Annotated in this window: 41 protein-coding genes (2 of these 41 cut by a window edge); 34 read left to right on the top strand and 7 right to left on the bottom strand. The window is 35.9% G+C overall.

Annotated elements, in window-relative coordinates; all coding sequences use genetic code 11:
• From BMX10_RS10900 to BMX10_RS10810, 18 genes are all read left to right on the top strand, one after another.
• Positions 1 to 551: the 3' portion of a tagaturonate reductase gene (locus BMX10_RS10900; protein ID WP_090443803.1), read on the top strand. 892 nt of this gene lie to the left of the window's left edge; the window shows 551 of its 1,443 coding nt (coding positions 893–1,443); its start codon lies off the left edge, out of view; its stop codon occupies positions 549 to 551.
• A gap of 57 nt (positions 552 to 608) precedes the next feature.
• A complete protein-coding gene (gene uxaC, locus BMX10_RS10895; protein WP_090443801.1) occupies positions 609 to 2,018 on the top strand; it encodes a glucuronate isomerase in 1,410 nt (469 codons plus the stop codon).
• 43 nt (positions 2,019 to 2,061) lie between these two features.
• Positions 2,062 to 3,549 carry a UxaA family hydrolase gene (locus BMX10_RS10890; protein ID WP_090443798.1) on the top strand — a complete coding sequence of 496 codons (1,488 nt, stop codon included), beginning with the start codon at positions 2,062 to 2,064 and terminating at the stop codon, positions 3,547 to 3,549.
• A gap of 278 nt (positions 3,550 to 3,827) precedes the next feature.
• Entirely contained in the window at positions 3,828 to 4,520 is a 693-nt protein-coding gene (locus BMX10_RS10880; RefSeq protein WP_170834784.1) for a GntR family transcriptional regulator, read from the top strand.
• A gap of 219 nt (positions 4,521 to 4,739) precedes the next feature.
• Positions 4,740 to 5,795, top strand: a complete 1,056-nt coding sequence (locus BMX10_RS10875) for a TRAP transporter substrate-binding protein (RefSeq protein WP_090443790.1) — start codon at positions 4,740 to 4,742, stop codon at positions 5,793 to 5,795.
• A gap of 128 nt (positions 5,796 to 5,923) precedes the next feature.
• The gene (locus BMX10_RS10870) at positions 5,924 to 6,457 is read left to right on the top strand and encodes a TRAP transporter small permease (RefSeq protein ID WP_090443788.1); all 534 of its coding nucleotides are present in this window, start codon (positions 5,924 to 5,926) and stop codon (positions 6,455 to 6,457) included.
• On the top strand, positions 6,447 to 7,739 hold the full coding sequence (locus BMX10_RS10865; protein WP_090443784.1) for a TRAP transporter large permease: 1,293 nt from the start codon (positions 6,447 to 6,449) through the stop codon (positions 7,737 to 7,739). The genes BMX10_RS10870 and BMX10_RS10865 overlap by 11 nt, the downstream gene beginning before the upstream one ends.
• Before the next feature lie 8 nt (positions 7,740 to 7,747).
• Positions 7,748 to 8,218 carry a YcxB family protein gene (locus BMX10_RS10860; RefSeq protein WP_090443780.1) on the top strand — a complete coding sequence of 157 codons (471 nt, stop codon included), beginning with the start codon at positions 7,748 to 7,750 and terminating at the stop codon, positions 8,216 to 8,218.
• Positions 8,219 to 8,334: 116 nt separating this feature from the next.
• Positions 8,335 to 9,405: a mannonate dehydratase gene (gene uxuA, locus BMX10_RS10855; protein ID WP_090443777.1), complete on the top strand. Its 1,071-nt coding sequence runs from the start codon at positions 8,335 to 8,337 to the stop codon at positions 9,403 to 9,405.
• 209 nt (positions 9,406 to 9,614) lie between these two features.
• On the top strand, positions 9,615 to 11,228 hold the full coding sequence (locus BMX10_RS10850; protein ID WP_090443774.1) for a mannitol dehydrogenase family protein: 1,614 nt from the start codon (positions 9,615 to 9,617) through the stop codon (positions 11,226 to 11,228).
• 212 nt (positions 11,229 to 11,440) lie between these two features.
• Positions 11,441 to 11,779 (top strand): cupin domain-containing protein, encoded by a 339-nt coding sequence (locus BMX10_RS10845; RefSeq protein WP_090443771.1) that lies wholly within the window; start codon positions 11,441 to 11,443, stop codon positions 11,777 to 11,779.
• Positions 11,780 to 11,949: 170 nt separating this feature from the next.
• Positions 11,950 to 12,204: a hypothetical protein gene (locus tag BMX10_RS10840; protein ID WP_090443768.1), complete on the top strand. Its 255-nt coding sequence runs from the start codon at positions 11,950 to 11,952 to the stop codon at positions 12,202 to 12,204.
• A gap of 329 nt (positions 12,205 to 12,533) precedes the next feature.
• Positions 12,534 to 13,517: a Gfo/Idh/MocA family protein gene (locus BMX10_RS10835; RefSeq protein ID WP_090443765.1), complete on the top strand. Its 984-nt coding sequence runs from the start codon at positions 12,534 to 12,536 to the stop codon at positions 13,515 to 13,517.
• A 64-nt stretch (positions 13,518 to 13,581) separates the two neighbouring features.
• Entirely contained in the window at positions 13,582 to 14,583 is a 1,002-nt protein-coding gene (gene yiaK, locus BMX10_RS10830) for a 3-dehydro-L-gulonate 2-dehydrogenase (RefSeq protein ID WP_090443761.1), read from the top strand.
• Positions 14,584 to 14,912: 329 nt separating this feature from the next.
• Positions 14,913 to 15,317, top strand: a complete 405-nt coding sequence (locus BMX10_RS10825; RefSeq protein WP_090443758.1) for a hypothetical protein — start codon at positions 14,913 to 14,915, stop codon at positions 15,315 to 15,317.
• A 221-nt stretch (positions 15,318 to 15,538) separates the two neighbouring features.
• Entirely contained in the window at positions 15,539 to 17,425 is a 1,887-nt protein-coding gene (locus BMX10_RS10820; RefSeq protein ID WP_170834783.1) for a diguanylate cyclase, read from the top strand.
• A gap of 286 nt (positions 17,426 to 17,711) precedes the next feature.
• Positions 17,712 to 18,389 (top strand): response regulator transcription factor, encoded by a 678-nt coding sequence (locus BMX10_RS10815; protein WP_090443750.1) that lies wholly within the window; start codon positions 17,712 to 17,714, stop codon positions 18,387 to 18,389.
• On the top strand, positions 18,386 to 19,798 hold the full coding sequence (locus tag BMX10_RS10810; protein WP_090443747.1) for a sensor histidine kinase: 1,413 nt from the start codon (positions 18,386 to 18,388) through the stop codon (positions 19,796 to 19,798). The genes BMX10_RS10815 and BMX10_RS10810 overlap by 4 nt, the downstream gene beginning before the upstream one ends.
• Before the next feature lie 51 nt (positions 19,799 to 19,849).
• Here the strand turns inward: BMX10_RS10810 and BMX10_RS10805 are convergent, their stop codons facing one another.
• The 3 genes from BMX10_RS10805 to sigI all read right to left on the bottom strand — a co-directional run bounded on the left by BMX10_RS10805 (position 19,850) and on the right by sigI (position 22,244).
• Complete coding sequence (locus BMX10_RS10805; protein WP_090443744.1) at positions 19,850 to 20,275, bottom strand: hypothetical protein; 426 nt, start codon at positions 20,273 to 20,275, stop codon at positions 19,850 to 19,852.
• A gap of 81 nt (positions 20,276 to 20,356) precedes the next feature.
• Positions 20,357 to 21,520 (bottom strand): anti-sigma factor domain-containing protein, encoded by a 1,164-nt coding sequence (locus BMX10_RS10800; RefSeq protein ID WP_170834782.1) that lies wholly within the window; start codon positions 21,518 to 21,520, stop codon positions 20,357 to 20,359.
• Complete coding sequence (sigI, locus tag BMX10_RS10795) at positions 21,510 to 22,244, bottom strand: RNA polymerase sigma-I factor (RefSeq protein WP_244272698.1); 735 nt, start codon at positions 22,242 to 22,244, stop codon at positions 21,510 to 21,512. Before sigI ends, BMX10_RS10800 begins: the two co-directional genes overlap by 11 nt.
• Positions 22,245 to 22,601: 357 nt before the next feature.
• Between sigI and BMX10_RS10790 the strand changes: the two genes are divergently transcribed.
• Positions 22,602 to 25,382: an Ig-like domain-containing protein gene (locus tag BMX10_RS10790; RefSeq protein ID WP_090443738.1), complete on the top strand. Its 2,781-nt coding sequence runs from the start codon at positions 22,602 to 22,604 to the stop codon at positions 25,380 to 25,382.
• Positions 25,383 to 25,433: 51 nt separating this feature from the next.
• Here BMX10_RS10790 and BMX10_RS10785 read toward each other — a convergent pair whose 3' ends face one another.
• The 3 genes from BMX10_RS10785 to BMX10_RS10775 all read right to left on the bottom strand — a co-directional run bounded on the left by BMX10_RS10785 (position 25,434) and on the right by BMX10_RS10775 (position 29,313).
• Positions 25,434 to 27,740 (bottom strand): S-layer homology domain-containing protein, encoded by a 2,307-nt coding sequence (locus BMX10_RS10785; protein ID WP_090443736.1) that lies wholly within the window; start codon positions 27,738 to 27,740, stop codon positions 25,434 to 25,436.
• 216 nt (positions 27,741 to 27,956) lie between these two features.
• A complete protein-coding gene (locus BMX10_RS10780) occupies positions 27,957 to 28,313 on the bottom strand; it encodes a hypothetical protein (protein WP_090443733.1) in 357 nt (118 codons plus the stop codon).
• Between the two features lie 88 nt (positions 28,314 to 28,401).
• Positions 28,402 to 29,313 (bottom strand): polysaccharide deacetylase family protein, encoded by a 912-nt coding sequence (locus tag BMX10_RS10775; protein ID WP_090443730.1) that lies wholly within the window; start codon positions 29,311 to 29,313, stop codon positions 28,402 to 28,404.
• A gap of 436 nt (positions 29,314 to 29,749) precedes the next feature.
• Between BMX10_RS10775 and BMX10_RS10770 the strand changes: the two genes are divergently transcribed.
• From BMX10_RS10770 to BMX10_RS10720, 12 genes are all read left to right on the top strand, one after another.
• Positions 29,750 to 31,843: a putative bifunctional diguanylate cyclase/phosphodiesterase gene (locus BMX10_RS10770; protein WP_208976141.1), complete on the top strand. Its 2,094-nt coding sequence runs from the start codon at positions 29,750 to 29,752 to the stop codon at positions 31,841 to 31,843.
• Between the two features lie 443 nt (positions 31,844 to 32,286).
• Complete coding sequence (locus tag BMX10_RS10765; protein ID WP_090443724.1) at positions 32,287 to 33,111, top strand: motility protein A; 825 nt, start codon at positions 32,287 to 32,289, stop codon at positions 33,109 to 33,111.
• Positions 33,095 to 33,820, top strand: a complete 726-nt coding sequence (locus BMX10_RS10760; RefSeq protein WP_090443722.1) for an OmpA/MotB family protein — start codon at positions 33,095 to 33,097, stop codon at positions 33,818 to 33,820. Before BMX10_RS10765 ends, BMX10_RS10760 begins: the two co-directional genes overlap by 17 nt.
• A gap of 13 nt (positions 33,821 to 33,833) precedes the next feature.
• Complete coding sequence (locus tag BMX10_RS10755) at positions 33,834 to 34,778, top strand: AEC family transporter (RefSeq protein WP_090443719.1); 945 nt, start codon at positions 33,834 to 33,836, stop codon at positions 34,776 to 34,778.
• A gap of 304 nt (positions 34,779 to 35,082) precedes the next feature.
• Positions 35,083 to 36,249, top strand: a complete 1,167-nt coding sequence (ercA, locus tag BMX10_RS10750) for an alcohol dehydrogenase-like regulatory protein ErcA (RefSeq protein WP_170834780.1) — start codon at positions 35,083 to 35,085, stop codon at positions 36,247 to 36,249.
• Complete coding sequence (locus tag BMX10_RS10745; RefSeq protein WP_090443716.1) at positions 36,233 to 38,143, top strand: diguanylate cyclase; 1,911 nt, start codon at positions 36,233 to 36,235, stop codon at positions 38,141 to 38,143. The genes ercA and BMX10_RS10745 overlap by 17 nt, the downstream gene beginning before the upstream one ends.
• Positions 38,144 to 38,243: 100 nt before the next feature.
• A complete protein-coding gene (locus tag BMX10_RS18020; RefSeq protein WP_170834779.1) occupies positions 38,244 to 38,408 on the top strand; it encodes a hypothetical protein in 165 nt (54 codons plus the stop codon).
• Positions 38,409 to 38,491: 83 nt separating this feature from the next.
• Positions 38,492 to 39,700, top strand: a complete 1,209-nt coding sequence (locus tag BMX10_RS10740) for a GGDEF domain-containing protein (RefSeq protein WP_139176429.1) — start codon at positions 38,492 to 38,494, stop codon at positions 39,698 to 39,700.
• 108 nt (positions 39,701 to 39,808) lie between these two features.
• Positions 39,809 to 42,004: a DNA methyltransferase gene (locus BMX10_RS10735; RefSeq protein ID WP_090443710.1), complete on the top strand. Its 2,196-nt coding sequence runs from the start codon at positions 39,809 to 39,811 to the stop codon at positions 42,002 to 42,004.
• Between the two features lie 26 nt (positions 42,005 to 42,030).
• The gene (locus tag BMX10_RS10730) at positions 42,031 to 42,723 is read left to right on the top strand and encodes a hypothetical protein (protein WP_090443707.1); all 693 of its coding nucleotides are present in this window, start codon (positions 42,031 to 42,033) and stop codon (positions 42,721 to 42,723) included.
• A gap of 1 nt (position 42,724) precedes the next feature.
• Complete coding sequence (locus tag BMX10_RS10725) at positions 42,725 to 43,858, top strand: AAA family ATPase (RefSeq protein WP_090443705.1); 1,134 nt, start codon at positions 42,725 to 42,727, stop codon at positions 43,856 to 43,858.
• The gene (locus BMX10_RS10720) at positions 43,851 to 45,191 is read left to right on the top strand and encodes a nuclease domain-containing protein (RefSeq protein WP_170834778.1); all 1,341 of its coding nucleotides are present in this window, start codon (positions 43,851 to 43,853) and stop codon (positions 45,189 to 45,191) included. Before BMX10_RS10725 ends, BMX10_RS10720 begins: the two co-directional genes overlap by 8 nt.
• A 49-nt stretch (positions 45,192 to 45,240) precedes the next feature.
• Here the strand turns inward: BMX10_RS10720 and BMX10_RS10715 are convergent, their stop codons facing one another.
• On the bottom strand, positions 45,241 to 45,735 hold the full coding sequence (locus BMX10_RS10715; RefSeq protein ID WP_090443698.1) for a YajQ family cyclic di-GMP-binding protein: 495 nt from the start codon (positions 45,733 to 45,735) through the stop codon (positions 45,241 to 45,243).
• A 170-nt stretch (positions 45,736 to 45,905) separates the two neighbouring features.
• Here BMX10_RS10715 and BMX10_RS10710 point away from each other — a divergent pair, with 170 nt between their 5' ends.
• The 3 genes from BMX10_RS10710 to BMX10_RS10700 form a co-directional block, all read left to right on the top strand.
• On the top strand, positions 45,906 to 48,383 hold the full coding sequence (locus tag BMX10_RS10710; protein WP_090443695.1) for a sugar phosphate nucleotidyltransferase: 2,478 nt from the start codon (positions 45,906 to 45,908) through the stop codon (positions 48,381 to 48,383).
• 39 nt (positions 48,384 to 48,422) lie between these two features.
• Positions 48,423 to 56,930, top strand: coding sequence for a glycoside hydrolase family 94 protein (locus BMX10_RS10705; protein ID WP_090443692.1), 8,508 nt, complete (start codon positions 48,423 to 48,425; stop codon positions 56,928 to 56,930).
• Between the two features lie 240 nt (positions 56,931 to 57,170).
• On the top strand, positions 57,171 to 57,671 hold the 5' portion of the coding sequence (locus tag BMX10_RS10700) for a phosphoglycerate mutase family protein (RefSeq protein WP_090443689.1). It continues 24 nt past the right edge of the window; 501 of the gene's 525 nt are visible here — the first part of the coding sequence; it begins with the start codon at positions 57,171 to 57,173; its stop codon lies off the right edge, out of view.

The raw sequence follows: 57,671 nt of genomic DNA, 5'->3' as shown, positions 1-57,671 counted from the left end.
GGAAGGATACTGTAAAGGAAGCGATAGATGATCCGGTTGTTGGTAAGTTTATTCAGGATGCAATCTATGATGAAATTATTCCTACATTGGAGCTGTCAGAGAAAGAATTACAGGATTTTGCTCAAGCAGTTATGGATAGGTTTAAGAACCCTTTTATCAAGCATTATCTAATGAGTATATCTCTAAACGGTATGTCTAAATTTAAAACAAGAGTTTTACCATCTATTTTACAATATCAAGAGAGCAATAATAGTTTGCCAAATAGGTTAGTATTTTCCCTTGCTGCCCTGATTGCCTTCTACAGAGGAGAGAGAGATGGTGTGAGGATTGATTTAAAAGATGACGAGGATATCCTTGAGCTATATCAAAACCTATGGGCATCATATGATGGAACAAGACAAAGTCTAGAGCAGATTGTTGAGGCAGTATTAGGGTATGAGAAAAACTGGGAGATGGACTTAAACAAGATAGATGGACTGCATCAACAAGTGACGGATTATCTAGAAATGCTATTGGATAAGGGTATGCAAGAAGCAGTACAAACTTTTTAACACCAGTATATAGATATATTTAAGTTTACAATACGAAAATATACGAGGAGGGTAACAATGAAAAAATTTTTGGATGAGAATTTTTTATTAAACAATGAAACGGCGATTAAGCTATATCACGACTTTGCGAAGGAAATGCCAATTATCGATTATCATTGCCATTTAAATCCCAAGGAAATCGCAGAAAATAAGCGTTATAGAAATATAACTGAAATCTGGCTTGGTGGAGATCATTACAAATGGAAAGCCATGAGAAGCAATGGTATTGATGAAAAATACATTACCGGTGATGCTGAAGATAAGGATAAGTTTTTAAAATGGGCAGAGACAGTTCCCTATACCATAGGAAACCCACTATACCATTGGACCCATCTGGAACTGCAACGATATTTTGGCATAGATACACTACTTAATCCAGAATCTGCAGAAGAAATTTGGGAAAAGTGTAATGAACTGCTGCAAAAAGAGGAATTTACAGCACGAGAACTAATTAAAAGATCTGATGTAAAGGTGATTTGTACCACTGATGATCCAATTGATACATTAGAATATCATAAGGCTATTGCAGAAGATACTACCTTCGACGTAAAAGTATTGCCGGCACTTCGACCTGACAAGGCAATCAACATTGAGAGGGAGGGCTTTACAACCTGGATTAAAAAACTAGGAGAAGTAGTGGGAAGAGACATCGTAAGCATGGATGCTTTACTAGATGCACTAAAGGAACGTGTTCTATATTTTGATTCCTTAGGATGCAAAGCATCTGATCATGCCTTGGATCCAATCGTATTCGAAGAAGGCCACCAGGAAGAAATTAATGATATCTTTGTAAAGGCTTTAAATCAAGAAGAATTAACAGCGTCAGATATCCGAAAATATAAAACTCATGTACTGTTATTCTTAGGAAGAGAATATGCCAAGCTAGGATGGGCGATGCAGCTGCATATAGGGACCATTCGAAATGTAAATAGCAGAATGATGAGAACAATAGGTCCGGATACAGGCTTTGATACCATTGGAGACTATGTTTTTGCAGAAGCTTTGGCCAAGTTCCTAGATGCATTAGATACGACAAATGAACTGCCAAAAACAATTCTCTATTGTTTGAATCCTAGGGACAATGAAGTGTTGGCTACTATGATAGGATCTTTCCAAGGCGGGGGAATACCAGGGAAGATACAGTTTGGATCTGGCTGGTGGTTTAACGATCAGAAGGACGGAATGATTAGACAAATGATAGCTTTAGCCAATATGGGATTATTAAGTAGATTTATAGGAATGCTCACAGACTCTAGAAGTGTTTTATCCTACACAAGACATGAATACTTTAGAAGAATCCTATGCAACTTGTTAGGTGAATGGGTAGAAAATGGAGAGTTTCCAAATGATATCGATTTATTAGGGAAGATTGTGAAGGATATTTGTTACTATAATACCAATCGTTATTTTGGGTTTCGTCTTCAGTAAAGTGGACAGAAATCTAAGCTTATTACGATAGAAAGGAGGATTTATGAAAAGGTTTATAAAGATCCATGATAAAGACAATGTGCTGGTAGCACTAACTGATTTAAAAGCTGGGGAAACATTAGAAATTGATGGGGTAGTAGTACAACTTAGGATGGATATCTCGAAAGGCCATAAGGTAGCAGTTAAGAAAATCAGCAAAGATGAAGACATTATTAAATACGGGTTGCCTATAGGCTATTCACTGGAGGATATAGCAGCAGGAGACCATGTCCATGTTCACAACACAAAAACCAAGTTAAGTGGAAATATTGAGTATGCTTTCAATCAAAAACTAGTAGATAGAGATATCACAAGGGATAATCAAGTATTCATGGGCTACAAGAGAGAAAATGGCAGTGTGGGTATAAGAAATGAATTATGGATTGTCCCAACAGTTGGTTGTGTAAATGGTACTGGACAAATGATCGTAGATACTTTTAAGACTGAAGTAGATATAAGCTTAATTGATCATATTGAGGTTTACAAGCATAATTATGGATGCTCCCAATTAGGAGATGATCATGATAACACAAAGAGAATTTTAGGTGATTTAGTGAAGCATCCCAATTGTGGTGGAGTACTGGTATTAGGCCTTGGCTGTGAAAACAATCAAGTAGCAGAATTCAAAGAAATTCTTGGAGACATAGATGAGAACAGAGTGAAGTTTTTGATAACCCAAGAGGTAGAAGATGAGATACAGGAAGGCGTTTGCCTTTTAAAGGGGATCTTTGAGACAATGAAAGGGGATACCCGTGAAGAAGTGCCTTTGTCAGAGCTAAAGGTTGGATTAAAATGTGGTGGATCTGATGGTCTTTCAGGCATTACAGCCAATCCATTATTAGGCAGCTTTTCAGACTATTTAATTGCCCAGGGTGGTACAAGTGTACTAACCGAGGTGCCTGAAATGTTTGGAGCAGAGACGATATTGATGGAAAGAGCAAAGGACGAAGAAGTCTTTGGAAAAATAGTACACCTAATCAATGATTTTAAAGAGTATTTCTTAGCAAATAATCAACCTGTATATGAAAACCCATCTCCTGGAAATAAAGAAGGTGGTATAACTACCTTAGAAGACAAATCTTTAGGATGTACCCAGAAAGCAGGTCATTCTAAAGTTGTGGACGTACTAAAGTATGGGGAGATATTAACAGAAAAAGGATTAAACCTTCTAAGTGCTCCTGGGAATGATTTAGTAGCTTCAACAGCTTTAGCTGCATCAGGCTGCCATATGGTTTTATTTACAACAGGTAGAGGGACTCCCTTTGGTACCTTTGTTCCAACAATAAAAATATCTTCCAATTCAGAGATTTACAACAAAAAGAAAAATTGGATAGATTTTAATGCTGGAACCCTTGTAGAAGATCAATCAATGGAAGAAGTTTTGGAAAAATTTATCCACTATATTGTTGAAGTTGCCAGTGGTAAACTTGTTAATAATGAAAAAAATGAATTTAGAGAAATCGCAATCTTTAAAACAGGGGTAACATTGTAGGATTGGGAGGAATCTATCACCAGAAGGTTCTTTTATGCTCCTCTATATGTCTATAGAAGTGGTGTTTAGAGGGGTTTACCCTCGAAGGTTTCAAGGGTTTAGATTGCATAGCAATCGTCTAGGGGGACTAGTTCCCCCTAGCTTAAACAAATTGACGGAGACAATCTTGGCTATGTTATTTATATTCAACATAATGATTGACAGCCAATACATACTATGGTAGTATGGTAGTAGGCAATACATAATAGATGAAATTATTCTTTATGGGAAGTGAATATATGAATATAGCAATAGAAAAGCAAAGAAATGGAACCACAGTTGGTGATCATGTATATGAAGTCATCAAAAAAAACATTATTAACCTTAACATGGCTCCAGGTAATCGGGTGAGTGAAAAGGAGGTTTCTGATCTTCTGAATGTTAGTAGAACACCCGTCAGAGAAGCTTTCATTAAATTAGCCAAAGAAGGCTTGCTCTACATCCTTCCTCAGAGAGGAACTTATATTTCTTATATAGATTTAGACATTGTGGAAGATGCAAGGTTTATTAGGGAGAGTTTAGAGCAGTCTGTGCTTAAGATTGCTACAGAAAGGTTTCCAGAGGAGTTATTAGATACTCTTCAAGAGAATATATATGAACAAAAAAGACTAATAGAGAAGAGATTATTCTTTGAGTTTTTAGAAATGGATGAAGAGTTTCATAAAACCATATTTATGGGATGCAATAAAGAAAGAACATGGTCTTTTATAGAACAGATCAATTCAGAATACAAGCGTGTTCGTATGCTTACCTTTATTGCAGATATCAATTGGAAAACTGTTATTGGACAACATGTGCAGATTTTAGAGAGTATTAAAACTCATGATGCGGAAATGGGGCAAAAAGTTTTAAATAATCATATCAAAAAGTTGATATTTGAGCAGATAGCATTAAAAGAAAAGTATCCTCAATACTTTAAAGATGAATCGTAAAATCTTACTATGGATACCAAGGGGATTATTAGGTTTTCAATAGTATCAATGAGATGAAGAATTGTTGGCAAGCTTATGAAAACGTTATCTCATGCAAAGAAAAATTACTGGCATTAATGTGGAAATTTCCTAGATGTAGGTACTGATTTAAAGAAAAAGAATTTTTAGGAACTTTCTACAATGCAAATATTAAGAAATTAAATTTTAGGAGGGGGAAATATGAAAAAAAGTTTTAAATTATTATCATTATCTCTTGTATTAGTGCTAATTCTTGCATCATTAGTAGGTTGTGGAGGCCAAACACCAGAGGAAACAACAACAGAAGAGCCGACTCAAGGACAAACAGGTCAAGACGGACCAGAAATTACCCTTGTCTATGCAGAAGTTAACCCACTTGACACTATTGTTGGTCAAACAGGTACTGTTTTTAAAGAAAAAGTTGAAGAGCTTTCAGGTGGAAAGATTAAGATTGATATTATGGCCAGCGGTGTTTTAGGATCAGAAAATGATGTACTTGATACAATGCTGGGCGGTGGTGGAACAATTGATATCTCCCGTATCTCAGCCTTTGCCCTTACAAGCTATGGTGGAGAAAAGTCAAAACTTCTTTCTATTCCTTTTACATTTGTAAATCGTGAGCATTTCTGGAATTTTGCTACATCTGACTTAGCTCCTGAATTCCTTCTAGAGCCACACGAAAATGGCAGTGGTGTTAGAGGCTTATTCTATGGAGAAGAAGGTTTCCGTCATTTCTTCACAGTTGATGAAGTTAATACTATGGAAGACTTAAGAGGTATGAAACTAAGAGTATCAAATGACCCTGTTATGAATGGTATGGTACGAGGAATTGGTGCCGACCCTACAGTTGTATCCTTCGGTGAGCTTTATTCTGCACTTCAAACAGGTGTAGTAGATGGAGCTGAACAGCCTATCGCAAACTACAAATCAAATGCATTCCACGAAGTTGCACCAAACATGATTCTTAATGGACATACACTTGGAGCAATCCAGGTAGTTATTACAGACGAAGCTTGGGATAAACTGACAGCAGAACAACAAGATATTCTTATGGAAGCTGGTAGATATGCATCAGCATTTAATAGAGAAATCTCTGAAGAAGCTGAAAATAAAGTACTAGATGAGTTAAAAGCAGAAGGTATTAATATTGTAGAAGTTAATGATATTACCCCTTGGCAGGAAGCAGTTAAAGATGTTGTAGCTGCTGAAACAACAAATAATGCTGAACTATATCAAAGACTTGTAGACATGCAATAATACCCACAAAAGGTCTTAAAATAGAATATATATTGTTTAAATTAGGATGATATTAAAAGGCACAGAGGTAAACTACAACCTTTGTGCCTATTTTTAAAGAGAACTTTAGTTAGAGGAGGAGGTAATGTATGTCAAACATTTTTAATACGATAGACAAGATAAAACCGGCATATGATATGACATATAAGATAGTTCTTTTTATATGCAAGGTACTTTTGATAATAGTTATTTTCATTACCACTATGGCAGTGACTGGGCGATACGTTTCTTTTATCCCAGACCCAGCATGGAGTGAAGAAGTGGTTTTAACTTGTATGGCCTTTACGGCAGTTCTTTCAGCAGCTTTAGCCATCAGAAGAAAGGCACATATTCGTATGACAGCATTTGATAAGTATTTGCCAAAAAAACTGATAGTGGCTTTGGATCTTCTTGCAGATGTTGCTGTTCTAGCCCTGGGAGTTGTTATGATAGTAGTAGGCTGGAGATATGCAGTGCTGCTTGGTTCTAGAGGGTCCTATGTAAGTATGCCAAGCGTCTCTAGATTTTGGATGTATTTCCCCGTTCCTCTAGCAGGTATAGCTATGGTGATTTTCGAATTAGAGGCCATATATAATCATATTAGAGGGATTTTTCTGAAAGAGGAGGTATACAATGAGTGCTGAGAGTATGGCAATACTGATTTTACTAGGTAGTTTTTTCGTTATGGTATTTTTAAGATTTCCTATTGCTTATGCAGTAGCTTTATCATCTGTGTTCACTCTTTTGTACCAAGGACTTCCACTTACAACCATTGCTCAGCAGATGGTAAGAGGAATTAGTTCCTTCAGTCTTATGGCTGTACCTTTCTTTATTACAATGGGGGTTCTTATGGGGTCGGGAGGAATCTCTGAAAGACTAATTGGCTTGGCAAAGGCCTGTGTAGGCTGGATGCGAGGAGGTATGGCGATGGTTAACATCGTTGCCTCATATTTCTTTGGAGGCATTTCTGGTTCTGCATCTGCAGATACTGCATCTCTTGGCAGTATTCTAATCCCTATGATGGTAGACCAAGGTTATGATGATGATTTTTCTACGGCAGTTACCATTACCTCATCCGTTGAGGGGCTTTTGGTTCCCCCAAGTCATAACATGGTTATCTATGCCACGACTGCAGGTGGTGTTTCAGTGGGAAGCCTTTTTCTTGCAGGCTATGTACCAGCGGCAATACTAGCGATATCCTTGATGATAGGCTCTTACATCATTTCAGTTAAGAGAAACTATCCAAAGGGGGAAAAGTTTAACCTGATAAATTTATTAAAACAAATTTTTATTTCTTTTTGGGCCCTTGCAGCTGTTCTGATTGTTGTAGTAGGTGTGGTTGGTGGTATTTTTACAGCTACAGAATCGGCAGCTATTGCGGTTATTTACAGCTTGATCGTTAGCGTATTTATTTACAAAGGTCTTGATTGGAAGGGCGTTTGGAAAGTGCTTGAAAAATGTATAGATACACTTTCTATCGTACTGATTCTGATTGCAACTTCTAGTATTTTTGGATTCTTACTAACACGATTGGGGGTTCCACAATTAGCAGCTAATGCAATTTTAGGTCTTACGGATAACCCAATTCTTTTAGCACTGCTTTTAAACCTTATTCTTTTGGTTCTTGGAACTATTATGGACATGGCTCCAATAATCCTGATTGCTACCCCAATTTTGCTGCCAATTGCCACTTCAATTGGACTTCATCCTATTCAGTTTGGTATTATGATTATTCTAAACTGTGGTATAGGTCTTTTAACTCCACCCGTGGGTGGCGTGTTATTTATTGGTTCAGCAGTTGGTAAAGTGCCAATGGAGCGGGTTGTAAGAGCCACATTACCATTTTATATATGTATGATCATTACCCTAATATTGATTACCTTTGTTCCTTCAATTAGTTTATGGCTTCCAGCCTTATTTAGGTAGTGAGAGATATGAAATATAAATTCAATTATCAAACAACAGCTTTTGATATTTGGCAGTTATCCATGTATGGTGTTTATGGTTCAATGGTAGGGGTATGTAATATTATATTTACTGTTGCGATGCTATTGTTGACAGGAAGATTTTGGGGAGATGTAAATAGCCTTATAAAAATCCTGCTAATAGCCGGTATTTGCTTATTTACAGTTATTCAACCCATAGTTGTTTATATCCGTGGAAAAAGACAGGCAGCAACGATTCCACAGGATATGGAGATAGGCTTTGATGATAATGGAATTCATGTAATAACTGAAAAACAAAGTTCAGATTTAAAATGGAATGCCATAAAAGGCGTATTAAAAAAACCTAGTATGATTGTTATATTGTCAACGGATAAACATGGTTTTATACTAACCAATAGGGTGTTAGGAGAAAAGAAAGAAGCCTTTTATGACTATGTATCTTCAAAGATTAAAAAATAAGCATATTTATCTGTTGAAAAATCATGAATCATGTGAGAAGTACTGAAAAAACAAGGAATTATATTAATTACTAGTATAGTTTAGTTTTCTATAAAAATAGAGAGGAGTCTACAAAAATGAAAATGACATTAAGATGGTTTGGAAGCAAACATGATACCGTAACCTTAGAGCAAATAAGGCAGATTCCTGGTTGTGTAGGTGTTATTACTACTCTTTATGATACTAAGCCTGGAGAGGTATGGAGTAGAGATGCCATCAGAGCTATGAAGGAAGAAATAGAAGCAGCAGGTCTGGAATTGAGTGGTATTGAAAGTGTAAACATACATGATGATATTAAAATCGGTCTTCCTACAAGGGAGCAATATATTACAAATTACATCGAAACTCTAGAAAACCTTGGTAAGGAAGGAATCGATTTAGTATGCTATAATTTCATGCCTGTATTTGACTGGACAAGATCGGCCCTTGCGAAAGAAAGGTCTGATGGATCCACAGTACTTTCTTATGATCAGGAACTTGTCGATAAGATTGATCCTTCTAAACTGTTTGAAGAAATGGATGCCAACTCTGGTGGATTTATTCTGCCTGGTTGGGAACCAGATAGACTTGCAAGGGTAAAAGAATTATTTGAAATGTATAGAGAAGTAGATGAAGAAAAGTTATTCCAAAATCTTGTATATTTCCTGAAGGCGATTATACCAACCTGTGAAAAATATGGAATCAAAATGGCCATTCATATGGATGATCCGGCATGGTCTGTATTTGGTTTACCACGAATTATAAATAATAAGGGAAATATTCAAAGATTATTAGATGCCGTTCCCAGCATCAATAATGGTCTTACATTATGTACAGGTTCTTTAGGCTCGAACCCTGACAATGATATCCCTGATATGATAAGGAGCTTCAAGGGAAGAATTCACTTTGGCCATGTAAGAAACCTTATCCATCTTGCCCCGGGCAAGTTTGACGAAGCGGCTCATTTATCTTCAGATGGATCTTTAGATATGTTTGAAATTATCAAAGCATTTTATGATATCGGTATGACGGGACCAATTCGCCCTGACCACGGAAGGATGATTTGGGGTGAAAAAGCGATGCCTGGTTATGGTTTATATGATAGAGCATTAGGTGCAACCTACCTAAATGGATTATGGGAAGCAATAGAGAAGTCATCTAAAAAATAATCTAAAACCTATCAATATATAGATGTATGATTAGGAAACTTAATATACAAGGGCTACGGTTTCGCCTAAACCCCCGGGCTGCAAATGTAGCCCTTAGTATATTAAAATTCTAGTCCAGTGATACACTACTAGAACTTGTGTAGGACTATATGAATATTACGAATGAATCTAATGGATAAGTATAAACCTAGAGAAAGAGGTGGACTAAAGTGAAGTTAAATTTAAAGGATTTAAACGATAAGAAGGTATGGGAAAATGCAGAATTTAAGCTTCCTAAATTTAATATTCAGCAAGTTAAAGCAAATACAAAGACTAATCCTACATGGATTCATTTTGGTGCAGGTAATATCTTTAGAGCATTTATAGCAAATGTCCAGCAAAACATTTTAAATGAGGGTAAGAGTGATAAGGGGATCATCGTAGCAGAGGGATTTGACTATGAAATCATAGAAAAGATGAATGAACCTCACGATAACCTAAGTGCGCTTGTTACCTTAAAGTCAGATGGAAGTATAGATAAGACGGTTGTAGCCAGCATTGTAGAATCCTTGATTGTAGATCCACAGAATAAAGAAAACTGGGATAGGTTAAAAGAGGTTTTTGTCAATCCATGCTTGCAAATGGTAAGCTTTACAATCACAGAAAAGGGATACAGTTTAAATGATGCCAAGGGAGAATACTTTCCTGCGGTAGTTGAAGATTTTAATAATGGTCCTGAAAATCCAGTAAGTTATATCGGAAAACTAGCTTCTCTTTTATATGAAAGATACATGAGCGGTAAAACACCACTTGCACTAGTAAGTATGGACAATATGTCACATAATGGCACAAAGCTTTTTTATGCGGTAAATATCTTTGCGCAAAAATGGGTAGAAAATGGCTTGGCAGATAACGGTTTTGAAGACTATGTTAGAGATCCTAAATCAGTATCTTTCCCATGGTCTATGATTGATAAGATTACACCACGACCTGATCCAAGTGTAAGAGAGATGCTTGCAGAGGATGGCTTTGAAGATGTAGAAGATATTGTTACATCAAAAAATACTTATGTGGCCCCCTTCGTAAATGCAGAAGAACCGGAGTATTTAGTTATAGAGGATCTATTCCCCAATGGAAGACCTCATCTTGAAGAAGGTGGAGTTATCTTTACAGATAGAGAAACCGTCGACAAAGTTGAAAAAATGAAGGTTTGTACTTGCCTGAATCCCCTCCATACAGCCCTAGCTATATATGGATGTTTGCTGGACTATACACTGATATCCAAAGAAATGAAGGATCCTGAATTGAGGACATTGGTTGAGAGAATAGGGTATGAAGAAGGACTACCTGTAGTTGTAAATCCAGAGATTATTGATCCGAAGAAATTCATTGATGAAGTACTTCAAGTAAGGTTTTTAAATCCATTCATGCCAGATACACCCCAGAGAATTGCCACAGATACTTCTCAGAAGCTAGGAATTCGCTTTGGAGAAACAATAAAAGCTTATATGGCAAGAGAAGATTTAAATGTTACAGATTTAAAGCTTATTCCCCTTGTGTTAGCTGGATGGTGTAGATACTTGATGGGTATTGATGACAATGGAGATAAAATGGAGTTAAGCCCAGATCCCCTGTTAGGAGAGGTAGCACCTTATGTTACAGCTATTGCTCTTGGTGATAAAGGACCATTCCATGACAAGCTTAAACCAATTTTATCAAATGAAAAAATATTTGGTGTAAATCTTTATGATGCAGGTTTAGGAGAAAAAGTTGAAGGTTATTTTGAAGAATTGGTATCGAAAAAGGGTGCTGTTAGAGAAACACTAAAAAAATATGTTTATTAAATAGATTTATGTGGAGGGAAATAAACAGAAGAATCCTTGAAAAATATGGTTTTTCACCAGATTTCCCCCTTTTTCTTATTATATCTTACATTTATCAGTTAACCTTGAAACATTTCTAATCCCATAAGAAAGCTGAAACTCAACCTTGGTGATACATTAAATGCAAATTTAAGGAAATTAAAATACTATCTTTTCAGAGAGGAGTAATCATCATGAATGAGCCTTTTGTTTTTACTGAAGATTGTAAGCTTGAAACAGTTTCAGAAGGAGTAAAAAGAAAAATATTAGCCTACGGAGAGCAGCTTATGGCTGTTGAAGTACACTTTGAAAAAGACGCTGTAGGACCACTACATAGTCATCCTCATACGCAGCTTTCCTATGTTTTGGAGGGGGAGTTTGAGTTTGAAATCAATGGAACTACAAAAACTGTAAAGAAGGGTGATACCCTATATAAGATGCCTAACCTGGTGCATGGATGCAAATGTACTAAAAAAGGGATACTTTTGGACATATTTACTCCCCATAGGGAGGATTTTTTAAATAAAAAGTAAAGATGTTTTATTGCTTAACAGATTTCTCATCTACATTCGCTGGGAGTTAAGGTTATAATCTACAAATGTAACGGTTAGCATTATTTATTTAATCATGGGACTGCTTATCTATACTTTCTACAAATAATTTAAAGGTAATTGTCATTGCTATAATCGGATTAGGTTTTTCTATGGCAGGTATTTATCCTACAACAGTTTCTACAGTTGGGAATATCACGAAGTCTTATCCCATGGCCATGGGTGTCTTACTAATGGTAGCAGGCATTGGCGCTATTATGATGCCAATCATAACCGGGGCATTATCGGACTCTTTTGGCATTTTAGCTGGTATGGGTGCTATTGTGGGAGCTATTATTTTAATGATAATATGTGTGATTCTAAAGGTGTCAAGGCTAAATATGGCTGTTAGAAGTGAAGTGGAATAAAGAATTTCAAAATACTATAAAAGTTGATTACATATTTTGTTTTAGTATAGACATACGTCTCTGAATTTTAATATACTAAGGACTACATTTGCAGCCCATGGTTTTGGGCGAAACCGTAGGACGTGTATATTAAAGTTTAGATTTAAAAGCGTATGTCTATAACAGTTCTAGGATTTTTATACTTAATTAATCCATCAATTCAGAATTCCAAGTGCCTCGCCTACTATATCTATTAACTAATATTCTAGATTACTACATCTTGAGATGGGTATGAATAATAGGATTAAGTTATTAATAATAATATAAATATTGAAAGGTGTCGATAAATAATGAGGGTTATACGTTGGGGAATGATTGGGTGTGGAGAAGTCGCAGAAGTAAAAAGTGGCCCTGGATTTGAAAAAGCCAATAATTCTACTTTAATTGCAGTTATGCGAAGAAATAGCAACCTTGCTAAAGACTATGCAGTAAGACATAATGTTCCTAAATGGTATGATGATGCAGATGAGCTTATAAATGACCCTGAGGTAGATGCGGTATATATAGCTACTCCACCTGTTTCTCACAAAGAATATACAATCCGGTGTGCAAAGGCTGGGAAACCTGTATATGTAGAAAAACCTATGGCTCTTAGCTATAATGATTGTCAATTAATGATTCAAGAATGTGAAAAAGTGAATGTTCCATTGTATGTAGCTTTTTATAGAAGAGCACTTCCACAATTTATTAAAGTAAAGGAATTAATCGAAAGTGGTATAATTGGAGATGTTAGATTTGTTACAGTAAGACATTTTGAGAAACCTCATCAAGAAGAAATAGAAGGAAAGAATTTACCTTGGCGTGTAATACCAGAGATTTCTGGAGGTGGCAAATTTCTAGATATGGGTTGTCACACCTTAGATATATTAGATTATATTTTAGGACCTATTAAAGAGGCTAAAGGAAGTATAGATAATCAAGCACAGTTATATAAAGCTGATGATATTGTTACAGGTAATTTTGTTTTTGAATCGGGAGTTCAGGGTATAGGAGTATGGTGCTTCTCAGCATTTGAAAACTATGAAATGAATGAAATCATTGGAAGTAAAGGAAAAATTGAATTTTCCACTTTTAGTTCAGAACCAGTTGTATTAACTACTGAAGAAAAAATCACAAAATTTCCAATAGAAAATCCTAAACACATTCAACAACCATTAATTCAAACAGTTGTTAATGAATTGAATGGGGAGTCAAAATGTCCTAGTAGTGGGAAAAGTGCTGCAAGAACAAGTTGGGTTATAGATCAGATTGTGAAAAACTACTATAAGAAATAATAACTGAACACTAAGGAGAAAATTTGTCCTATTAATAAAAACTAGAACTATAGGAGGTCTATTAATGCGTGTATCTTATGATAAACTGAAAAGTGAACTAAAGAGAGTTCTTTTAAGTAGAGGATTTGAAGCAGAAGCTGCGGAGATGGGAGCGTCCATAATTGCAGATAACAGTCGTGACGGAGTATATTCCCATGGACTAAACAGGTTTCCTGTCATTGTAAAATCAATAGATGAAGGTATGATTAAGCCCGATAGACATCCAGTAAAGTTGAATAATGCCGGGGCACTTGAACAATGGGATGGACAACTGGGTTTTGGTCCAATAAATGCTTGTATTGCCATGGACAGAGCTATTGAATTGGCTGGACAATATGGGATAGGATGTGTTGCGCTTAAAAACACGAATCACTGGCTTCGTGGAGGCACCTATGGATTGAGGGCTGCCAATGCAGGGTGTATCGGTATTTGCATGACAAATACATTCCCCAATATGCCGTCATGGGGTGGTACGGAAAAGCGCATAGGAAATAATCCCTTGATTATATCTATCCCACATAAAAGTGGAGGACATGTGTTATTGGACATGGCTCAGTCTCAGTTCTCCTTTGGAAAACTGCAAACATACTCTCTTGCCGGAAAGAAGCTGCCGGTTACAGGAGGTTATGATAAAGATGGAAATTCTACTGATGATCCCGATGCGATATTAGATGGTGGTGAGGTTCTTCCTACAGGCTATTGGAAGGGATCTGGACTTGCTATAGCCATTGACATGGTAGTAGCAGCACTATCAGTTGGCAAATCCACCTATGATTTGAGGGAGATTCAAAACGATACAGGTATTTCACAGGTATTTATCGCAATCAATCCCGTAGTATATGCTGGTGAAGATTATGCTGATGCTTATATAGAAAACATGTCGGAGTATATTAAGACATCAGCAAAGAAAATAGGCGTTACCGATATCCTTTATCCTGGAGAAAGGCCTGCTAGAGAAAGAGTAGAGAATATGACAGAAGGTATCCCCGTAAACGAGGAAATGTGGGAAATATTGTTGAAGCTATAACGAGAGAAGTTGATATTCATTAATTAGCTACTTCTATTATGAAAACTGCAGCTGTAGGGAAGTTTCAAGAAGTCTTACAAAATATATAGCAATAGACACACCGAATCCTCAGCGCGTGCTATGAAAGCTTAGCAACACCAGTATTTATAAGAGTACTGGTGTTTTTTTTGGATTAAATTATTGCTGTATTAACAGACTTTTTCTATCAATTTGAGAAATGTCAATCCTTTACGAAAAAAATATTATATTTTTCTTCATATTTCGACATAATTTTCAATTAATTTTGTTTATAATGTTTATAAAACCATTAACCTGAATGGAGGTATGTTATGAAATACTGTGTATTATGCCAGAAGCATGTTGAACCTGTAAAATCCAAGTGGAATTGGGGTTGGTTTATTATCCTATGTTTTACTGTTGTAGGAGGAATAGGATATGCAGTTTATCATGTAGCTTTGAAAAGCAAAGAACACTGTCCGATATGTAATACAAAAAAGCTTGTAGAATCTAGCCAAGAAGAGATTGAAAATACAAGAAGAGAAAAAGCAAAAATAGGGAATGGACCATTAGACAATCTAGAAGAAAAGGTGCTAAAAGCCCTCAACATTGATAAACCAATAGAAATAGAAGAAAAAGCAGAAACAGCAGAAACAGCAGAAACAGGGAATGGACCACTAGACAATCTAGGGGAAAAGGTGTTGAAAGCACTTAATATTGATAAGACCGTTAACTAAACGGTCTTTTTTACTACGATAAGGCAATCGCGATAATGGCGTTATTCTGTTACGAGGAATGTGGATTTATCCTATGGAAACCATCTATAATATTTCTTGTAAAATGTAGGAATTAGACTTTTTTGTAGAAATATATTGTTATAAAATGTATTTGCTAATGAAGTATGAAGAATAGGATAAAGCTGTATTAATCATAAAGATGCATGGCTGGGAGGCATAAGATGAGGAAGGGTAAATTGATAATCAGTATAGGGATTTTAGCTGTTATAACTTTGCTATTGCTGACAAGCAGTTTTATCAAAATTGATGTGGAGCAAGGCAACGCTCAAAAAGGAAAAATTTCTATTGATAGGATTGAAAATAATCGAGCTATTGCGTTAAAAGGCGAATGGGAGTTTTATTGGAATCAATTGGTAGATCCTTCTGAGTTTAATCAGATAGAGGAAGAAACTATGGACTATTTAACAGTGCCTCAGCTATGGAAAGGACAAACCTATAGAGGATCTTCTTTAGGAGAGACAGGTGCAGCTACTTATCGATTTTTTTTAACAATAGACAACAGCTCAATAGAAGACAACCAAGGTATAGCAATAAAAATGCCCTTTGTTTATTCTGCCTACAAACTGTGGTTGAATGGAGAATTGGTTTCAACAAATGGTGAGATTGGACTAAACAAGGCAGAGGAAATAGTGCAAAGAAGGCCAGAAGTAATAAGAATTTTTCCTAGAAGTGGCACAAATGAGCTTGTTCTTCAGATTACAAATCACCATTTTTACAGGGGAGGCATATCTAAATCCATATTATTAGGGAATTTAGAGTACTTATCTAGTACTAGAGAAAAACAAATTGCCCTAGACATTTTTATGGCAGGAAGCTTTTTTATTTCAGGGATATTCTTTCTATTGCTGTATTTTATGAGAAAAGATGAGAATATTATCCTATATTTCACTTGCATATGTTTTATATTTCTTTCAAGAACGCTGCTAACCAATGAAATTTATTTAGCTCAGGTACTGAAGGATTTTAACTGGGAAATTGGAAACCGTATGGAGGCAGGGTTTTCCTATATTGGTATATCGGTAGTGCTGCTTTTTTTAGGGGATTTATACAAAAATTATTTCACAGTGAAATATACAAAGGCGTGGAAGATTTTTATCATTATAATGCTTCCATTAATTATATTCCTACCTCACAAGGCCTATGATAGTGTAATAATTTATGTGAATGCAATACAGACGATCTATGCCATTTACCTTTTTATAGCTCTAATCAAAAACTTTGATAGATCTTTGCCAGATTTTTATGTTTTGCTGACTGGAAAAATTATTGTATTTATTTTGGCAATCCATGATATTATAATCACTTATCTTGTTATTGACGTTACCTATAAAGTGCAGATTGGAATGTATATCTACGTTATTTCTTTAGGATATGTATTAATACTGTATCTTTACAGGGAATTTGAAAAGGTAGAGAAACTAGTTGTTGAAAATGATAAGATGTTTCAGGAACTATGTGAAATGAATGAGGATTTGGAAAAACTAGTTGAAAAACGGACTGAGGAATTAGAGGATACCAATAGACGATTGTATGAGCTTTCTATGCAGGATGGTCTTACAGGAATACCTAATAGATTACAACTTGATGATAAGCTGGAATACTATTGGCAATATGCAGCTGAAAAAGGCTTGAGGTTATCAATTCTTTTTTTTGATATTGATTTCTTTAAAAATTACAATGATAACTACGGTCATATCAAAGCTGATGAAGCTCTTCAGCAAATTGCAAGCTTTCTTTATAGAAGGGTAAAAAAGGATAGAGATGCTTTTATAGCAAGATATGGCGGTGAAGAATTTGTTGTATTATATTTAGATAAGGATATGCAGGAAACCTATGAGATTGCAGAGGAATTAAGAGTGCTGGTAAAAGAAATGAAAATTCCTCATGAGTTTTCTCTCATCGCTGATATAATAACCATTAGTGTAGGAGCTATTTCTACTATGGCAGATACCAAAAACAAAGCTACTGATGTATTGAATGAAGCGGACCAAGCATTGTACAAAGCAAAGCAAGGGGGACGTGATCGAACATATATGGAGGGCAATTAAAAAAAGATTTAAAAGGCAGGCTTTTATAAAAGTGAAAGTCTGCCTTTTAATATGCGCAAGTAATTCGCTCTATACTGTATATAGAAATATTTTTTACATTTATACTAATATGAAGGAAAGCTTTTGTAGTCAATAATAAAGAGCCTGGGTGTAGATTTTTTAGAAGAAACTATAACAAAAGAAAAAAATCTGATAGAATGATAATATAAAGAATAAGTGAAGGTTGTAAGCCTTACAGACGCAACTACAAAAGTTGCCGCAGTAGAAAAGAAATGGAGTGGTTCTAATGGTAGGAATAAATCTTCTATTAGTAGAAGATGAGGAAAAGCTTCGGAAGCTAGTGAAGGCATATTTGGTCAAGGAAGGGGTTCATGTCCTTGAAGCAGCAGATGGGCTTGAAGCTATTAAAATATGGGAAGAAAACAAAATTGACTTCGCTATTCTAGATATTATGCTCCCAAAATACGATGGTTGGACATTGTGCAAAAAAGTAAGAGAAGAAAGCAATATTCCAATTATTATGTTAACTGCTCGAAGTGAAGAAACCGATAAGCTATTCGGTTTTGAACTAGGGGCGGATGATTACATGACCAAACCCTTCAGCCCGAAAGAATTAGTTGCTCGGGTGAAGGCGCTATTAAAAAGGAGTAATCAAGCAATATCAGAGGATATTATAGAGATAGAAGAGTTGAAAGTAGATAAAAAGTCTCATCAGGTAGTTCTAAAAGGCGATATACTAGAACTCAGTCCTAAAGAGTATGACTTATTGCTGTACTTTCTTCATAATAAAAATCAGGCATTGACTAGAGAAATGATTTTGAATGGTGTATGGGGATATGATTATTATGGAGATTTAAGGACCGTAGATACTCATGTTAAAAGATTGCGTCAAAAGCTGAGGGATTATGGAGAGTTTGTTAAAACCATAAGAGGGACTGGGTATAGGTTTGAGGTGAAGGCATGAGAACGAAATCTATTTTTTCTAGGCTATTTCTGTTTTTTCTTTTATTCACAATAATTATGATTACTGTGCTATGGATGGTACAGGTAAAGCTGTTACCTCAATACTATCAGCAAGAAAAGGTGAAAATCCTGGAAGATTATGCAAAAGAAGTAGAAAAAGCCATAGGTAAAGATGAATGGAATGACACTTCAAGAGAAGTTCTTGAAGACGTTTCAGCAAGAATCAATGGCAGAATTGCAATTCTTGATAGAGAAGGAAATATGCTCTATCATGAAGGAATGATGGGACAGTTTAGAGGAACTAGGATACCTTCTGAGGAATGGCAAACTGTATTATCTGGCAAGACAGCTTCTTATCAGGCATCTGGAACCAGAGGAAATCTAGAATTCCTTGTAGTTGTAGCACCAGGAGAACAATATATTTACTTGATACAGATACATTTTCAGACAATTGAAGAAGCCATTGCTATTGCAAGAGGATTTTATATTTATTTGCTGGGGATAGGACTTATTGTTGCTCTTTTGCTTGCAGCTTTCTTTTCAAGAAAGTTGATTAACCCCTTGGTTAAATTGAATGACATCGCAAAGGAAATGGCTGAGTTCAATTTTAAAGTTAAATGGGAGGAAGATCGGCAGGATGAAATCGGACAGCTGGGAGAAACATTAAATTTTTTGACAGACCGTTTACAAAGCACCATTGGAGAATTAGAAAAAGAATTAGCTAAGGAAAAAAACCTAGAAAAAATGAGAAAGGAATTTGTTTCCCGTGTTTCTCATGAATTACAAACACCTATATCGGTGATTAGTGGCTATATCGAAGCATTGCAGGACGGGATAGCAACAAGTGAAGAGGAACAAGAAGCGTATTTTAAAATCATTGAAATGGAAACTCATAAGATGAGTAGATTAGTAAGAGAGATGTTGGATTTAGGTCAGCTTGAGTCTGGTACTTTTAAGGTCAATATAGAGGGATTTAATTATGGAGACCTGATTAATAAGACCCTCTGTAAATTTGAAATAATGAAAAAAGAAAAAGATCTAATTGTTGAGATTAAAGGAAATGGATACAATTGCATGGTTCTAGGGGATGAACACAGGATAGAGCAAGTTTTGACGAATCTATTACAAAATGCAGTGAATCATACGAATCATGGGGGGCATATAAAAATAATCACGAAGAATGAAGGCACCAAGGTCTGGACTGGTATTTACAATGATGGAGAAAGAATTGCACAGGAAGAGATACCTTATATTTGGGAAAGCTTTTATAAGGGTGAGAAAGAAAAAGGTGGTACAGGCCTAGGACTAGCTATTGTAAAAAATGTTTTAGAGCTTCATGGTAGCAGTTATGGCGTTGAAAATACTGATAAAGGCGTTTGCTTCTATTTTGATATTAAAAAACAAAACTGATAACATAAAAAAGCGTACCATCTGAAAAATGATGGTACGCTTTTTTAGTTTTCATTTTGCTTCTGCATACTTAGCCTGATACATTTCCTGGAGTCTTGACCGAGTTTTTAGAAGCCGAGTTGGTAACTCGTCGTTGTCGACATAATCTTCCCAATAGAGGTGTAACCTTGTCCTTTCTCGCAAATAATCGTTTATGCACTCGCAGTTTTCATTACACTCCCATAGCCTTTGTCGAAGTCTATCTTGGTCGCAATCAATGGTAATATCTTTGTTACAATATTGATGACGAGGTTCTTCTACACAGTCTTTATCTCTTATCTGATCACGTATCTGGTCACGAGTTCTGTCAGCGGCTACGCTAACGTTTCTGTTTCCGCCAGCTCCTTTTTCCGCATAGGCTATAGATCCTGAAATGCCAGCAAATACAAACATTGAAACAATGAAAAGGGCAAAAATTCTTTTCCATTTATAATGCATGAAACATACCTCCTTTTTTACTATAGAATACGAAAAAAGGCAATTATTTTTGGGTGAAATTAACATAAATATTTATTTTTATTACTTTTTATTTCCTTTCTTTCGAGATTGTCTATCGTCGATGGATTTATTTCCTAAATCATTAGCATAGCCTTGGCTAGGCTCTTTTTCTATAGGAATAATTTTTGGAGCTTCATTGTTTTCCTCAATGATTTCATTTTTGTCGCTTGCAAGAGGCTCTTCATGGTGGGACTCTGGAGTAATTGGATTGTTATCATACTCTAGCTGCCCTTCTTTTTTCATTTGAGGGGATTGATAGCCACTATTTTTATTACCTTGGGTAGGAGAGGTAGTATTATTAGAATTTGAGGCATTATTATGGTTTGGTTGATTTTGTGTTTGTCTTTTCAATACACCTGGCTCTATTTCTAAGCCCTTTTCTTCAACTATCGGGGCATTTTCTTTATTTCTCCATTGATAACCATTATTCCATTTGTATTGATGCATCGGACCCACAAGTAGTTCTTTGACCTTCATAGATTTAACATCTTCTAGCTCAAGGACAACTTCATTTTGCAATAATTTTTGATATAGCTTATATTTACCTAAGGTTATAGCATGTTGCCTAGATGCTTCTATATCGGATTTGTTACCCTTTAGTGAGATAATGCTGATATGATTTAAGTCATTAACAAGGTTTATTTGATCCCTTATATCCTTCTCAAGGATTTCCAGATCCATAACAAAACTCTTCTCCAGTATACCAATTCCTATAAGTACAGAACTATTATCAGAAGTAATATATCTCTTATTTCGGGCATTTAAAATAGATGTATACAATACATCCTTTATTTCCTGTCCTATCATATCTTGACTGACAATCAAAGCACCTTCATGATTTTTTGGAAATATATTTATTACTATACCTTCTTTGTCTATTTCATATTCAACACTTGGGTTTATATCTAGGCTTATTATGGCCACAGGGTTAACTGAAGTATAATTGGCCCCTTGAAATTCAGGGATGAGTGTAGTAAAAAGCAGTAAGATAATAAAGATAGCTGCACATCCGACAAAGGCTATAAAGCTTCTTTTCTTTTCCTTGTAGATGTCTTCATCTAAAAAAAGGATCTGTTTTCCAATATATAAGTCATTTTTCTTAACAACCTTATAATATTCTATATGACTGGTGATTACAACAGCGTAATCCTTCTCTATATCTACTATGCGGCCTTTATAAACCATTGGAACTCCCCCTTTTTGCATCATTTATATAGGTCTTTAGGATATCTAAGTTACTATCTAATATCAGTACAGCAGCGATTATAAATTTTTTGTTTCTATCAAAAAACTTCCTTGAAATTTTAAACTCTGATACAAGAATTAGATAAGGGAGACGTTTTTTTTTATACAAAAAATCCTTTTCTTTTGGATGCTCAACAATATATTTAGCTGTTTGCAAAGCACTTATTCGTGTATGGCTATGCTTTGGTGAATTCTCTACTAGGTCATGGAATGTGATATTGAATTGATTTAATTTGTTTTTAAATTCATTTAATTCTATATGCAAATCCATGCATTCATTAAATTTATTTACTTCTAATCCATAGTTCATCTTAATGGATTCATTTCCGTTAAGTTGATCTATAGAAATGGTGATATTTTCAGGAGTCGCTTTTCGCATATAGTCAATCATCCTACTTTTGATCACTAGAGAAGCATAGCTTAAAAAGTTTCCCTTTGAAAAATCATATTTATCGATGGCTTCATTAAATGCTTCTAACCCAATCATATATTCTTCACTGTTTTCGGCCTCAATATATTTACTCAGCTTAGTGGATATAGTTTTTACGATAAAAGGAATATAATCTTTAATCATTTTTTCTCTTTCCTCTGAGTTGCCATTTTTGATTTTTTTAATTCTTTCTGATAGTGGATCTTTTTTAAATAAGCTTGTTAGGTTTGACAATGTCACCCTCCCCTTACATTATAGGAATACGAGATTTTTTGAATTTTTATGGCATATTTTACTAAGTGTATTTGCGGTTTTACTGAAGTCTTTAGATTTCTATTTAGAACGCATTTTTTCATAGACTAGTCTGCTGAAATAAGTTCAGTATTCTATATGCCTTTAGTTTTAAAATATGTTACATTTTGTTCGTATTTCAGAGTAATTAAGGCACCAGACCTTGAGTAACAATAGAAACTTTTTTTATCAAAGAATTTATTGAATCCACCGATAATTAAGCAAATAATTAATTCTCAAAACGTTGGAATACTATAGTTTATTTTGCATATATTAACAACGAAAGGAGGTGACCAGCAAATGAATGGAAGAAAATCAATAGCAATAGGTATGACAATCATGCTGATGCTGGCGGCATTTGTACAACCTATGCTTGTCTATGGCCATGGAGATGGAGGAAGCGGCAAGGGAGCTGGTGGTTCGAATAGTGGACATCATGACTCTGGAGAACAAACTACTCCTATAGTGGATACTGAAACAGGAAGCTGTGAAGAAAACGATTCTCATGGAGGAACAGGTGGTAGTTCAGGTCAAGGAGGCTCAGGAGGAAGTGGTTCAGGTCAAGGAGGCCCAGGAGGAAGCGGTTCAGGTCAAGGAGGTCCAGGAGGAAACGGCTCAGGTCAAGGAAGCTCGGGAGACGACAGTTTAGATGAAGGAAGCACTGGCAGCTCAGGCGGCAGCGGCTCAGGTCAAGGAGGTCCAGGGAGCAGCGGTTCGGGCAAAGGAGGCGATTCAGAAAGTGGCATCTCAATCACACTAAAAGTAACTGTTGAATGGCCAGAAGGAATAGCGTCACGAGATGTAAATTTAACACTAGTTGGGGCACATTCATCAACCACAGAAAAAACAGATAATAATATAGCTACTTTTTCTGCAAAACCAGGGGATGAGTGGCAGCTTATAGGGGAAGTTATACCAGGTTTTATAACTCCCAAGGTAGATATTCAACTGAAAGGTTCTGATGCTGGAGAAACTAAAGAAGTAACCCTTACTTATGTAGTAGGTAATCAATTAGTAGAAAGAATCGTACTGAACAAGACTACATTAACGATTTTTAGTAGTATCACACAGCAGCTTACAGCAAAAGTCTACCCAGCCAATGCTAATGATCAACGAGTACAATGGTCTTCAAGTAATAATGATATAGCTACTGTTGACAGTAATGGGGTTGTTGAAGCAAAGGCACCAGGTGAAGCTATTATCACTGCTACGTCTAATGATGGAAATGCTGAAGCAGCTTGTAGAGTGACTGTTATATCTCAACAGGCTGCAGTACCTGTAAACGGCGTCACACTAAATACAAACGCAATCACCTTAAGTATAGGAGGAAACCAAAGCCAGCAACTAACAGCAACAATAAACCCTCTAAATGCGACAATAACTGATGTTGTGTGGTCTTCATCCAATGGAAATGTAGCCACAGTTAATGAAGATGGTTTGGTAACGCCAATTTCACCAGGTTTAGCAGTCATTACTGTTGAAACCGTAGATGGAGGATTTAAAGCATACTGTCATGTATCAGTAGGGCATGCACCTGAAATTGAATATATCATACCTACCCTAGAAGGTGGAATAGTCACTGAGCATTTTGATCATGCTTATGATGTTTATATCAATGTAGAAAATTTAGTTGATAAACTCATTACTGAAAAAGGGGAAGATTATCTTGCGAATGGAGTAAAATATTACGTAAAGGTAATAGATAGAGGAAGTACAGTACCTTTAGGTGAAGGTGAAGTTATAATCTTTAGCACTTCAACAGAGTTTCATCTACATGGCGCAACAGAGTTTAGTATCACACAGAACTACAGCAACCGATACTTCGTCTATATGAGTCAAGATCCAAGTTATCCTAAGGCTGATGAACAAACCCTCATGACTAACTTTATGGGAGGCAGGGCAACACCAACAATACCAGTTGAAAAAATAGTTGTAATGGTAGAAATGATTGGTGGCTATAGGGGTCCTGAAGGAATTGTTTTTCTGCTAGCTAGAGAAGAAGTTGCAGATAAAACCCCCGCTGAAATCACTTGGAAAGACTACTATAGCGGAGGGACACCGGCCAATCCATATCCACCAGGCGGCCAAGGAGGCATTGAATTAGACAAATTTGTGGATGAAGTAAAAATGATTGGAGAAGCAAATGAAGAAGGATTTATTGAATGGATAACACCTAGAGAGCCAATAAAGCTTGGGGGATATCTTTTACTTCAAGTAACACCTATGGGTTATGTAGATAATTTAAACCTGATAAATCCAGAATCACATGACGGAGACTTGATGAAGGCCGTCCATCTGATGAGGGATGGATCTTTAGATCGTAAAGTGACTAACATATATGTAGGCCCTAGTCCAAATGGTGAAGACCCAAATGGTGGAGACCCAAATGGTGGAGACCCAAATGGTGAAGACCCAAATGGTGAAGACCCAAATGGTGGAGACCCAAATGGTGAAGACCCAAATGGTGAAGACTCAAACGGTGATTCTTCAAAAGAATCAGATAGTAATGGAGATAAGACTGGAGGTCGGCCTAATTCATCAGGTTCTGGCGGTTCAAGTAGATTAATTGATGTTGAATCCGTCCTTGAAAATGATCTTGAAGATATTCCTGAAGCTACTCTTGCTACATTAATTGATGTTGAAAGATTTAGAGGACATTGGGCAAAAAAATTTATTGATAACTTAGTTCAAAAAGAAAAGATTTTAAAGAGTGTTTTTGATAAAGACAAGAGCCTAGATGACAAGATAAATGAAGTTCAACTTTTAGAATTACTCATATCTATTAACGCCAACAAAGAGCTAGAGACCCCTGAAATGAGCAGCGATGGGAAAAAGTTTGCAACTCGTCAGGAAGCAGCAGTTTTGTTAATGAAAGTGTTTGGATTTGAGGAAATAGATGACGCTGTTCTTACCTTCTTGGATAGTAAAGAAATTGATGCCAGTGCAAAAGGGTATATTGCAAAGGCCTATAAGCTTAAAATTATCAAAGGGTATCCTGACAATACCTTTAGGCCTAATCAAACCATAACAATGGCGGAATTACTTGCAATGCTATCAAAATGCTTAGACTTGATAGAATAGTAATAGTGTGAAAGGGAATGGACTACAAAGGTTGTAGTCCATTCATCATGCTTATTTTTTCCTCAAAATTATCTCTCGTCCCCATCCCCAAGGAATAGTAAAGTCAAATTGATTAACTTTTTCTATACTATTTCTTTGAATAATTGCAGTCAGTTCTACAATCGAAAGACGACCGCCCGGATCGCTACCGGCTCCACAGCTTCCATCCTCATGACTATGATCTCCATCAATGCAGTTAAGCGTTATTACATCCATAGCCATTAATGAAGCAATATGGGTATGAGCGTCTCCTCCACAGCCTTCGCCTGCTGGGACCATTCCTCGACGGTGAATGATGGCTTCCTCATCTTGGACGGTGACAAAATCACCATTGCTGCTTACCCAGGTGATGGTAGTCCCGTATCCTAGCATATCAGTGCTTGGTAGTGTTACTTTATTTATTTGATCAGGGCCATGTCCTCTACTGTATAGGAAAAGCTTCAAATGATTTGATGCTTCTGATACAGCCAATGGGGCATCCACAGTTTCAGGAGCTTCGATTGTAATTCCAAAGTCAATATCAATTTTACCAGCTTCATTCTTAACCTCTGTTCTAACATTCACTTTTCCTTTTTGCACGGGTGTGACTTTTAGTCTACCATCATCTAACAGTTTTAAACTAACACTTCCAGTATTTTGTTGTTCTCCATAAACAGCTTCAGATACAGTGGTAGATACAGGCTCATATACAGCCTGTGTAACGGTTGTAGCATATGAAGCTAGGTCTTCAGCCATTAGAAATAAAGGATATTGTCCTAAATATAGGATTTGATCTGGAAAGTCCCTTGGAATAGGAGTAGTCTCATTGTGAGAATGATCCTCTGAAGTTTCCTCACCAATGGTAATGGCTCTGCCCCAGCCCCAAGGAATCATCACATGAAAGTCTTTTACAGCTTCAGAGGTACCTTTTTTAATTGCAGCTGTCAAAGCTACGATTCTTGTTTTACCTCCAGTATCACTACATTCTTCTTGACCAATATCGCCTCCACAATATATGCCAATCTCACCTATGTTCATGAAGGATAGGATTGAAAGGTCATCCACGGTGCATCCACCATTGTCATGTCCAGTACCAGAAATTCCTCTGCGGTAGATAATGGCTTTATTGTCCTCTATTAGTATGTATTTATTGTCTTGTGCTTGGTCTTTTAATTTCCATGTAATAATTGTTTCATACCCCTTAGTATCTGTAATAGGCAAAGCAATTTTCGATGTTTTGCTACGTCCTGTGGGATTTTCAACAGATAAATCTAAATCTTTTTTAATTTCTTCAACTATTTTAGCATCTGTTGGAACTTGACTGGAATCTATCACAACAATAGTAAAGGTTATATTTACTTGACCGTAAGAATTAGAAACGGTTGCTGTAATTGTTGTTTCACCAACTTCTTTACCCATTATTTTTAGACCATTTTCCTGTAATATTTCTCCAGATGCAATCGACGTATTTTCCATTGTAGCAGCTATTACTTTTTCTCCATATGTGGCTAAATCTTTTGGTAGCAGTAGGATGTCTTCATTTACAGCTAACTTAAATGCATCTAAGTTTTTAGCAGACGGAGGATAGGTATCATTACGTCTACTACTGCCTGAACTGCTCCTAGTTGAATCATAATCTATTTCATCTTTAAGCTCTACATCTTCGACCCTTTCTTCAATTTCTATAAGTTCTAATAGTTGCAATGATTTATTTAGCACAATTACCGCCTCTGCTCTTGTGATGGGTCTTTCTGGGTGAAAGCTGCCATCAGGATAGCCTTTCATCAATCCATACCTTATAACCGCTGAAACAGGACCTTTACTCCATCTTGCGATTTTGCTACTATCTTGAAAAATGTTAATTGAATCATCCTCTAAAGAGGTATCTAATTTCAGTAATTTCGTTAAAACAATGGCGGCTTCTTGTCTACTGATACTATTATTAGGTTGAATGGTATTGTCTGGATAGCCTGAGATATAACCTGCCTTTAAGGCTTTACCGATTTGAGAATAGAACCAATCTGTTTCATTTACATCATTAAATCTAATTTCCAAGGTATCATTTAAATGAAAAGCTTTGTTTACCAATGTAAAGAACTCAGCCCTAGTGATAGTATAATCTGGTCTAAAGGAACCATCGGGATATCCAGAAATGAGACCTTTATTTAGCCATTCTTCAATATGTTTCTGGCCCCAATGATTTTCAATATCAGTACCTGCTGATGGTTGTCCAAATGTAAAGCTTGGAATAATCATGACAAGACACATTAGAAGAATAGCTAGTCTCCTAAGCTTCATTTTCATTTTTTCACCCCTTTCTAGTCTAAAATTTTGTTTCATAATATCTCTCCCTTCTAAATGTATTCTATTGATTTTTTTGATCTAACAATCAAGAACAGTATACCAATAGAATGTGGTAAATTATGTAATAAACTGTCCAGTTATTATTTAAATTTTATTACATGAATCAACAATATCATTCAATTTTCCAATAACATAAAAAAAGCGTACCATCTGAAAAATGATGGTACGCTTTTACATGTTATCTTTATTCTCTTATCTATTAAAACCAAATCTATTACCGGCGCCTCTAAAGGAACCCTTCTCTGTTGTCCTGCCAAAGCCAATAGCTAGTCTTTGATTGTCATCTCTGTTTCCACCAATGCTTCTACAATTATTCATTCTTTCTTGAAGCTTAAGTGCAAAATCATCTCCTTGAGTTTGTGTCAATCTTCCATCAGCTACCATTTGATCAATTTTTGAAAGCTTTAATTCAAGTAGCTCTTCAGTAGAACCAGCAGCTGTGTAAAGTTGTAACCCATTTCCAGTAGGCTGAGTGTCTGCAAAAGCTAGACTACTCCCTATTAGTACTAGGGTTAGACTTAGTGTTAGAACTAAAAGACTTTTTTTCATGTTTAACATCTCCTTTAATTTTATTTTGTCCTACAATCATATTATGCTTTCTTTTTGTGACAGTTTTATGACAAATACATGTAAATTATTATTGAAGGCCTAGTTTTTCCTCAAAGATTTCAAGGGAGGTACTATAATATATGCCCCATCGTTTTAATTCAAAAAGATTATCTCCTACCTGAACATTTCCCTCTATGACGGTATAGGCAGTAGTGAAACCCAGTTTTTGCAAAACATCTAAGATTTTTTCATCATAATGTCCATAAGGATAAGCTAAATGTGTAGTGTTCAATAGCTCTTTACTTTTTACCAGATCTGTTATTACCACATCTTCAGGCTTAGAAATTAGATAACCTTCATTATTAGAATCTAATAAATGTAAATTATGAGTATGACTGGCAAAGTTGAAGACATCTTGACTTGAATGAATTTCCTCCCAACTGAAATATTGGAGTTGGCTGGGGTCAAACTCCAGCGTCTCATCCGCAATATAATCAGTAATCAAAAAAATTGTGGCTTCAAAACCGTATTCCTTCAAAATTGGATGGGCATAAATATAATTGCTTTTATAACCATCATCAAAGGTAATAACAACACTTTTAGAAGGAAGAGGTTCTTCGCCTTTTACAAAGAATTTCAAAGCATCAAGGCTAACGGTTTGAAAACCATGTTGATTTAGAAGTTCCATTTGTCTGCGAAAGTCCTCTACAGCGATAATAGACTCGTTGGGGGAACTAGGCAGATCTTTTTTTTCTAAAAGATGATGATATACTAAGACAGGCACTTCTTGAGCAAAATCAGACGGGATGTAATTTTCATCTTCATCGAGCGGCATAGGAAGTACTTCGTGTTGATCACCAAAAACTTCTTCTAAGATACTTTTTTCTTTTAAGCTGAGGCTTACCTTATTTTTATCTCCTTCTAGAGCCCACACTAAGAAATAGGCTGTAAAGATTATGATAGACAGAATTACTATCATTGTTGCATTCTTTTTTCTCATGTTACTTCACCATCCTTAATTAAAATATTTTGATAGATGGCTACATAGTAAATCTTTCTTGTGGCATTGACGTGACAATCAGAAGAAAAAAAGAAGCAAGAATGAACTGATGATAGAATAATACTTTCAAAAATTTAATGATATATTCTTAAACTGGAGGCGTAAGATAAAAATTGATTTTTGCACAGAAATCATTATCCTAAGGACATATAAAAATAGGCAGTTTTGCTGTGATTGAAGCATATAAAGAGAGGGTATAATCCATATGAATGCCAATATTTTCCTTAAATTTAATAGGTTCCGTAGCTGAAGATGAAAACACCATAGTTGCAATAGTTTAATAGGAGTTTACAATACTCCAAGGAGAAAACAATGTAAAAATATTGATCCAAAGACTTTGCGATATTATTTTATTATGAAATGGGTGAATTGTATGGTGGATAAGAAAAATCTTAAAGAGATTGACCATAAGTTACAACATCAGCTAGGGGATTTCTTAAGACTAAGGAAAAATGTTAACCCACGAATGGAAGCATTAAGAATTTTTATCATCTATCTCCTTGTAGGCGGTCTTTGGATACTATTATCAGATAAAGTTTTAGCCATCCTTGTTGAAGATCCGGAGATTTTTAAGGCAATTCAACTATACAAAGGATGGCTTTATGTCCTTATAACAGGGGTAATATTTTATTTTATTATAAGCAATAGGATGATGCTGTTTAAGATGGCCATTGACGAAGTTTTTCACGGATATGAAGAGCTAAGTGCTACCCATGAAGAATTGACAGCAATGGATGAGGAGCTAATGCAGCAATACAAAGAAATACAAAAGCATCGTGATGCCCTTATGATTAGTGACCAGCGCTATCAATTGGCGGTAGAGGGAGCAAACGATGGGATTTGGGATTGGGATCTACAAACGGGAGAATACTTTTTCTCTCTAAAATATAAAAGTACTTTTGGATATGAAGGGCAGGAACTGAAGGATGACCTTGAAACATGGCAGCAGCTTTTTCACCCTGATGATAGACAAAAAGCCCTAGATGCAGTGGAAGCTTATCTTAATTCAAAGAAAGGAATCTATGAGAATACCTATCGAGTCCGAAGAAAAGACGGGGGATACCTTTGGATTCTTAGCCGTGGGAAGGCTGTATGGGACAGAGAAGGAAAAGCAATACGTATCGCTGGCTCCCATACAGATATTACAGAGAGAATAAATATGGAAGAAAGACTGCATGCGCTAGCATATTTTGATCCACTCACAAAGCTCCCTAATCGAATAATGCTTCAAGAGGAAGTAAGTAAAAAAATAAAGGAAGCGGAAGAAAATAACAAAAAATTGGCGTTTCTTAATTTTGACGTAGACAATTTTAAAAACATAAATGATACAATGGGCCATAAAGCGGGAGACAAATTAATTCAATTTATAGCAAATACCTTAGCATATTACATAAAACCACCCAACCTAGTAGCCCGTTTAGGTGGGGATGAATTTGCTATTGTCTTGATGGATATAAAAGACAATGAAGAAATTATTTTACAGGTGAATAAAATAAAAGACTATCTAAGAAAACCATGGAGTTTAGGTGAATTGGAATTCTTTATCTCTGTTAGCATAGGAATTGCCATATATCCTAACCATGGAACAGATGTAGCGGAACTCATGCAAAATGCTGATACAGCTATGTCCCATATGAAAGCAAATCAAAAAGACGGATTTTGTATTTACATGTCTGATATGCGGAAAAAAACCTGGGAATACGTACATATGAGCAATCAATTGAGGTATGCAATCAATAATCAAGAGTTTCAGCTATATTATCAGCCTCAGATTGACTTAAGTACTGACAAAATTATAGGAATAGAAGCACTTATTCGGTGGATACATCCAGAAAAAGGATTCATTTCGCCGATGGAATTCATACCCTTTGCAGAAGAAACTGGATATATTGGAGAAATCGAAGAATGGGTTTTAAAAACTGCCTGCAAACAAAAAAAACTTTGGAAAGAAAATGGATATGATGATATAAAAATCTCTATTAATTTATCGAGCAAAATGTTGACTCAGCCTAATTTGGTACCAAATATACGAAAAATATTAGAAATGTATTACATAAAATGTGGAGATATCGAGCTGGAGATTACGGAAACCGCTGTAATAGATAACCTAGAAAAGGCAATAGAAGTACTGCACCAGCTAAGGGAGTTTGCCATAACCATTGCCTTAGATGACTTTGGCACAGGATACTCTTCTTTAACCTATTTACAAAAGCTCCCTATCGATATATTAAAAGTAGATAGAGGGTTTATAAGTAATATTGATACTGAAGAGGAGGAGTGCTATATTTTAAAAACTGTTATTGATTTGGCTCATAACCTAGGGTTAAAGGTTGTAGCAGAAGGGATAGAAACGAAAGAACAATTAGACTTTTTAAAACGAAACGGCTGTGATATTGGGCAAGGATATTACTTTAGTAAGCCTGTTCCAGTGGAGGATATAGAATCGCTGTTAAAGGAAAAAACACAATGAAGAATCTAACATAGGACAAGAGATTAATAAAGATGGAAAAGAACTGAGGTATAGCTTAAAATAATAAGATTCATACTTCTTCGTTGCTTCAAAAACCCAGCACCTTTACGTATTACGTATACGCTACAGTTGCCGGGTTTTTTTGCGCCTCCAAGCTGAAGATTTTTGAACAGCCTGGAGGTTGTTGAATAAATAAATCTTTCCATACTTTTCTGGATATCCTGAGCTATAGCTTTACTATTTTTATGGGATTTAAAAGGAGTTTAATAAACCATTAACTGAATTTCCACTACAGCATAGAGAGAAAAATATGATATAATAAAGCAAGAAAAATGTAAAAATACAAAGAAAAAAGTTGAATGATTAGCAAAATTTACATAAGGTTCTATCAGAGAAAATCCTTATAAAGATTTAATAGTATGCTTTAAAATTGGAGGAAAAAGATGAAAAATAATTTTTGGAAAAAAAATCAAAAACAAATCATCATTGCAGTGATGGTTTTAGTAATAGGTCAATCTTTAATCAGCAGTATTTCTTTGAAGGTATTACTCAACTTAACAGCAATACAAATTATTTTTGCAGGTATCTTTATATCTGTGCTTGTTAGCTTTCCCATGACAACTTTATCAGATACCACGAGGATAACGAAGGAAAGCTTTCAGAAGGAAATTGATTATGCTGAAGATATTTATAAAATCCATAGCCTCGCTGTTAAGGTGAAAAAGGATGGTTTGTTATCGCTACAATCCGATATTGATGTAGAACAAGATACATTTTTGAGGGATGGCATGATTTTATTAAACGATTATAAAAAGCCAGAAGTGATTAGAGATATCTTAGAAAAAGATATTGAATCAAGAGAAACAAATTTATTTAAAGCCTACAATGTCTTCAAAATGATTTCTCATATAGCGCCGTCTTTAGGACTGGTTGGCACCCTAGTAGGTCTGATTGGCCTGTTATCTAATATACATCAACCCTATGAAATCATGAATAATATGGCGGCGGCTTTGGTAAGTACATTATATGGTAGCCTAATAGCTAATTTTATTGCTGTGCCAATCATGGTAAGAATTAAAGAATATATTGATAAAAACATTTTAAGGTATAACATCATCACTGAAGGTTTGTTATTGGTTGCTAGAAATGACTCCGCAAGAAATGTATTTGATAAAATGAATGTTATGCTTAAGGAAGAAAAACGTTTGGAATACCCTGATAAGAGGATGAAGGAAAGGAATTATAAACCCTATGAATTCCAATTATAAGGACAATAAACATGAAATAAAGTTTTCTAACAATTGGATTATTACCTATAGCGATATGATTACTATTGTCTTATGCTTTTTTATTCTATTCTTTACTTATACTGCTGAGGAAACAAGCATTTTATATGATATCAAGCAACATCTTTCGTTGGAGGTAGAAGAACTTAGCAGTCAAGTGGAGGAGTTAAGCGAAGAAAACATAGTATTAAAGCAGGAAAAGGAATCTTTGGCTGCCATATTGTTTGGATTAGAAGATATAGAGGTAGACATATTGCAATCTCAAGAAGAGTTTATCCGTTATTTAAGAGAAAAACATCTTTTAGACCTAATAGACATTGAACAAAGTGATGTAGGCCTTTTGATTCGCTTTAAAGACAGTGTTCTTTTCTCAAGTGGAAGAGCAGAGATATCAGAGGATGGACATGTGATATTAAACCACATTGGCGATAAATTAAAGCAAATTGATAATAAGATTGTGGTGGCAGGCTACACAGATAATGTCCCTATGAACAGTACTTTATATCCTTCAAATTGGGAGCTATCTGTTGCTAGAGCTATGAACGCTGCCAGGGTTTTAATGGAAGAAAAGACAATAGCAGAGGAAAGGATTTCTGTCAGTGGATATGGGGAAAATCAGCCTATTGATACCAATGACACACCAGAGGGTCGTTCCAATAACCGAAGAATAGAAATTACTATTCTTAACTGAAAAGAGGTATGAGATGATTTTTTTAAGCGCATTACAAAGCATTCTGAGTATTATTATGCTAATTTTAATAGGATTTTATTTAACAAAAAAAGGCTGGTTTGACAAGAGTGCATCCCAGCTTTTTTCTAAACTTGTTACAACCATCTCACTGCCAGCATTAATGATTTATACCTTTAGCACTTCCTTTACCAAAGAAATTTTAATGGATTCAGCAGTGGGATTTGTTATCCCATTTATTTCTATGATGATATGCTTTCTAATCAGCATGATCCTTTCTTACTTTTTCGTTGAAAAATCTAAAAGAGGTATGTTCCAAACGATGTTTACAGTTTCAAACACAATATTCATAGGTATCCCTGTAAACATTGCACTCTTTGGTGAAGCCAGTGTTCCATATGCTTTATTATACTTTGCAGCCAACACCCTATTTTTTTGGACCATTGGGGTTATGAAGATTAGCAGTGACGGTGGGGAAATGAAGAAAGATATTTTCTCAATAAAAACAATAAAATCTATCCTATCCCCCCCTTTTATAGGCCTCTTTGCAGGCATAATCCTGGTGATGCTAGAGATCACATTACCTAGCTTTATCATGGATACAAGCAGATACCTAGGAAATTTAACGACACCGCTATCCTTGCTTTTTATTGGAATGACCTTTCATTTCATTGACTTAACTAAGCTCACCTTTAGTATAGATCAGATGCTATTATTTTTAGGGAGATTTTTGATAGCACCTTTGGTGGTATATATTCTGTCAATGTTCTTCCCTATGCCACCTTTGATGCTGAAAGTATTTATTATTCAATCTGCAATGCCTATTATGGCACAGGTGGCTATTGTGGCAAGGGCCTATGACGGAGATTATGAGTATGCTACTGTTATGGTTACCTTTACCACCCTTGTTAGTGCCTTTATCATACCTTTATATATGGTTTTATTGAGCAGGATTTCATAGCAACACAAAAAAGTAACTTCAATCTTAAAATAAGCAAATTATCGAAGTCGAAAGGATTAGCAGAGGAAGTCAAAACCCAAGCAATTCAATAGCAGGAGTATGAGCATTTATTTAGAATTTAGATGAATTTCATGATATAATAAGATTATTAGCATAATTTGTCATAATTAGCTGAATTATGGAGGGGGCACTATGTTTTATATAGAATTTTAAGGGTAAGTTCATTGTAAGGTCTATTTATCGTCATGAGAAAAAATCTCAAAGAGCATGATTTACAGTAGGTAGAGAAAAGGGGGAAGCTTGTATGATGCTGGATTCAGTTTTACACTTAAGAAAATTTCTAGCACCTGAATTTGTTTTTGGAAAGGATGCCAGGCTATTAATTGGTCGCTATACAAAAAATTTTGGAGGCAGGAAAGCACTAGTGGTAACTGACGAAGGTGTTATCAATGCAGGATGGGTGAAGGATGTTATAGATTCACTAGAAGAAAACAATGTTGATTATGTTGTTTTTTCTGACGTGACACCTAATCCAAGAGCTAAGGAAGTGATGGCAGGGGCAGAACTGTATGGTCAGGAAAATTGCAACATCATCATTGCCGTAGGCGGAGGCAGCCCTATGGACTGTGCAAAAGGCATAGGGATTGTTATAGCAAACTTAGAAGATATTAACTACTTTGAAGGCATTGATAAAATAGAGATGCCCATACCTCCTCTGATTTGTATTCCCACCACTGCTGGAAGTTCTGCAGATGTTTCACAATTCTCCATCATCTTAGATCAGAAAAGAAACCTTAAAATGGCTATTGTTAGCAAAGCCATAGTACCGGATGTGGCATTAATTGATCCTATGACCCTCACTTCTATGGACGACTATTTAACGGCTTGCACTGGTATGGATGCATTAACGCATGCCATTGAAGCCTATGTTTCAAATGCTAGGTCTGTTTTTACAGATTTATATGCCTTGGAGGCCATCAGAATCATATCCACAAATCTTCCTAAAGCTGTAAAGAAGCCTGTAGATCTTAATACATACGGCCAGATGATGCTAGGCAGCCTCTACGCTGGAATCGCTTTTTCAAATGCAAGCTTAGGAGCTGTACATGCTATGGCCCATAGCATGGGAGGTCTTTTAGATACCCCCCATGGAGAATGCAATGCTATTTTATTAGAACATGTAATTGACTTTAATTATGAAGCTGTAGCAGAGGATTATAGGGAGATAGGGGAAGCTATGGGTTTGCAGTTAATGTATATGGATAAATTATCTAGAAAAAATGCTATTATTGAGCACATCAAAGATTTGAAGCAAATAATAGGGATTCATAAAAGTCTAAGAGATATCGGCTTGACAGCTGACTACATTCCAATTCTAGCAAAATATGCCGTGAAGGATGCATGTATGGCGACTAATCCCATTCTTCCTCAACAGAGGGATGTAGAGGTGATTTATGAAAAAGCATATTGATAAAATGACTGATCAAGAGATAGAGTTGCGGGAAAAAATACTGGGATTGGGAGAAAAATCCTTTAGAAAAAACTACTATCCAGAGCTGCAAAGTAGAAAAGAAAAACTAGAAAGCATTTTATATACGGTACCAGTAGGGATAGGAATAATGATGAATGGCGTTATGGAAGATACAAATGATGCCCTTAGCAATATAACAGAGTATTCAAAAGAAGAGCTTGTGGGGAAAAATTTAAAAATTTTTTATGCATCAGAGAAAGAATATGAAGAGGCAGGACTACGAAACCATCAACAATTTGCAAGAAAAGAGATCCATACCATAGAAACAAAATGGCAGCAAAAAAGTGGAGGATTTATTACTATATTATTAAGTTTTAGCCCACTGGATGAAGAAACACCTGCAAAAGGGCTTACATTTACAGTGGTGGATATTTCAGAGAGAAAACAATGGGAAAATGCTCTACATTTAGAAAAGGAACGTTTAAGAATTACATTGCATTCTATTGGAGACGGAGTAATCGCTACCGATAAGGATGGCAGGGTTGTTATGCTTAATAGTGTTGCAGAGGAGCTTACTGGTTGGTCTCAGCAGGATGCACAGGGAAGGGAAATGAGAGAGGTTTTCAATATTGTTAATGAATACACCCGTGTACCCTGTGAAAACCCAGTAAAGAAGGTTCTGACTACTGGAAAAACTATAGGATTAGCCAATCACACCACATTAATAGCTAAAAATGGGATAGAAAGAGCTATCGCTGACAGCGCAGCACCTATAAGAGATAAAGATGGCGAAATTCAAGGGGTTGTGTTGGTTTTTCGAGATCAAACAGAAGAAAGACAAAGGCAGGAGGAAATAATCCGTTTAAGCTACTATGATAAATTAACAGGATTATATAACCGTAGTTTTTTTGAAGAAGAGCTTAAAAGGCTTGATACTGAAAGACAGCTGCCATTATCCATCATCATAGGAGATATAAATGGACTAAAATTAACAAATGACGTATTTGGCCACCAAGAAGGAGATCGAATTCTGCAGTCAGCTGCGAAAATCATTAAAGACTCATGCCGTGCAGAGGATATTGTTGCACGATGGGGTGGAGATGAATTCATTGTACTTTTGCCCCGTACATCAGAAGATCAGGCAAAAAGTATATGCCATAGAATCAATCTGCAATGTGAAAATCAAGAGGAGTATACGATCAAAACATCTATCTCTTTAGGGTATGCCAGCAAGGAAAAGCCTCAACAGGATATAATGCAGCTATTAAAGAAGGCAGAGGATTTTATGTACCAACATAAACTTCTAGAAAGTCGCAGTTTGAGGAGTGCCATTGTGAGTTCTATAAAAAGGACCCTATGGGAAAAAAGCCACGAAACAGAAGAACATGCTGAAAGATTGAAATATTATTGCAAAAAAACTGGTATCGCTATGGGACTTTCTGAGATGCAGCTATATCAGCTGGAATTATTGGCGGTTTTACATGATATAGGGAAAATCGCAATAAAAGACCATATTTTAAACAAACCAGGCAAGCTTACAGAGGAAGAGTGGAGAGAAATAAGGAGACATCCTGAGATTGGATACCGTATTGCACAGTCTGCACCAGAGCTTACTCAGATTGCTGAGTATATACTGACCCACCATGAGAGATGGGATGGTAGTGGATACCCTAGCAACATCAAAGGAAAGAGCATTCCATTACTATCAAGAATTCTCGCTGTTGTAGATGCCTATGATGCCATGACCAATCATAGATCCTATCAAAAAGCCTTACCAAAAGAAATTGCAATACAAGAGCTTTTAGATAATGCAGGAACACAATTTGATCCGGAGATTGTAAAAATCTTCTTAGAACAGGTATTAAAAGAAGAAAAAGTAGATAAAGAGGAATAAAGCATGTAAATTCAAAACTATCTTAAGTCTCTATACAGTATAGGTATAGGGACTTTCTTTTTTGAAACCAAATGATTGACCATCCTAGGCAGGATTGGTGTTGAAAAAATATAGTAAATATTATGGCGATGGCAGCATCTGGATTTTGTTGATTGTTAACTCTCTATCCTCTTCTTTTTTTGATATTCAAATCTGGAGGATTACAAACAATCAAGGCCTAGAAAGGAAAATAGTATTTGGTGCCCATATTCCTCTAAGAATGTAGAAAAATATAAATTTCTACAGGAAAACAGGGGTTTTTTGTTGAATTTAATAAGCAGTAAAAAGTTAGAGAAGGGAAGTAGAAAAGTGAAAAAATTGATAAATACTTTTATATCCTATAGCCTTCTTTTGGGATTTTTACTGGCTACTTATCTTTTCTATCTAAACATGGGCAGCCTATACGAAAACTGGAAGGATTTCTTCCAGTACTTTCCTTATATTTTATTCCTCTTGGCAATTATATTGGGTTGCTGGTTCAATAAAAGCAAAGTAGTGTTCATCGCTTTTATTTTAGCAGCAGCCTATTGTAGTTATATTTCTATTCCAGAGGTAATAATTACTTTCCTAAAACCACAGGAGAAGTTTATTATCTTCATTACTCTAGCTCTTCCACTGAACTTAGTAATTTTCTCTTTTCTAAGGGAAAGGGGTATCCTAAGCTTTTGGGGTAGACTCAAAATTCTCTTTATCTTAGTAGAGGGATGGGCTATTTACTATATCATTAGATTTGCAACTATTGACATTCTTCGCCTGCTTGAGGAGGATTTTTTCATAGAAGCATCGGCATGGATAGGGTGGGAGATAAATGGCAAAATATTTCTTTTTGTACTACCTGGCATCATCCTTTTTACTAAATCTATTATCACGGATAGTTTTATAGACAAAACCTTTTTTTCTATACTGATTGCTATGGGAATTGTTTTTTATAGAGTAGAAAATCAAGAGGGATTTTCTGTATTTTTCTCTGCAACGGCTCTTATGCTGATTATATCCATCATTAAAGACTCCTATGCCATGGCATATATTGATAAACTAACGCAAATTCCTTCCCGAAGGGCCTTAGAGGAGGAGTTGTTAAAGCTAGGGGGACAGTATACCATTGCTATGGTGGACATTGACTTTTTTAAGAAGTTTAATGATAGATATGGTCATGATGTAGGAGATGAAGTATTAATGATGGTGGCAGCCTGTCTTAAGGGAGGTCAAGGCAAAGCATTTCGATTTGGTGGTGAGGAATTTACCATGCTATTTCCTAATAAAAGCATGCAGGCGGTTTATCCACATCTTGAGGAATTGAGAAAAAAGATAGCACAAAAAGGATATACTTATCGAGGAAAAGGAAAGTCAAAAAATAAGAAAGCCAACAGTAGTCAAAGGAAAATCCTAAGGGTAACAGTCAGTATGGGGATTGCAGAGAAGAATGAAAAATATACAACTCCTGAGGAAGTAAGAAAGGAAGCAGACAAAGCTTTATACCGAGCCAAGAAAAAAGGGAGAAACTGTGTAAGTAAATAATAAGAAAAACTAAACCAAACATACGTTTTCAAAAACACTAACATATGGAATTTAGATTATGGTATAATTTAAACTAAATGAATGTAATACCAAAGAGGAGTGTACATAATGACGAAAGTAGTTAATAGGGCTGATAACAGCCTCCAGATAGAAGAAATCCATAGAGATTGGGTATTTTGGAATAAACTGTACAATGGTGATGCATTAGAGGTACTTAGAACCTTACCAAGTGCAAGTCTACAGTTTGCAGTGACCTCACCGCCATATAATGCCGCCCATAACTATGATGGTTATGATGATAACCTAGAGTGGGAAAAATATAAAGATTTTTTAAGAGATGTTATTACAGAAATACATAGAATCCTTGTAAAGGGTGGAAGATTTGCCATCAATGTTCCCTTTGCCGTTAAAAATAAAAAGACAAAAAAAGTAAGGTTTTTAGCTACCATGATTGCAGGATTATGCGAGGAGTTAGCTTTTATTGAGTTTGAATTTATTACCTGGCACAAGGGAAAGGATATCAATCATTTTCAAGGAAATAATACAGCCTGGGGAAGCTGGAAAAGCCCATCTAATCCAGTTTTTAGGCCCTTGGGGGAAGTAGTAATGGTTTTCTCAAAGGAGCAAACAAAGCTGGAGGGAGATAAAGAAAAGATCGATATTGAGGCAGAGGAGTTTAAAAACTGGACAAAAAATTTATGGTATATTAATGAAGAGCATGGCTATGAGAACCTGATGTGTATCGCCAATAATCAAAATAAAAAAGAACACCCTTGTCCGTATCCAGAGGAATTGGTAAGAAGATTGCTAAAGCTATACACCTATAAGGACAATATTATTTTAGATCCCTTTAATGGCATCGGCACCACCACAAAGGTTGCCAAGGAAATGGATAGAAGGTTTATTGGTATAGAACAATCCCTAGAATATTGCCATATAGCAGCAAAAAGCATGGGAGAGGCCGCTGGTTTGGTGGTGACATCATCAGAGGAAACAGCAGCAGCTAATTTAGCGATTCTTGATATAGAAGAAAAGGAACAAAATCTTCCATTAATAAACATTGAAGAAATTGTTGAGTACAAGGATTTAGTTAATCCATCTCAAATCCAGCAGGAAACAGTAAATCGATGGTTTAATTTCAAGGAAAGCTATAGTGGCAAGCTGGTGGAGCAGCTAATAAAGCGTTATAAAAAGGAAGATTGTAAAAGAATCATAGATCCATTTATGGGGGCGGGATCTACCCTATTTAAAGCCTATAGCTTGGGGATTGATAGTGTAGGTTTTGATGTGAATCCCATTTCAGTACTGGCAGCAAAGGTAAAGACAAGTAATTATGATGAGAGAGACATCAAAGAAATAGAAGATTTCATAGAAAATCTACCAAAGATTGCTATTGAAAAACAAGCTTATCCTCATTGGGATCCCCTGCTAAATTATATATCTGAGGAAAAGTTAGACCTTTTATTATCCTATAAAGCCCATATTGAAAAGAAGATAGCCAATGAAAAAGTATCAGATTTACTTAAGATTCTATGGTTATCCATGATAGAAGAAGTGTCCGACTACAAAAAAGATGGTAATGGAATAAAAAAGGTGAATAGAAACTTTCCTATTGATAAAATTCAAGAAAGATATAGGGAAAAATTACAAATAGCCTTGGAGGATATCAGTACCTTTAAAGAAAAAAATAAGCATGGGGCCAGCCTATCTATTATCAATGATTCCTCCATGAACATAGATAAATATGAAGACATAAAGGATATAGAAATGCTTATTACCTCCCCGCCATATGCCAATTGCTTTGATTATTTTGAAGTATATAAGGTAGAGCTATGGTTAGGAGAATACATCAAAAATCATGATGATTGGAGAAAGCTAAAGAAAACTGCTATGAGAAGTAATCTAAATGCAAAACTGGAAAGTCAAGATGTTCTAGATCATAGTTACTTTACAGAAATCATGGTGAAAATTAATGAAAGAGTAAAGGATAAGAGAATTAAGGATAAAAAAATACCCATTATGCTTAATAATTATTTCTATGATATGAGAGAATTATTGGAAAAACTCAGACCTAAAATGAAAAAAGGAGCAATCATCTCTATTATTGTAGGCAACTCTGCATATGGAGGTGTTGTTATCCCTACTGATGAAATCATTGGAGTCATAGGAAAAAGCTTAGGCTATCAGCTGGTGGAAATAATAAAAGCCAGACCATTAAGAACCAGCTCACAGCAGATGAAAATAATCGAGGAAAAGGATAAGCTCCTTTTAAGGGAGAGTATTGTTACTTTGAAATACACATAGACATAGTCACTGACGGGAGGGATTTCATGGGCAAGGTAAAGAAAAATCAAATAAAAAGCATGTACGATTGTGTCAGTGATTTGAGAAATAACATTGATACCATAGTGGGCTTACTAAGAAGCTATTATAGTGAAAAAGAGATAAAAAGCACCCATTCCAACAGTCAAGATATGGAAAAGTTTGGATTCATCAAAGAGAGACAAAGAAATATCCTAAATATTTCCCCTGTGGGACTGGTCTATTGTGAAACACAGGAGACTTTGGAGAGAGAAGCTATAAAAAGAATTCAGATCTTATTTTATTGTGTAGAGGATATCTATCCCTTTTGGATATTGTTGAAGCTACTATATGAAAATAGAGAGTTGACGAGAGAAAATGTAAATAATATCATGGATATCCCTGTAGAGGAGATAAGAGAATACCTAGAAGGTAGAAAAAGAATAACGTTATCCAATAAATCCTTTAGCAAGGATAAAACAGAGATGTATACCTATATTGCTAACTTTATGGTAAATACAGGCTTTGTGAGCTCTGAAAAAGAAGGTAGAAGATTATCGAAGCTAGTTTTAAGGGAAGATAAAAATAAATTTATTCAAAGGATTCTTAGAAGGTATCCAACCATTAATAAAAAAACCAATGAGACATTATATAGAGAACTATACCAAAGCGATGGACTTGAAGAAAAAATTGATAAATTTTTAATGGGAGTAGATCAATAAAATGAGCAATTTAAACAGCACTTTTGATATAAATAAGATTAAAGATAGAGAAAAAGTAAAATATGCACTGGAGCCATTGGATATTCCTCAGAATATAATGGAGATGCTGCAGAAGACCATTGATGACAATAAGGTTTTAGTGGATGATATTAATATCCTAAAGATGATTGTGGCAGCTATTGTTAGTGGTCATCATATTATTTTATATGGGCCTGTTGGAACTGGAAAAACAGAGTTGGTTAGGTTGCTGGTGGATATTTTTCATTGTGAGCTAGAGGTAACAACAGCAGGAGAAAATTGGGACAGCCCTGATTATTTGTTAGGCAGTGAACAATATATTGCAGAGAAGGGCTTTAAATTTATAGAGGGCAGTTTGGTTAAGTCCATCAAGAGAACCTATCAGTATATTTACTACGACACCATAAGTGCCTACAAAGCTACAGAGAGTAGTGCATTTGATGCATGTTGGCTGCTGATAGATGAGATTAATAGAGGAGATGTAAACAGATATCTATCCAGCCTTATGACAGCCCTAGAGCCTATCAGAAAGAATGTCACTGAGAAAGAGCTAAAGGAAAAATACAAGATTAGCTATCTACAGGAAGAAAAGGAAGAAATTTTATATATGCCTAAAAGACTGCGAATCATTGGAACAATGAATACCTTTGACAAAAATGTTTTGTATAAGCTGCCGTTTGCTTTAAAGGGAAGAAGGTTTGCGTTGATTCCCATCAATGTACCCCAAAGTCTAGAAAGAGAGTCAGAGATCATAAAGGCTTCATTGGAGGTTGATTTCCCATTAGCAGATAAAGCTTTATTAAATGACTTTGTAGCATTTATCAAGGGTTTTATTGAAAAGAATAGAGAAATAAAGCTGGAGATTGGAACTGGTGTATACATTGACATTGGACGTTTAGTGTTTGAGATGCAGGAGCTTGATAGTACTGCAGAAATAGAGGATAATATTGACTTAGCAGTGGCTATGAAAATTATTCCTTTATTACAGGACATTGAGATAGGAATACAACAAAAAATGAAGAGACTTCTGGAAGCATATGGCTTAAAGCAGTCTAAGGCATCCTTAGAAGAACTAACAAGAGATATTACTTTAGAGTTGGATGAGGACTATGAATAATAACGATTATAGTAGATTTTTAAAAGGTTCTCTAGATTTAATTATTACAGACAATATGCAAGTAAGGGAGTTTATTGATGATTTTTTTGATAAATCCCTTCAGGAAATAGATCCTGAACAAGTGAATCTCAATTATATTCTCTGGGCCATTAAAGGAATAGACATGGTATCTCATCTATATCCGAAGAAGGGGATTTATTTCATAAGAAATATCATTGATTCTTTAAAATATACAAGGCAGAAAAGCTATAAATACTCAAAACACTTAATCGGTGGAAAGCTAGACAAAAAATATGTTAGTAGACTGCTGAAAAGCGGGAAAGATATTAACAAAATACAGGAGTTTCGATTAATTGTAAAGGAAAAAAATTATGATGATTATTATAATCTCTATTTCGCTGCCAGTCTGATGACCCTTGTAAAAGACCTGCAAGGCATTATTAAGGATGCCAATAACATTCCTGAAGTAAAGGAATTAAAGGTTTACAAGAAAATATATGGCGTATATTTAAAGCTAATACATCTATTGAATGATGAAATCATACAGGACTTAGTTCTTCAAGTAAAAGGTGATATTAACCAAAAACATCTACAGCTGATGATGCAAAAAACCTATAAAAAATTACCAAAGGAATATAGAGTTTTTTACACATGGTTCAATAAATTTAAAAACAAAGAAAAATATGATTTTCTTAAGCTGGATAGTATTACTGTTGATAAGGTATTTGAATATTATGTCCTAAAAAGTATTAAGCTTTTTCTAGAAAAGAATAATTATCAAAGAGAGAAACAAAGATTTTTAATGTATAATTCTAAGGGACCGATTTTTGAATTTATCAATGGGAAGAGCAAAATAGATGTTTATTTTCAAAATTCTAGTCAACTAAAAACAGGAGACTACATTCAGATAAGATATGATGAAGAGACAGAACACTATAAAAAAACAAAGCCTATGACGGGGATACCAGATGTTATTCTCGTTATTAAGAAAGAAGCTGCAAGAAAAGTCATTTTGATGGATGCAAAATACAAAACCAATTTTGATAATTCTAATGATCGGTATAAGATGCTGGGTTACCTAAAGAACTTCAAACTGGAGGATGCTCCCTGTATCCTGTTATACTACAACAAGGAAATAGAAACTGTATCCAATACAACAAAGCTCTATATCAATAAAACCAATAATCCTTCTTTAGATAATAATAGCAATGCTATAGAGATAGAGGAATTAAATTTAGATAATATGGTATTAAGCCATTTATTTAAAGAGCTAGAGGACTTAGATAAGGATAAAAGCTTTAAAGAATTATTCAACAAGTCTTTGACATTGTAGGTAAAGATGGGAGGAGGATAACTGATATGATACCTCCTCCCAAAAGTATTTACCTATAGTTAATAAACTGTAGATTCATAGGCAAGTCAGCATCCTTTAAAGCTTGAATCACCATCTGAAGATCATCTCTGTTTTTGCCTGATACCCGGACAACATCACCCTGTACAGAGGCTTGTACCTTTAGTTTTAAGCCCTTTATTAAAGTGGTGATTTTTTTTGCCTCTTCCTGACTAATCCCCTGCTTGATTTTAATCACCTGTTTAGCTCTTCCCCCTAATGAATTCTCTACCTTCTGATAGTCAAGAGCTTTCAGAGAGACGCTTCTTTTTGTAAGCTTTGTTTGTAAAATATCCACTACATTTCTAAGCTTAAAATCATCAGAAGTAACAATAAGAATTTCATTATCATTCTTTTCAACAGTAGTATTACTATCTTTAAAATCAAATCTTTGGGCGATTTCCTTTTCTGTTTGACTTATTGCATTAGTGACCTCCTGCATGTCTACTTGAGAAACAACATCAAAAGAACTATCCTTTGCCGCCATTTTATCACTCCTTTTCTACATAGTATATCTTTACCTATTATAGCCATTTTTTCCCTAAAAAACAAGTTATAAAGATAGCTCAGCATCACTAGAATAAGTGCTGTTATTTTCATGTATAGAAATAAAGGATTCTCACAAAATAATTAGGATAGAAAAAATCATGAAATGGAGTGATTCATATCAAAGCTATTATAATGGCGGGGGGAAAAGGAACAAGATTAAAACCGCTTACTTGTAGCATACCAAAACCAATGGTTCCTATTCTAAATAAACCTACGATGGCTTACACTGTTGAGTTGTTAAAAAAACATGCAATCCAGCAGATTGCAGTTACCATAGCACATCTTCCTACCGTTATAACAGATTACTTTGGGGCTGGGGAAAAGTGGGGTATCAATTTACAATATTATGTAGAGGAGGTTCCATTAGGAACTGGTGGCAGTGTAAAAAATGCTGCAGAGTTTATCGATGATACCTTTATTGTCTTGAGTGGGGATTCCTTAACCGATATAGACATTCAAAAAGCTGTAAATTTCCACAGAAAGAAACAATCCAAAGCAACCCTTATATTAAAAAAAGAAGCAGTCCCCATTGAATATGGCGTTGTCATTACTGATGAAGATGGAAAGATAACAAGATTTCTCGAAAAACCTAGCTGGGGAGAGGTTTTTAGTAACACCATTAATACGGGTATGTATATATTAGAACCAGAGGTTCTCCATTATTACCAAAAAGGTGAGAACTTTGATTTTAGCAAAGATTTATTTCCAAAGCTTTTAGCAGACAATATACCCATGTATGGATACATCACTGAGGATTATTGGTGCGATGTAGGGGCATTAGATTCCTACACCCAGACCCATTTTGATATATTACAGGGAAAAGTGAATATAGCGATAGATGGATATCAGATAGAAGAAGGCATATGGATTGGAGAAGGTACACAAATTAGAGATAATGTATCCATAACGCCACCAGTTTATGTAGGAAGAGATTGCATTTTAGAAGAAGGAAGCAAGCTAGAGCCTTATACAACTATAGGAGATCACTGTAGTATCGGGAAGAATGCAACCCTGAAAAGAAGTGTTGCTTGGAATAACACCAGTATTGGCAGAGACACTCATAGTAGCGGTGCAGTTATATGTAATGATGTGGAAATAAAAAAACAGGTAGAAATCTATGAAAATGCAGTCATAGGTGAAGGAAGCACATTGATGGATGGGGTGATTGTTAAACCAGATATTAAACTTTGGCCCCACAAAAAGATTGATGAAAACACAATAGTAAATCAAAATTTAGTGTGGGGGACCAAGGCTTCAAAAACTATTTTTGGTTTCAAGGATGTTTGTGGACAAATCAATATAGATATAAGTCCAGAGTTTGCATCTAGATTAGGGACAGCCTTTGCTTCATCCTTAAAGGAACCAGGTGCTATTATCATAAGCAGTGATGCCTCTAATGCCAGCAGTATTATTAAAAATGCCTTAATAGCAGGAATTCATTCCACGGGTGCTGGAGTCATCCATATAGGAAATGTAGCTATGCCAATGAATCGTTTTGCAGTAACCCATTTTAATGGTAATGGTGGTATACATGTAAGAATGGATGATACAGATAAAAACTTGGTACATATAGAATTTGCAGACAAAAATGGTGCTAACATTCAGAGGGCTACAGAAAGGGAAATAGAAAACCTCTTTAATAGAGAGGATTTTAGAAGGGGTAATGCAGATCAAATCAAATCCACTATTCATATAGACAGCTTTAAAACCTTTTATCTAGACAATGGAACAAGGCTGTTGAAAAATATTGCTGTAATAAGAAGAAAGCATCCCAAGATACTAGTGAGTTCAAAATCCAAGGAAATGCAAAAACTAACCTGTGAATTCCTAGAAATGATAGGATGTGGCGTACAGCAGGACTATAGCATAGAAAATGTTAGTAAGGTAGAAGATTATTTGCTGCATATGTCTCAACAGGTCATAATGAGAAAAGTGGATTTTGGAGTAGTCATAGGTGAAGATGGAGAAACTATGATCTTAGTGGATAAGAAAGGAAGGATAATACAGCAGGAAAAGTTTGATGCATTGGTTGTGATGATGCTCCTAATGGAAGGTATTAAAAAAGAGATCGTTTTACCCCATACCTACCCTGAACGCATCGAAAAAATTGCAAAGGAACATCATGTCCAGGTCAGGAGAACAAAATCTAATCCAGCCAGCATTATGAATGCTATGCTCAGTATGGAAGAGCGAGAGGATAAAGGGCTATCACAATATGTACTAAGCTATAATGCCATCTGGGGCATAGGTCTTATCCTTGATTTTTTGATAGAAAAAAATATGAAGCTAGAGGACTTAGCAGATGCAATTCCAGCCTATTATTTTATTAAAGAAAGTATCCCCTGTGACTGGCAGGATAAGGGGTGGATTATTCGCCAGCTGGCAGAAGAGCATCAGCATAATAATATCGAGTTGTTTGAAGGGGTAAAAATTAAGGAAGATAATGGGTGGGCACTGATACTACCCGACAGTGAAAAACCCTTATTTAACCTATATACAGAAGGATTTTCTGAAGAATATGCACAGGAACTATCCAGTGCTTTTCGAGAAAAAGTAAAGGCGTTACTAAAAAGTCAAAGGAAGTGATGCCTTTGATTTTTTAAAAACAAAGGAGATGAAATACATATGCTTTTTAATAAAGATAGAGAAGGAAATAAAGATAATAGAATTATACATTTTAAAGATGTATTATTGACACCAGAAGAATTAGAAAATCATGCGAGGGAAATTGCAAAAAATCATACTGTATTTCATGATAAGAAATCTCTGAAATATTTATTAAAAAGACTAGATAATAATTTTCATAAAATTGCCTCTGTCTATGAAGGCCTCAATAAAGCTGTTGTAGAAAAACATGAATTATCTCCAGCCTCTGAGTGGCTTCTGGACAATTTTTATAAAGTAGAAGAACAGGTAAAGGAAGCAAGACAAAATTTGTCTAGAGAACAGTTTTTAAAGCTAGAAACACGAAATGCGGGTTATTTGAAAGGATATCCAAGAGCTTATGAAATCGCCTTGGAATATATTTCCCATACAGATGGCAAGCTGGAAGAAAAACTATTGATTAGCTATATTAAAGCCTATCAATCTCAAAGAGTAATGACCATAGCTGAAGTATGGTCACTTTCCTTAATGATTCGCTGTGCCCTTATAGAAAACATAAGAATTGTTTGCGAAAAAATACATGAAAAGCATACAGCATGGCAAAAAGCTGAAAAATCTGCTCTCCTTCTGGAAGAAGAAATGATCCAAGCAATTAAACAAAATATAACATTACAGGGCAGAGTAAATGCCCCCTATATAGAACATCTATTAAGAGTGCTCAGACATAAGGATCTAGAGACAGGAGAGGTAGTGACCTATTTAGAAAAAAAATTAAAAGATTTTAATACCTCTATAAAGGAATTAGTGGATGAGGAGCATAAGGAACAGGCTGCAAAAAAAATAGCTATCGGTAATGCCATTACAAGTTTAAATATTGTTGCAACTTTAAATTGGAATGATATTTTTGAAAGTTTAAGTGTTGTTGAAGAAATACTGCGGCAAGATCCCAATGGAGTTTATCACCAGCTGGATTTTGATTCTAGAGATTATTATCGAAGCCATGTTGAAAAAATAGCAAGAAGATTAAATGTGGAGGAAACAAGAGTAGCCAGAAAGGCCATAGAAGCAGCTGAGGCAAATGCCGAATTCTATGAAGGAGATAAAAGAAAGCATGTGGGCTATTATCTATTAGATGAGGGAAGAAAAAGCTTATTTGAAAGCTTAGAAGCCACAGAAACAAGGTATTCTCTATACAACAAATCTTCCTCCACCTATCTACTACCCATTATTGGTGTTACAATCCTCATTGTATTTATGGCCATTGTCTATGGAGGACGGTTTATTGAAAATCAAGGGGCAGGTCTACTATTTTTAGTAGGTTTGGTGGTTTTGATACCAGCTGCCGATGTGGCTGTTGTCTTTACCAATTGGCTATTAACCAATTTATTTCCTCCCACCTTTTTACCTAGGATTGAATACAGGGAGGGTTTACCTAGGGAGGCTTTCACTATGGTGGTGGTGCCAACTCTATTATCCAATGATAAAAGAGCCAAGGAGCTGATAGGTCAGCTGGAGGTTTTTTATCTTGCCAATAAAGAGGATCACCTTTATTTTGCTTTAGTAGGAGACTATAAAGATGCAGATGCCGAAGAGTTACTAGAGGATCAAACCATTATAGATACTGCTATGGAGGAAGTAAAAAAATTAAATAAAAAATATAAGAAAAATATTTTCTACTTTTTTCATAGGAAAAGACAATTTTGTGACAAACAAAACAAATGGATGGGTTGGGAAAGAAAAAGAGGTGCTTTACTGGAATTGAATGATTTGATTATGGGAGAGAAGGGTACCTCCTATACCATTGTATCAGGAGATATAGAGAATCTAAAGGAAGTGAAATATGCTATTACCATTGATGCTGATACCCAACTACCTATAGACGCAGCAAAGAAATTGATTGGTATCGCATCTCATCCATTAAATAAGCCTATAATAGATGAAAAGAAAAGGATCGTAACAGAAGGCTATGGATTAATTCAACCTAGGATAGGTGTAAATATCGAGAGCGCCAACAAGTCATTTTTCTCCAAAACATTTGCATCTCCAGGAGGAATAGATTCCTATAGCGTTGCTAATTCTGATGTCTACCAGGATTTATTTGGAACAGGAATTTTTACTGGGAAAGGGATTTATCATATAGAGACTTTTAATAAGGTACTAAAGGAAGCGATTCCAGATCATACCATACTGAGCCATGATTTACTAGAGGGAAGCTATGTCCGAGCTGGATTGGCCACTGATTTTCAGTTGATAGATGATTACCCTTCTAAATATAGCGGTTATATGATACGACTTCATCGGTGGGTACGGGGGGATTGGCAGCTGACAAAGTGGCTATTTCCAACCATTAAAAATAGACAAGGGGAGACAGTAAAAAATCCGTTGTCAACTCTGTCAAAATGGCAAATTCTTGACAACTTAAGAAGAAGTCTTGTGCCAGTAAGTCTTTTGCTATTGTTTTTGTTGGGAATCGTTATATTTCCAGGACCTGTAATCTTTTGGATAGGCCTAGGAATCTTCACGATATTTTTCCCTCTATTGATCAGTGTGCTAGATTATCTAGAGGAAAGAGTGAATCAAGCTCTCAATGAAAGAATGACTGCTGATTTAATTGTCAAACTAAAATCCAGCTTCTATCAGAGCTTGCTAAAATTTATGTTTTTACCCTACGAAGCCTATATGATGGTAGATGCTATTGTTAAAAGTCTATATCGAGTATTTATTTCCAAGGAAAACCTACTGCAATGGGTACCGGCAGCTGATATTGAAAAAAACCTTAAAAATGATAAACAAAGCACCATTACAAGAATGAAAAGTGGTATTTACATAGGAATAGCTACCTTGCTTATCATTTTATTTATAGCGCCGTATAATATCCTTTATTTTATTCCTATAGTAATAGCATGGGGGATCGGACCTTATGCCGCATTTGAAATCAGTAAAGAAACAGAAAAAACAAAGGAAGGTTTACCAGAAGATGATTTACTGCAGCTAAGAAAAATTGCAAGAAAAACCTGGGGATATTATGAAGATTTTGCTGGAGAAGAGAATAATTATCTTCCACCCGACAATTATCAGGTGTTTCCTCCTAATAAAATTGCCTACAGAACCTCCCCAACCAATATAGGGTTTCTATTGATGTCCATCCTCTCAGCAAGAGATTTCGGTTATTTATCAACAGGTGAAATGTTCAATAGAATAGAAAAAACCATTGCTACCATAGAAAGGATGGATCGGTGGAAGGGACATCTATATAATTGGTATGACACTAGAACCCTGGAGATTTTGAGGCCGTATTATGTATCTACAGTAGACAGCGGTAACTTCGTAAGTTATTTGATGACAGTAAAGGAAGGACTAAAAGAATACTTAGAAAAACCTATTATTGACATGAAGCTTCCAGAGGGAATCTTAGATACCATTATGCTAATGGAGAAAGAAAAACCAATAAACACAGGAAAACTAGACAGTATTTTACAGGAAAACAATCTTACGGTATATCAGCTCATAGAACTAATAGAGGAATTAAAGGAAATCCCACAGGAGGACGGAAGTCATTGGTACAGAAGATTCAATGATATGATAGCTATTTATCAAAAGGAGGTAGATACTTTTTTCCCATCAAAGACTGCCTTAAACAAACTAGAAATAGCCAGTTTACACAGGCTTTCACTGCAGCATCTAAAGGAGACCTATGAAAACATTCTTTCGAAGCTTAATGAAGAAAAAGAAGTTAGAAAAGAGCTGTTGAAAAAAATACATCATATAGAAGAGACCATAAAAAAAGGAAAGCTTTTGATAGAAAGAATCAATACACTGGCAGAAACAACAGCTTTTACACATTTATATGATAAAAAGCGAGGGTTATTTTCTATTGGATATAATGTTGATGAAGAACGTCTAACCAACTCTTATTATGATTTATTGGCATCAGAAGTAAGAACCACTAGCTATTTAGCTATTGTCAGAAGAGAGGTTCCACAAAATCATTGGTTTAAGCTAGGTAGGGCTATGTCTATTGTAGATGGCAATAGAGGTCTTGTATCCTGGACTGGTACAATGTTTGAGTATTTTATGCCTTATTTAGTGATGAAAAATTATGAGAACACCCTTATGGAGGAAAGCTATGCCACTGCTGTAAAGGCACAAAAAAGCTATTGTCAAGACAAAGGATTGCCATGGGGGATTTCGGAGTCCGGATATTATGCCTTCGACATGAGCTTAAACTATCAGTACAAAGCCTTTGGAATTCCAAATCTAGGGTTGAAAAGAGGGCTGGCAAAGGATATGGTGGTATCTCCTTACTCAACCTTTTTAGCCCTACCCTTTGCTCCTATGGAAGCTATGAAAAACATGAAAGCATTAGCAAGAGAAAAACTTGAGGGGACCTACGGATTCTATGAAGCCATTGATTATACACCTAGAACAGTCTCCAGTGGGAAAGGGCCAGAAGTTGTAAAAAGCTTTATGGCTCATCACCAAGGAATGATTATAGCTGCTCTAAATAATTATTTTAATCAAGATATTATGCAAAAGAGATTTCACCGAGACCCTGTAATTCAAGCAGGAGAAATATTGCTTCAAGAGAGGGTTCCTTCAAGAATCATTGTTACAAAGCAATATCAAGAAACAATAGAACCAACAAGAAGCACAGAAGGAAAACATGAGAGGGTGGTAAGAGTTTATGGGATGCCAGAAGAACCTTTACCTCAATGCCATTTTCTATCCAATGGTAGATATTCTGTCGTGTTGACCAATGTCGGCACAGGCTATAGTAGAATGGAAAAACTACAAATAACTAGATGGCGAGAAGATCCAATCACAGGAAAAGATGGCACCCATATCTTTATAAAGCATCTCAATAGCAACAAGCTATGGACAACTGCTGTTGAACCGGTAAACATCCGTCCCGACGGCTATAAAGTAGAGTTTTCTCAGGAAAAAGCAGCTTTTTTCCGAACAGATGAAAATATTGATACCCATACAGAAATTGTTGTATCTCCAGAAGATAATGTAGAAGTTCGAAAGGTGACCTTAACCAATCATGGAAATGAAGTGGCAAACATGGAGATCACCAGTTACTTTGAAATCGTTATGACCTATCAAGCTGCAGATATTGCTCATCCTGCCTTCAGTAACTTATTTGTCAGAACCGAGCTTGTACAGGAGGAAGAGAGTCTGATTGCCTCCAGGAGGCCCAGGGAGCATGGAGAAGAAGCAAAATGGATTTTTCATACAGTTGCTGTTGATGGAGAAACAACAGGAGGGCTCCAATATGAAACCAATAGAGGTGCATTTATAGGAAGAGGAAAAAGCATTAGCAATGCTATTGCCTTAAAACAGCCTTTGAAGGGTACAGTGGGAATCGTTCTAGATCCGATTATGAGCTTGAGAAAAAATATCAAGGTACCTGCTGGTAAAGCAGTAACCATTTCCTTTATCACAGGAATAGATGATTCAAAAGAGCAGGTAATAGACTTAGTTAAAAAATACAGAGACGGTGCCGCCATTCAGAGGGCCTTTCAGCTGGCTACTACCAGAAGTCAGGTAGAAACCAGTTACTTAAACCTGAAGCCAGAAGAGATAAAGCTGTACCAAGAGATGATTTCACCTATTCTTTTCTTAAGTCCTATGAGAAGAAGGTTCAAGGAATTCTTAGAAGAAAACAAAAAACCCCAATCTGGGTTATGGGCTTATGGCATATCGGGAGATTTGCCCATCCTTTTGGTTACCATCAAAAACAGTGAGGGTATCAGCAGGATAAGCCAGCTGCTAAAAGCTCATGAGTATTGGAGAATTAAGGGATTAAGCGTAGACCTTGTAATCTTAAATGAAGATGAAAGTAATTATCTGCAGCCGCTACAGCAGTTAATTAATGAAACTGTATTTGCTAGTCAGGGAAGATATATGGTGGACCAACCCGGTGGGATATTTATAAGGAGTGCAAGTATTATGCCTCCAGAGGATAGAATCCTTCTCTATGCGGTATCAAGAATTGTCATAAAGGCAGAGGGAGCCGCTCTACAGAAACAATTAGAAGTGAAGGAAGAGGAAATAGCTATAGAGGATAAAGAAAAAACTTTTATAAAAAGCAAAGTAAAGTATATTAGCCATGAAGAAGCATTAGATTTAGATTACTATAATGGCTATGGAGGATTTAGTAAGGACGGAAGACAATACATTATACGTTTAAAAGAAAAACAGTACACCCCTGCACCCTGGATCAATGTTATTGCTAATGAAAAATTTGGATTCATTGTGACAGAAAGGGGCGCCAGTTTCAGCTGGGCAGAAAATAGTAGAGAAAACAAATTAACCCCATGGTCCAATGATCCTGTAACAGATCCCTCTGGAGAAATCATTTATATCAGAGATGAAGAAACAGGAGAACTGTGGTCCATAACAGCCGCCCCTATTAGAGAAAAGGAAAGCTATACAATCGCCCATGGCCTGGGGTACTCTACCTTTAAACATCATAGTCAAGGTATATTGCAGGAGCTTACCATGTTTGTACCGAAAGAGGACCCAATAAAAATAAATCTAGTGAAGCTAAAAAACACCAGCAACAGCGAGAGGAAGCTTACTCTCACCTATTATTTACGACCGGTACTAGGGGTCAGTGATCAAAACACCCAACAGCATATTGTAACAGAAAAACATGATACAACAGAAGGGATACTGATTACAAATCCTTATAATGGCGATTTTGAAGGAAGAATAGCCTTTGCGGCTGCCTCAGAGACATTGGGTTCATACACCTGTGATAGAAGAGAATTTATAGGGCCAGGCAGAGATCTATCAAACCCTGCGGCCCTTAAAAGAGAAAGACTACTTAACAAATCAGGCGGAGGATTTGACCCCTGTGTTGCGCTACAGGTTTCTGTAAAGCTGGCAGAAAATGAAGAAAAAGAGTTAGCCTTCTTCTTTGGACAAACACAGGACCTAGAAAAAATAGATAGTATGCTTGGAGCCTACAGATCTATAGAGAAGAGCAGAGCTGCACTAGAGGAAGTACAAAACTACTGGTTAGAGCTAGTGGGTACAATACAGGTAGAAACCCCAGATTTATCTATGAACCTAATGCTGAATCAGTGGCTTATCTACCAAACCATATCCTGTAGAATATGGGCGAGATCTGCCTTTTATCAATCAGGTGGAGCCTATGGATTTAGAGACCAGCTGCAGGATGCGATGAATATGGTATACCCATTATCAACAGCTACCCGCCATCAAATACTATTGCACTGTGCCCATCAATTTGTGGAGGGAGATGTACAGCATTGGTGGCATCCTGGTGCAGGAGATAAAGGCATCCGTACAAGATTCTCAGATGATTTACTATGGCTGCCCTATGCTGTAGTTGAGTATATTCATAATACAGGGGATTATTCTATTTTAGAAGAAGAGGTAGCGTTCCTAGAGGAAGAGCCATTGAGAGAGCATGAGGATGAACGTTATGGTATTCCAAGGAGATCACAGGAAAAAGCTTCTGTATATGAGCATTGCATCCGATCCATTGAAAGAGGTCTAAACTTTGGAGAAAATGGCATACCTCTTATGGGTTCTGGAGATTGGAATGATGGCATGAACACCGTTGGCAACAAAGGCAAGGGAGAAAGTGTTTGGTTAGGATGGTTTCTATATACCATTTTAAAGGGCTTTGCTAAGCTATGTGATAGTATGAGAGAAGAAGAACGAGGTAAAAGATATATAGATTATGCAAAGAAGATTGCTGAATCTATTGAAAAAAACGCATGGGATGGAGAATGGTATATTCGAGCCTTTTATGATGATGGATCACCTTTAGGCTCCTCACAAAATACTGAATGCAAAATTGACTCTCTAGCCCAGTCATGGTCTATCATTTCAAAGGGAGGAAAAGAAGATAGAAGCAAAAAAGCAATGAAGGCAGTAGAACAATACTTAGTCAAAAAGGATGAAGGACTTATCCTGCTTTTCACACCACCTTTTGATAAAAGTGATCAAAACCCTGGTTATATAAAAGGCTATGTTCCTGGAGTAAGGGAAAACGGAGGACAATATACTCACGCAGCTACATGGGTAATTAAAGCCTTTGCTATGGCTGGAAAGGGAGATAAAGCCTGGGAGTTGTTTAACCTAATCAACCCCATCAACCATACAAGAACACCACTGGAATGTGCTACCTATAAACTTGAACCGTATGTGATGGCAGCGGATGTCTATGCTGTCAGTCCTCATATAGGAAGAGGAGGCTGGAGCTGGTACACTGGCGTTTCTGGTTGGATGTATAAGGTAGGAGTAGAGGACATTGTTGGGTTGAAAAAAAATGCAGATAAACTAATGATTGATCCATGTATTCCAAAGGAATGGAAGGAATATAAAATAAAATATCGCTATAAAGCTACCTACTATAATATTATAGTAAAAAATCCAGAGGGTAAGAATAAAGGAATCCAAGAATTGTTGTTGGATGGGAATAAACTACAGGAGAAATATATTTCTCTAACAGATGATAAAAAAGAGCATCAAGTAGAGGTAATTATATAATACCTCAAAGACTCAATAGACTAGTGTGTTTTTAGATACAACATCAAGTCATTGGGTCTTTCTATTTTTTGAAATAGCATTGTAACAAAGGAGAATATTTGGTAAAATATAACAAAATATTCCTAAAATCATTACTATCATAGAAAAGCTTTTTATTGATATATTGCTATTTACAGTGCTACATTTCTTTAATGCCCAGTAGGGTGATGAGTAAAAGTATGAAACAAAGGAGGTTAGAGAATGAAGATAGGTTTAATGAGACATTTTAAAGTAGATAAGCCATTACCAGAAAAAAGGATGATTACACCGACAGAGGTGAACCTGTGGTATCAGGAATATGAAACAGCTGCTATTGTAGATGGAAAAGTGGACTTAGGTAATATTGAATGGAAAAATTGTTTTTCAAGTGATTTATCGAGAGCCGTTAGTACCGCAAAAAAAATATATAATGGCAATATCATTGTTATGGAGGAACTGAGGGAACTGCAGCCGGATTTGTTTGTAAAAAGAAATATAAAGCTGCCTTTTGTATTGTGGCTGATTATAATAAGAGTTAGACTCTTTATCTTTTATAGACTTACAGAGGATTTTAGAAGGAAACTGTCAGTAGCTTTAGATAAAATACTAGAAAGCCAGGAGGATGTCCTTATCGTAAGTCATGGTTTTGTGATGATTTTCATGAGAAGGGAGCTTATAAAAAGAGGGTTCAAAGGACCTAGTTTTAAAAGCCCCGTCAACGGA

Origin of the sequence: Natronincola peptidivorans (assembly GCF_900111615.1) — a bacterium.
Classification (GTDB): Bacteria; Bacillota; Clostridia; order Peptostreptococcales; family Natronincolaceae; genus Natronincola_A; species Natronincola_A peptidivorans.
The sequence above is the reverse complement of the archived record's forward strand: the minus strand, read 5'-3'. Positions and strand labels throughout refer to the sequence as shown.

Excerpts from the sequence above, each read along its gene's own strand:
- BMX10_RS10730 (WP_090443707.1), top strand. The coding sequence starts at position 42,031 with ATGGGCAAGGTAAAGAAAAATCAAATAAAAAGCATGTACGATTGTGTC.
- BMX10_RS10815 (WP_090443750.1), top strand. The coding sequence starts at position 17,712 with ATGGTAGGAATAAATCTTCTATTAGTAGAAGATGAGGAAAAGCTTCGG.
- BMX10_RS10810 (WP_090443747.1), top strand. The coding sequence starts at position 18,386 with ATGAGAACGAAATCTATTTTTTCTAGGCTATTTCTGTTTTTTCTTTTA.
- uxuA (WP_090443777.1), top strand. The coding sequence starts at position 8,335 with ATGAAAATGACATTAAGATGGTTTGGAAGCAAACATGATACCGTAACC.
- yiaK (WP_090443761.1), top strand. The coding sequence starts at position 13,582 with ATGCGTGTATCTTATGATAAACTGAAAAGTGAACTAAAGAGAGTTCTT.
- BMX10_RS10725 (WP_090443705.1), top strand. The coding sequence starts at position 42,725 with ATGAGCAATTTAAACAGCACTTTTGATATAAATAAGATTAAAGATAGA.
- BMX10_RS10875 (WP_090443790.1), top strand. The coding sequence starts at position 4,740 with ATGAAAAAAAGTTTTAAATTATTATCATTATCTCTTGTATTAGTGCTA.
- BMX10_RS10775 (WP_090443730.1), bottom strand. The coding sequence starts at position 29,313 with ATGAGAAAAAAGAATGCAACAATGATAGTAATTCTGTCTATCATAATC.
- uxaC (WP_090443801.1), top strand. The coding sequence starts at position 609 with ATGAAAAAATTTTTGGATGAGAATTTTTTATTAAACAATGAAACGGCG.
- BMX10_RS10890 (WP_090443798.1), top strand. The coding sequence starts at position 2,062 with ATGAAAAGGTTTATAAAGATCCATGATAAAGACAATGTGCTGGTAGCA.
- BMX10_RS10715 (WP_090443698.1), bottom strand. The coding sequence starts at position 45,735 with ATGGCGGCAAAGGATAGTTCTTTTGATGTTGTTTCTCAAGTAGACATG.
- BMX10_RS10735 (WP_090443710.1), top strand. The coding sequence starts at position 39,809 with ATGACGAAAGTAGTTAATAGGGCTGATAACAGCCTCCAGATAGAAGAA.
- BMX10_RS10760 (WP_090443722.1), top strand. The coding sequence starts at position 33,095 with ATGAATTCCAATTATAAGGACAATAAACATGAAATAAAGTTTTCTAAC.
- BMX10_RS10880 (WP_170834784.1), top strand. The coding sequence starts at position 3,828 with ATGAATATAGCAATAGAAAAGCAAAGAAATGGAACCACAGTTGGTGAT.
- BMX10_RS10705 (WP_090443692.1), top strand. The coding sequence starts at position 48,423 with ATGCTTTTTAATAAAGATAGAGAAGGAAATAAAGATAATAGAATTATA.
- BMX10_RS10755 (WP_090443719.1), top strand. The coding sequence starts at position 33,834 with ATGATTTTTTTAAGCGCATTACAAAGCATTCTGAGTATTATTATGCTA.
- BMX10_RS10820 (WP_170834783.1), top strand. The coding sequence starts at position 15,539 with ATGAGGAAGGGTAAATTGATAATCAGTATAGGGATTTTAGCTGTTATA.
- BMX10_RS10785 (WP_090443736.1), bottom strand. The coding sequence starts at position 27,740 with ATGAAACAAAATTTTAGACTAGAAAGGGGTGAAAAAATGAAAATGAAG.
- BMX10_RS10825 (WP_090443758.1), top strand. The coding sequence starts at position 14,913 with ATGAAATACTGTGTATTATGCCAGAAGCATGTTGAACCTGTAAAATCC.
- BMX10_RS10720 (WP_170834778.1), top strand. The coding sequence starts at position 43,851 with ATGAATAATAACGATTATAGTAGATTTTTAAAAGGTTCTCTAGATTTA.
- BMX10_RS10870 (WP_090443788.1), top strand. The coding sequence starts at position 5,924 with ATGTCAAACATTTTTAATACGATAGACAAGATAAAACCGGCATATGAT.
- BMX10_RS10780 (WP_090443733.1), bottom strand. The coding sequence starts at position 28,313 with ATGAAAAAAAGTCTTTTAGTTCTAACACTAAGTCTAACCCTAGTACTA.
- ercA (WP_170834780.1), top strand. The coding sequence starts at position 35,083 with ATGATGCTGGATTCAGTTTTACACTTAAGAAAATTTCTAGCACCTGAA.
- BMX10_RS10800 (WP_170834782.1), bottom strand. The coding sequence starts at position 21,520 with ATGGTTTATAAAGGCCGCATAGTAGATATAGAGAAGGATTACGCTGTT.
- BMX10_RS10805 (WP_090443744.1), bottom strand. The coding sequence starts at position 20,275 with ATGCATTATAAATGGAAAAGAATTTTTGCCCTTTTCATTGTTTCAATG.
- BMX10_RS10745 (WP_090443716.1), top strand. The coding sequence starts at position 36,233 with ATGAAAAAGCATATTGATAAAATGACTGATCAAGAGATAGAGTTGCGG.
- BMX10_RS10845 (WP_090443771.1), top strand. The coding sequence starts at position 11,441 with ATGAATGAGCCTTTTGTTTTTACTGAAGATTGTAAGCTTGAAACAGTT.
- BMX10_RS10835 (WP_090443765.1), top strand. The coding sequence starts at position 12,534 with ATGAGGGTTATACGTTGGGGAATGATTGGGTGTGGAGAAGTCGCAGAA.
- BMX10_RS10860 (WP_090443780.1), top strand. The coding sequence starts at position 7,748 with ATGAAATATAAATTCAATTATCAAACAACAGCTTTTGATATTTGGCAG.
- BMX10_RS10765 (WP_090443724.1), top strand. The coding sequence starts at position 32,287 with ATGAAAAATAATTTTTGGAAAAAAAATCAAAAACAAATCATCATTGCA.
- BMX10_RS10840 (WP_090443768.1), top strand. The coding sequence starts at position 11,950 with ATGGCAGGTATTTATCCTACAACAGTTTCTACAGTTGGGAATATCACG.
- BMX10_RS10790 (WP_090443738.1), top strand. The coding sequence starts at position 22,602 with ATGAATGGAAGAAAATCAATAGCAATAGGTATGACAATCATGCTGATG.
- BMX10_RS10865 (WP_090443784.1), top strand. The coding sequence starts at position 6,447 with ATGAGTGCTGAGAGTATGGCAATACTGATTTTACTAGGTAGTTTTTTC.